Origin of the sequence: Novacetimonas cocois (assembly GCF_003311635.1) — a bacterium.
Classification (GTDB): domain Bacteria; phylum Pseudomonadota; class Alphaproteobacteria; order Acetobacterales; family Acetobacteraceae; genus Novacetimonas; species Novacetimonas cocois.
Genome location: NZ_QEXL01000001.1, coordinates 115,344 through 171,399, shown reverse-complemented (window position 1 = coordinate 171,399; position 56,056 = coordinate 115,344). Strand labels below are relative to the sequence as shown.

Annotated in this window: 55 protein-coding genes (2 of these 55 only partly in view); 18 read left to right on the top strand and 37 right to left on the bottom strand. The window is 64.7% G+C overall.

Annotated elements, in window-relative coordinates:
• From carA to NJLHNGOC_RS00760, 4 genes are all read left to right on the top strand, one after another.
• Positions 1–536: the 3' end of a glutamine-hydrolyzing carbamoyl-phosphate synthase small subunit gene (gene carA, locus NJLHNGOC_RS00775; RefSeq protein WP_113594654.1), read on the top strand. 865 nt of this gene lie to the left of the window's left edge; the window shows 536 of its 1,401 coding nt (coding positions 866–1,401); the start codon falls outside the window, past its left edge; the stop codon is at positions 534–536.
• Between the two features lie 13 nt (positions 537–549).
• Positions 550–3,807: a carbamoyl-phosphate synthase large subunit gene (gene carB / locus NJLHNGOC_RS00770; protein ID WP_113594653.1), complete on the top strand. Its 3,258-nt coding sequence runs from the start codon at positions 550–552 to the stop codon at positions 3,805–3,807.
• 131 nt (positions 3,808–3,938) lie between these two features.
• Positions 3,939–4,412 carry a transcription elongation factor GreA gene (gene greA, locus NJLHNGOC_RS00765; protein ID WP_110525813.1) on the top strand — a complete coding sequence of 158 codons (474 nt, stop codon included), beginning with the start codon at positions 3,939–3,941 and terminating at the stop codon, positions 4,410–4,412.
• A 10-nt stretch (positions 4,413–4,422) separates the two neighbouring features.
• A complete protein-coding gene (locus tag NJLHNGOC_RS00760; protein ID WP_113594652.1) occupies positions 4,423–5,622 on the top strand; it encodes a threonine ammonia-lyase in 1,200 nt (399 codons plus the stop codon).
• 308 nt (positions 5,623–5,930) lie between these two features.
• Here NJLHNGOC_RS00760 and upp read toward each other — a convergent pair whose 3' ends face one another.
• Positions 5,931–6,608 carry a uracil phosphoribosyltransferase gene (gene upp, locus NJLHNGOC_RS00755; RefSeq protein WP_113594651.1) on the bottom strand — a complete coding sequence of 226 codons (678 nt, stop codon included), beginning with the start codon at positions 6,606–6,608 and terminating at the stop codon, positions 5,931–5,933.
• Positions 6,605–7,009 (bottom strand): peptide-methionine (R)-S-oxide reductase MsrB, encoded by a 405-nt coding sequence (msrB, locus tag NJLHNGOC_RS00750; RefSeq protein ID WP_113594797.1) that lies wholly within the window; start codon positions 7,007–7,009, stop codon positions 6,605–6,607. The genes upp and msrB overlap by 4 nt, the downstream gene beginning before the upstream one ends.
• 165 nt (positions 7,010–7,174) lie before the next feature.
• On the opposite strand from msrB, the gene gpmI reads away from it, so the two are divergent.
• The 4 genes from gpmI to NJLHNGOC_RS00730 all read left to right on the top strand — a co-directional run bounded on the left by gpmI (position 7,175) and on the right by NJLHNGOC_RS00730 (position 12,336).
• On the top strand, positions 7,175–8,686 hold the full coding sequence (gene gpmI / locus NJLHNGOC_RS00745; protein ID WP_239021255.1) for a 2,3-bisphosphoglycerate-independent phosphoglycerate mutase: 1,512 nt from the start codon (positions 7,175–7,177) through the stop codon (positions 8,684–8,686).
• Between the two features lie 20 nt (positions 8,687–8,706).
• On the top strand, positions 8,707–10,059 hold the full coding sequence (locus NJLHNGOC_RS00740; RefSeq protein WP_239021242.1) for a murein hydrolase activator EnvC family protein: 1,353 nt from the start codon (positions 8,707–8,709) through the stop codon (positions 10,057–10,059).
• A 145-nt stretch (positions 10,060–10,204) separates the two neighbouring features.
• Positions 10,205–11,815 (top strand): S41 family peptidase, encoded by a 1,611-nt coding sequence (locus tag NJLHNGOC_RS00735; RefSeq protein ID WP_113594649.1) that lies wholly within the window; start codon positions 10,205–10,207, stop codon positions 11,813–11,815.
• Positions 11,812–12,336: an RNA pyrophosphohydrolase gene (locus tag NJLHNGOC_RS00730; RefSeq protein ID WP_113594648.1), complete on the top strand. Its 525-nt coding sequence runs from the start codon at positions 11,812–11,814 to the stop codon at positions 12,334–12,336. The genes NJLHNGOC_RS00735 and NJLHNGOC_RS00730 overlap by 4 nt, the downstream gene beginning before the upstream one ends.
• Here NJLHNGOC_RS00730 and NJLHNGOC_RS00725 read toward each other — a convergent pair.
• From NJLHNGOC_RS00725 to NJLHNGOC_RS00700, 6 genes are all read right to left on the bottom strand, one after another.
• The gene (locus NJLHNGOC_RS00725) at positions 12,290–12,715 is read right to left on the bottom strand and encodes an NUDIX hydrolase (RefSeq protein ID WP_113594647.1); all 426 of its coding nucleotides are present in this window, start codon (positions 12,713–12,715) and stop codon (positions 12,290–12,292) included. The genes NJLHNGOC_RS00730 and NJLHNGOC_RS00725 overlap by 47 nt on opposite strands.
• Positions 12,716–12,727: 12 nt before the next feature.
• Positions 12,728–14,302, bottom strand: a complete 1,575-nt coding sequence (locus NJLHNGOC_RS00720; RefSeq protein WP_113594646.1) for a DHA2 family efflux MFS transporter permease subunit — start codon at positions 14,300–14,302, stop codon at positions 12,728–12,730.
• Complete coding sequence (locus tag NJLHNGOC_RS00715) at positions 14,299–15,402, bottom strand: HlyD family secretion protein (RefSeq protein WP_113594645.1); 1,104 nt, start codon at positions 15,400–15,402, stop codon at positions 14,299–14,301. The genes NJLHNGOC_RS00720 and NJLHNGOC_RS00715 overlap by 4 nt, the downstream gene beginning before the upstream one ends.
• A 147-nt stretch (positions 15,403–15,549) precedes the next feature.
• Positions 15,550–17,346 (bottom strand): ABC transporter ATP-binding protein, encoded by a 1,797-nt coding sequence (locus NJLHNGOC_RS00710; protein WP_113594644.1) that lies wholly within the window; start codon positions 17,344–17,346, stop codon positions 15,550–15,552.
• Between the two features lie 78 nt (positions 17,347–17,424).
• The gene (locus NJLHNGOC_RS00705) at positions 17,425–18,633 is read right to left on the bottom strand and encodes a CCA tRNA nucleotidyltransferase (protein ID WP_113594643.1); all 1,209 of its coding nucleotides are present in this window, start codon (positions 18,631–18,633) and stop codon (positions 17,425–17,427) included.
• A gap of 32 nt (positions 18,634–18,665) precedes the next feature.
• Positions 18,666–19,331, bottom strand: coding sequence for a DUF1285 domain-containing protein (locus NJLHNGOC_RS00700; protein WP_113594642.1), 666 nt, complete (start codon positions 19,329–19,331; stop codon positions 18,666–18,668).
• A gap of 131 nt (positions 19,332–19,462) precedes the next feature.
• Here NJLHNGOC_RS00700 and NJLHNGOC_RS00695 point away from each other — a divergent pair, with 131 nt between their 5' ends.
• The 5 genes from NJLHNGOC_RS00695 to NJLHNGOC_RS00675 all read left to right on the top strand — a co-directional run bounded on the left by NJLHNGOC_RS00695 (position 19,463) and on the right by NJLHNGOC_RS00675 (position 27,182).
• Complete coding sequence (locus NJLHNGOC_RS00695) at positions 19,463–20,503, top strand: AAA family ATPase (protein WP_408890358.1); 1,041 nt, start codon at positions 19,463–19,465, stop codon at positions 20,501–20,503.
• Positions 20,504–20,522: 19 nt separating this feature from the next.
• Complete coding sequence (locus tag NJLHNGOC_RS00690; protein WP_113594794.1) at positions 20,523–21,539, top strand: DUF58 domain-containing protein; 1,017 nt, start codon at positions 20,523–20,525, stop codon at positions 21,537–21,539.
• A complete protein-coding gene (locus tag NJLHNGOC_RS00685) occupies positions 21,536–24,331 on the top strand; it encodes a DUF4159 domain-containing protein (RefSeq protein ID WP_113594641.1) in 2,796 nt (931 codons plus the stop codon). Before NJLHNGOC_RS00690 ends, NJLHNGOC_RS00685 begins: the two co-directional genes overlap by 4 nt.
• Positions 24,331–26,466: a VWA domain-containing protein gene (locus NJLHNGOC_RS00680; protein ID WP_113594793.1), complete on the top strand. Its 2,136-nt coding sequence runs from the start codon at positions 24,331–24,333 to the stop codon at positions 26,464–26,466. The genes NJLHNGOC_RS00685 and NJLHNGOC_RS00680 overlap by 1 nt, the downstream gene beginning before the upstream one ends.
• A gap of 113 nt (positions 26,467–26,579) precedes the next feature.
• The gene (locus NJLHNGOC_RS00675) at positions 26,580–27,182 is read left to right on the top strand and encodes an ankyrin repeat domain-containing protein (protein ID WP_113594640.1); all 603 of its coding nucleotides are present in this window, start codon (positions 26,580–26,582) and stop codon (positions 27,180–27,182) included.
• Positions 27,183–27,231: 49 nt separating this feature from the next.
• Here NJLHNGOC_RS00675 and NJLHNGOC_RS00670 read toward each other — a convergent pair whose 3' ends face one another.
• From NJLHNGOC_RS00670 to NJLHNGOC_RS00655, 4 genes are all read right to left on the bottom strand, one after another.
• On the bottom strand, positions 27,232–28,485 hold the full coding sequence (locus tag NJLHNGOC_RS00670) for a DNA adenine methylase (RefSeq protein ID WP_113594639.1): 1,254 nt from the start codon (positions 28,483–28,485) through the stop codon (positions 27,232–27,234).
• A 23-nt stretch (positions 28,486–28,508) separates the two neighbouring features.
• A complete protein-coding gene (locus tag NJLHNGOC_RS00665) occupies positions 28,509–29,618 on the bottom strand; it encodes a site-specific DNA-methyltransferase (protein ID WP_113594638.1) in 1,110 nt (369 codons plus the stop codon).
• Positions 29,619–29,625: 7 nt separating this feature from the next.
• A complete protein-coding gene (locus NJLHNGOC_RS00660) occupies positions 29,626–30,276 on the bottom strand; it encodes a ribonuclease HII (RefSeq protein ID WP_113594637.1) in 651 nt (216 codons plus the stop codon).
• A 160-nt stretch (positions 30,277–30,436) separates the two neighbouring features.
• On the bottom strand, positions 30,437–30,739 hold the full coding sequence (locus NJLHNGOC_RS00655; protein ID WP_113594636.1) for a CsbD family protein: 303 nt from the start codon (positions 30,737–30,739) through the stop codon (positions 30,437–30,439).
• Positions 30,740–30,855: 116 nt separating this feature from the next.
• On the opposite strand from NJLHNGOC_RS00655, the gene NJLHNGOC_RS00650 reads away from it, so the two are divergent.
• From NJLHNGOC_RS00650 to NJLHNGOC_RS00630, 5 genes are all read left to right on the top strand, one after another.
• Positions 30,856–32,325, top strand: coding sequence for an MFS transporter (locus NJLHNGOC_RS00650; RefSeq protein WP_113594635.1), 1,470 nt, complete (start codon positions 30,856–30,858; stop codon positions 32,323–32,325).
• A 180-nt stretch (positions 32,326–32,505) separates the two neighbouring features.
• Positions 32,506–33,732 carry an MdtA/MuxA family multidrug efflux RND transporter periplasmic adaptor subunit gene (locus tag NJLHNGOC_RS00645; RefSeq protein ID WP_113594634.1) on the top strand — a complete coding sequence of 409 codons (1,227 nt, stop codon included), beginning with the start codon at positions 32,506–32,508 and terminating at the stop codon, positions 33,730–33,732.
• A 70-nt stretch (positions 33,733–33,802) separates the two neighbouring features.
• Positions 33,803–36,979 (top strand): efflux RND transporter permease subunit, encoded by a 3,177-nt coding sequence (locus NJLHNGOC_RS00640; RefSeq protein WP_113594792.1) that lies wholly within the window; start codon positions 33,803–33,805, stop codon positions 36,977–36,979.
• A complete protein-coding gene (locus tag NJLHNGOC_RS00635) occupies positions 36,976–40,272 on the top strand; it encodes an efflux RND transporter permease subunit (protein WP_113594633.1) in 3,297 nt (1,098 codons plus the stop codon). Before NJLHNGOC_RS00640 ends, NJLHNGOC_RS00635 begins: the two co-directional genes overlap by 4 nt.
• A gap of 5 nt (positions 40,273–40,277) precedes the next feature.
• Positions 40,278–41,864, top strand: coding sequence for an efflux transporter outer membrane subunit (locus tag NJLHNGOC_RS00630; protein WP_113594632.1), 1,587 nt, complete (start codon positions 40,278–40,280; stop codon positions 41,862–41,864).
• Between the two features lie 90 nt (positions 41,865–41,954).
• Here NJLHNGOC_RS00630 and NJLHNGOC_RS00625 read toward each other — a convergent pair whose 3' ends face one another.
• From NJLHNGOC_RS00625 to rpsC, 25 genes are all read right to left on the bottom strand, one after another.
• Positions 41,955–42,131 (bottom strand): DUF1328 domain-containing protein, encoded by a 177-nt coding sequence (locus NJLHNGOC_RS00625; protein ID WP_110525750.1) that lies wholly within the window; start codon positions 42,129–42,131, stop codon positions 41,955–41,957.
• A 91-nt stretch (positions 42,132–42,222) separates the two neighbouring features.
• A complete protein-coding gene (locus tag NJLHNGOC_RS00620) occupies positions 42,223–42,441 on the bottom strand; it encodes a hypothetical protein (protein ID WP_113594631.1) in 219 nt (72 codons plus the stop codon).
• A 124-nt stretch (positions 42,442–42,565) separates the two neighbouring features.
• Positions 42,566–43,381 carry an ABC transporter ATP-binding protein gene (locus tag NJLHNGOC_RS00615; RefSeq protein WP_206059676.1) on the bottom strand — a complete coding sequence of 272 codons (816 nt, stop codon included), beginning with the start codon at positions 43,379–43,381 and terminating at the stop codon, positions 42,566–42,568.
• Position 43,382: 1 nt separating this feature from the next.
• Positions 43,383–44,147 (bottom strand): ABC transporter permease, encoded by a 765-nt coding sequence (locus NJLHNGOC_RS00610; protein ID WP_113594630.1) that lies wholly within the window; start codon positions 44,145–44,147, stop codon positions 43,383–43,385.
• Positions 44,144–45,184, bottom strand: a complete 1,041-nt coding sequence (locus NJLHNGOC_RS00605) for an ABC transporter substrate-binding protein (protein ID WP_113594790.1) — start codon at positions 45,182–45,184, stop codon at positions 44,144–44,146. Before NJLHNGOC_RS00605 ends, NJLHNGOC_RS00610 begins: the two co-directional genes overlap by 4 nt.
• 174 nt (positions 45,185–45,358) lie before the next feature.
• Complete coding sequence (gene rplQ / locus NJLHNGOC_RS00600) at positions 45,359–45,784, bottom strand: 50S ribosomal protein L17 (protein ID WP_113594629.1); 426 nt, start codon at positions 45,782–45,784, stop codon at positions 45,359–45,361.
• Positions 45,785–45,817: 33 nt separating this feature from the next.
• A complete protein-coding gene (locus NJLHNGOC_RS00595) occupies positions 45,818–46,837 on the bottom strand; it encodes a DNA-directed RNA polymerase subunit alpha (protein ID WP_110525738.1) in 1,020 nt (339 codons plus the stop codon).
• A 133-nt stretch (positions 46,838–46,970) separates the two neighbouring features.
• Entirely contained in the window at positions 46,971–47,363 is a 393-nt protein-coding gene (rpsK, locus tag NJLHNGOC_RS00590; RefSeq protein ID WP_003621069.1) for a 30S ribosomal protein S11, read from the bottom strand.
• 86 nt (positions 47,364–47,449) lie between these two features.
• Complete coding sequence (gene rpsM / locus NJLHNGOC_RS00585) at positions 47,450–47,827, bottom strand: 30S ribosomal protein S13 (RefSeq protein ID WP_110525735.1); 378 nt, start codon at positions 47,825–47,827, stop codon at positions 47,450–47,452.
• A gap of 238 nt (positions 47,828–48,065) precedes the next feature.
• On the bottom strand, positions 48,066–48,725 hold the full coding sequence (locus tag NJLHNGOC_RS00580; RefSeq protein ID WP_113594628.1) for an adenylate kinase: 660 nt from the start codon (positions 48,723–48,725) through the stop codon (positions 48,066–48,068).
• Entirely contained in the window at positions 48,722–50,071 is a 1,350-nt protein-coding gene (gene secY / locus NJLHNGOC_RS00575; RefSeq protein WP_110525729.1) for a preprotein translocase subunit SecY, read from the bottom strand. Before secY ends, NJLHNGOC_RS00580 begins: the two co-directional genes overlap by 4 nt.
• Before the next feature lie 157 nt (positions 50,072–50,228).
• Positions 50,229–50,723: a 50S ribosomal protein L15 gene (gene rplO / locus NJLHNGOC_RS00570; RefSeq protein ID WP_113594627.1), complete on the bottom strand. Its 495-nt coding sequence runs from the start codon at positions 50,721–50,723 to the stop codon at positions 50,229–50,231.
• A gap of 1 nt (position 50,724) precedes the next feature.
• Complete coding sequence (rpmD, locus tag NJLHNGOC_RS00565) at positions 50,725–50,913, bottom strand: 50S ribosomal protein L30 (RefSeq protein ID WP_110525723.1); 189 nt, start codon at positions 50,911–50,913, stop codon at positions 50,725–50,727.
• Positions 50,906–51,484 (bottom strand): 30S ribosomal protein S5, encoded by a 579-nt coding sequence (gene rpsE / locus NJLHNGOC_RS00560; RefSeq protein WP_110094606.1) that lies wholly within the window; start codon positions 51,482–51,484, stop codon positions 50,906–50,908. Before rpsE ends, rpmD begins: the two co-directional genes overlap by 8 nt.
• A gap of 17 nt (positions 51,485–51,501) precedes the next feature.
• The gene (gene rplR, locus NJLHNGOC_RS00555; RefSeq protein ID WP_110525719.1) at positions 51,502–51,864 is read right to left on the bottom strand and encodes a 50S ribosomal protein L18; all 363 of its coding nucleotides are present in this window, start codon (positions 51,862–51,864) and stop codon (positions 51,502–51,504) included.
• On the bottom strand, positions 51,864–52,397 hold the full coding sequence (rplF, locus tag NJLHNGOC_RS00550) for a 50S ribosomal protein L6 (protein WP_110094608.1): 534 nt from the start codon (positions 52,395–52,397) through the stop codon (positions 51,864–51,866). Before rplF ends, rplR begins: the two co-directional genes overlap by 1 nt.
• A 10-nt stretch (positions 52,398–52,407) precedes the next feature.
• Complete coding sequence (gene rpsH, locus NJLHNGOC_RS00545; protein WP_110094609.1) at positions 52,408–52,806, bottom strand: 30S ribosomal protein S8; 399 nt, start codon at positions 52,804–52,806, stop codon at positions 52,408–52,410.
• Between the two features lie 12 nt (positions 52,807–52,818).
• A complete protein-coding gene (rpsN, locus tag NJLHNGOC_RS00540) occupies positions 52,819–53,124 on the bottom strand; it encodes a 30S ribosomal protein S14 (protein WP_110525713.1) in 306 nt (101 codons plus the stop codon).
• A gap of 105 nt (positions 53,125–53,229) precedes the next feature.
• Positions 53,230–53,799 (bottom strand): 50S ribosomal protein L5, encoded by a 570-nt coding sequence (gene rplE / locus NJLHNGOC_RS00535; RefSeq protein ID WP_110525710.1) that lies wholly within the window; start codon positions 53,797–53,799, stop codon positions 53,230–53,232.
• Between the two features lie 10 nt (positions 53,800–53,809).
• A complete protein-coding gene (gene rplX / locus NJLHNGOC_RS00530; RefSeq protein WP_113594626.1) occupies positions 53,810–54,130 on the bottom strand; it encodes a 50S ribosomal protein L24 in 321 nt (106 codons plus the stop codon).
• Positions 54,130–54,498, bottom strand: coding sequence for a 50S ribosomal protein L14 (rplN, locus tag NJLHNGOC_RS00525; protein ID WP_003621089.1), 369 nt, complete (start codon positions 54,496–54,498; stop codon positions 54,130–54,132). The genes rplX and rplN overlap by 1 nt, the downstream gene beginning before the upstream one ends.
• Positions 54,499–54,513: 15 nt before the next feature.
• Entirely contained in the window at positions 54,514–54,798 is a 285-nt protein-coding gene (rpsQ, locus tag NJLHNGOC_RS00520; protein WP_110525704.1) for a 30S ribosomal protein S17, read from the bottom strand.
• Between the two features lie 13 nt (positions 54,799–54,811).
• Positions 54,812–55,048: a 50S ribosomal protein L29 gene (rpmC, locus tag NJLHNGOC_RS00515; RefSeq protein WP_110525702.1), complete on the bottom strand. Its 237-nt coding sequence runs from the start codon at positions 55,046–55,048 to the stop codon at positions 54,812–54,814.
• Position 55,049: 1 nt separating this feature from the next.
• Entirely contained in the window at positions 55,050–55,466 is a 417-nt protein-coding gene (rplP, locus tag NJLHNGOC_RS00510; protein ID WP_110525699.1) for a 50S ribosomal protein L16, read from the bottom strand.
• A gap of 53 nt (positions 55,467–55,519) precedes the next feature.
• Positions 55,520–56,056: the 3' portion of a 30S ribosomal protein S3 gene (gene rpsC, locus NJLHNGOC_RS00505; RefSeq protein WP_110525696.1), read on the bottom strand. It continues 141 nt past the right edge of the window; 537 of the gene's 678 nt are visible here — the last part of the coding sequence; its start codon lies off the right edge, out of view — the gene reads right to left on this strand; it ends in the stop codon at positions 55,520–55,522.

The following is a 56,056-nucleotide window of genomic DNA, read 5'->3' as shown; positions in this document are numbered from 1 at the left end:
TCCTGCGCTGCCTGTCATCCGCCGGATGCGACGTCATCGTCGTCCCCGCCACCGCCACGGCGGAGGAAATCCTGTCGCACGAGCCGGCGGGCGTGTTCCTGTCCAACGGACCGGGCGACCCGGCGGCCACCGCATCCTATGCCGTCGCCGCCATCCGTGGCGTGCTGGAGGCGGGCAAGCCGGTGTTCGGCATCTGCCTTGGCCACCAGCTGCTGGCCCTGACGCTGGGTGCCAGGACCTACAAGCTGGAGCGCGGGCATCGCGGCGCGAACCAGCCCGTCAAGGACCTTGCGACGGGCAAGGTAGAAATCACCAGCCAGAACCACGGTTTCGCCGTGGATGACAAAACCCTGCCCGAAGGGGTCCGCGCCACGCATATCAGCCTGTTCGACGGATCGAACGAAGGCATCGCCTCCGACCGGTATCCGGCATTTTCGGTGCAGTACCATCCCGAATCCAGCCCCGGCCCGTCGGACAGCCGTTACCTGTTCGACCGCTTCGTCGCCCTGATCGACTCCCACTCCCACACCGCCTGAAAGCCGTATCGACATGCCCAAACGGACAGATATCAGCTCCATCCTGATTATCGGCGCCGGCCCGATCGTGATCGGCCAGGCGTGCGAATTCGACTATTCCGGCGCGCAGGCCTGCAAGGCCCTGAAGGAAGAGGGTTACCGCGTCATCCTGGTCAACTCCAATCCCGCGACCATCATGACCGATCCGGGACTTGCGGACGCGACCTATATCGAGCCGATCACCCCGGAATTCGTCGAACGCATCATCCTGCGTGAAAAGCCCGACGCCATCCTGCCGACCATGGGCGGGCAGACCGCGCTGAACACGGCGATGGCACTCGACAAGTCGGGCTTCCTCAAGAAGCACAATGTCGAACTGATCGGCGCCAATGCCGAGGTGATCGACCGTGCCGAGGACCGGCAGAAATTCCGCGAGGCGATGGACGCCATCGGCATCGAAAGCCCGCGTAGCGTCATCGCCCACACCCTGGACGAAGCGCGCGAGGCGCTGAAACAGGTGGGCCTGCCGTCGGTCATCCGTCCGTCCTTCACCATGGGCGGGTCGGGCGGCGGCATCGCCTATAACCGCGAGGAGTTCGACCGCATCGTCTCCTCCGGCCTCGATGCCTCCCCCACGACCGAGGTCCTGATCGAGGAATCCGTCCTCGGCTGGAAAGAGTACGAGATGGAGGTCGTGCGCGACGCCGCCGACAACTGCATCATCATCTGCTCGATCGAGAACATCGACCCGATGGGCGTGCATACGGGCGATTCCATCACCGTGGCCCCCGCGCTGACGCTGACGGACAAGGAATACCAGCGCATGCGCGACGCCTCGCTGGCGTGCCTGCGCAAGATCGGGGTGGAAACCGGCGGGTCGAACGTGCAGTTCGGCATCAACCCCGCCGATGGCCGCATGGTCGTGATCGAGATGAACCCCCGCGTCTCGCGCTCTTCCGCGCTGGCGTCCAAGGCGACGGGCTTTCCCATCGCCAAGATCGCGGCAAAGCTCGCGGTTGGCTATACGCTCGACGAACTCGCCAACGACATCACCGGCGGCACCACGCCCGCGTCGTTCGAACCGACGATCGATTACGTCGTCGTCAAGATCCCCCGCTTCACGTTCGAGAAGTTCCCCGGCACCCCGGCCCTGCTGTCCACCAGCATGAAATCCGTGGGCGAGGCGATGGCCATCGGCCGCTCCTTCCCCGAGGCGCTGCAGAAGGGCCTGCGCTCCATGGAAATCGGGCTGGCGGGCCTCGACCCCGTGGACGCGCCGGGCGATGGCGGCCCCGACGCCTTCCGCGCCGCCCTGTCGCAGCCGCGCCCCGAACGCATCCTGATGGCAGCACAGGCCCTGCGCGCCGGGCTGTCGGTGGAGGACATCCACGACGCATGCAAGTTCGAGCCGTGGTTCCTGCGTGAACTGCAAAAGATCATCGCCGCCGAACATGGCGTCGTGTGCGACGGCCTGCCGCGCGACGCGGACCGGATGCGCGCGCTCAAGAGCCTCGGCTTTTCCGACGTGCAGCTCGGGCGGCTGTCGGGCACCTCGGCCAATGAGATCCTTGAGCTGCGCACGCGGCTGGAGGTCACGCCGGTTTACAAGCGCATCGATACCTGCGCGGGCGAGTTCGCATCCCCCACGCCGTACATGTATTCCACGTACGAAGGCGGCTTCGGCACGCCCGAATGCGAAAGCGACCCGACAGATCGCAAGAAGATCGTCATCCTTGGCGGTGGCCCGAACCGCATCGGACAGGGGATCGAGTTCGACTACTGCTGCGTGCATGCGGCCTATGCCCTGCGCGAAGCGGGGTTCGAGACCATCATGGTCAACTGCAACCCCGAGACGGTCTCCACCGATTACGACACGTCCGACCGGCTGTATTTCGAGCCCCTGACGGCCGAGGACGTGATTGCGCTGATCCGCCGCGAACAGGAAAACGGCACCGTGCTGGGCTGCATCGTGCAGTATGGCGGCCAGACGCCGCTGAAGCTGTCGCATGCGCTGGAGACGGCGGGCATCGCGCTGCTGGGCACCCCGGCCGACGCCATCGACTGCGCCGAGGACCGCGAGCGTTTCCAGGCAATGCTGCACAAGGTGGGCCTGCGCCAGCCCGAAAACGGCATCGCCCGCTCCCTGGCGGAGGCCGAGGACGTGGCGGACCGGATCGGATATCCCGTCGTGGTGCGGCCGTCCTACGTTCTGGGCGGACGGGCGATGGAAATCGTGCATGATCGCGCCAGCCTGCAGCGTTACATGCGCGTGGCGCTGCAGCTTGCGGGACATGACGTCGCATCAGGGCCGGTGCTGATCGACCGTTACCTCAATGACGCGATCGAGGCCGACGTGGACTGCATCGCCGATGGCACCGATGTCTATGTCGCCGGCGTCATGGAACATATCGAGGAAGCGGGCATCCATTCGGGCGACAGCGCCTGTTCGCTGCCGCCCTATACCCTGTCGCCCGCCATCGTGACCGAACTGAAGGCCCAGACCGAGGCGATGGCCCGCGAACTGGGCATCGTCGGGCTGATGAACGTGCAGTACGCGATCAAGGGCCACGACATCTTCGTACTGGAGGTCAACCCCCGCGCGTCGCGCACGGTGCCTTTCGTCGCAAAGGCGACTGGCGTCCCGGTCGCCAAGATCGGCGCGCGCGTCATGGCAGGCGCCCGCTTGTCGGAATTCCGCCTCGACGATCAGGCCGTCGCCCCGCATGTCGCGGTCAAGGAAGCGGTCTTCCCGTTCAACCGCTTCCCCGATGTCGATACGATCCTCGGGCCGGAGATGCGCTCCACCGGGGAGGTGATGGGACTCGACGCGTCATTCGAGCGCGCCTTTGCCAAGTCGCAGCTTGCCGCGGGCGTGCGCCTGCCCCTGTCGGGAGAGGTGTTCCTGTCGGTACGCGACAGCGACAAGGCGGCGGTCAAGTCGCTGGGCCGCAGACTGGTGGACATGGGCTTCAGCGTGGTCGCCACCCGTGGCACCGCGCAGTGCCTGCGTGACGCGGGCGTAGAGGTGCGCGTGATCAACAAGGTGCTGGAGGGACGCCCCAACTGCGTGGACGCGATCCGTTCGGGCGAAATCCAGATGGTCATCAACACTGCGCAGGGCGCGCAGTCGGTCACCGACAGCTTTGACATCCGCCGTTCGGCCCTGACGCACGGGATCCCGCATTACACCACCATCGCGGGGGCGCGGGCCGCGACCTATGCCATCGCGGCGATGCGCGACGGGGTGCTTGAAGTCGCGCCACTTCAATCCTACTTTAAGGGATCGTACTGAACGTCCCGCATCCCCCTGCCCGTCCGCGCCCCGATGGCGTCCGGCGGGCGGGGGGTGTTTCATGCGGGCGTTCGCCATGACCACACCATCCGTCAGTCGTCGAACGCTGACCTTCACCCCGGGGATACATCTTGCAGAAATTTCCGATGACAGGCCCAGGCCTGCAACGGCTCGAAGAAGAACTTCGCAAGCTCAAGAGTGAAGAACGTCCTGCCATCATACGGGCCATCGCCGAGGCACGCAGCCACGGCGACCTGTCGGAGAACGCCGAATACCATGCGGCGCGCGAACGCCAGTCCTTTACCGAGGGCCGCATCCTGGAGCTGGAGGAAATCGTCTCCTCCGCCGAGGTGATCGACCCTGCCTCCCTGTCGGGGGACCAGGTGAAGTTCGGGGCCCGCGTCCATCTGGTGGACGAGGAAACGGACAAGGAAGTCACCTACCAGATCGTTGGCGTCTATGAGGCCGACATCAAGCAGGGGCTGCTGTCGATCTCCTCCCCGCTGGCCAAGTCGCTGATCGGCAAGAGCGTGGGCGACAGCGTTTCCGTTCCCGCGCCCGGTGGCGACCGCACTTACGAAATACTGGCCGTTACCTACGGCTGAGGCATATGACGTGATCACACTTGACGATATCCGCGCCGCCGCACGGCGCATCAACGGGCGTGTCCTGCGCACCCCCACCGTGCCGTCGCAGGCGCTTTCGCAGGCGACCGGCGCGGATATCGTGCTCAAGCTCGACAACCTGCAGGCGGTCGGCTCCTTCAAGGAGCGCGGGGCCGCCAACAAGCTGGCGCTGCTTGACGAAGGCGAGCGCAGGCGCGGCGTCATCACCGTTTCCGCCGGAAACCATGCGCAGGGGGTGGCGCGTCATGCCTCCCTCCTTGGCATTGACGTGGTGATCGTCATGCCGCGCTTTACCCCCGTGGCCAAGGTGACGCGCACGGCGGCATGGGGGGCGCGCGTCGTCCTTGAAGGCGACAGCTTTGCCGAGGCGATGGCCCATGCCAACGCCCTGTGCGAGCGTGAGGGCCGGGTCTTCGTCCATCCCTATGACGATCCCGAGGTGATGGCCGGACAGGGCACCTTCGCCCTTGAACTGCTGGAGGATGCGGGCGAACTCGACACGTTCGTCTGTCCCATCGGCGGTGGCGGCCTGCTGTCGGGATGCGCGGTCACGGCGCGCGCGCTGCGTCCGGGCATGGATATCATTGGCGTGCAGGTGGAAAATTATTCCTCCCTCTCCGGCTTTCCGGGGGATGAGCTGCTGCCGCCGGGCGGTCCCACCATTGCCGAGGGGATCGCCGTGCTCAAGGTGGGACGCCAGCCGCTGGAGGTCATACGCGAACACATCTCCGGCGTGCTGACGGTTCCCGAAAGCGCGATCGAGACCGCGATCACCATGCTGGCCGAAGGGGCAAAGCAGGTCAGCGAGGGCGCGGGCGCCACGGCGCTGGCGGCGGTCCTGACCTATCCCGAGATGTTCCGGGGAAAGCGCGTGGCGCTGCCGGTCACGGGCGGCAACATCGACAGCCGCATCCTTGCCAACACGCTTCTGCGCTCCCTGCTGCGTGACGGGCGGCTTTTGTCCCTGAAGATGGAAATTCCCGACCGTCCGGGCGTGCTGGCCGATATCTCCCGCAGGATCGGGGATGCGGGCGGCAACATCATCGAGGTCTCCCACCAGCGCCTGTTCACCACGCCCAGCGTGCAGGCGGCCGAGCTGGAAATCATGATCGAGGCCCGCGACCCGGAACATGCCCGCCAGCTGGAGACGGAACTGTCCAAGACCTATATCGTCCGTCGCACCTGCTGAACGGCGCGGCTCTGCCGCCGCGGCCACATCCCGCATCCCCTGTCATCGGAAAATGCATCAGGATCGGTCCAGGGGCAATTTCCGTGTGAAAGCGGGAATGTGGGCATGTCGGGCGGTGGATATCCCGATCGCCCTCACCCGGTCACGGCCGTGAAAGACCCGCCTGCGGCCGTCGGCAGGCCGCCTCGTTTTCCCCATGCCTGCGTTCGGCCTGTGGCGCATGGCGGCTGTCATGATTCATACGCGGCTTTCCGGGATACACGGCACCGCCCCGATGCGGGCTGATGCCCGGCATCGGGTGCAGATGCTCATTTGGTGCCGAACAGCCGGTCCCCCGCATCACCAAGGCCCGGACGGATGTAGCCATGATCGTCCAGTCCCCGATCAATCGCGCAGGTGACCACCCGCACGTCGGGATGCGCGGCGCGCAGGCAGGCGATCCCTTCGGACGCGGCCAGCAGGCAGACGAAGACGATGCTGTCGGCCCCGGCCTGTTTCAGGCGCGTAATGGCGGCGACGGCGCTATGCCCGGTCGCCAGCATCGGGTCAACGACGATGCAGCGCCGCCGGGGAAGATCATCCGGCAGCTTGAGGTAATATTCCACGGGCTCCAGCGTCGCCGGGTCGCGATACAGGCCGACATGGCCCACCCGCGCCGACGGGACGAGGTCAAGCATCCCGTCCAGGATCCCGTTTCCCGCCCGCAGGATGGAGACGAGGCAGAGCTTCTTTCCCGCAAGCCGATGGCCGGTCATGCGTTCCAGCGGCGTGTCGATTTCCACGTCCTCCACCGGCAGGTCACGCATGGCCTCGTATCCCGCCAGCATGCTGAGTTCACGCGCCAGACGGCGGAATTCCCCGGTGGAGGTGCGCGCATCACGCAGCAGGGTCAGCTTGTGCCGCGCCAGCGGATGGGTCAGCACCACCACGTCGGGATCATCCCCGACGGCCACCTGACGCCCCGTCGCATCCGCGTCGCGCGTCATGCGGATGTCCCCGCGTCACGCGGAACGAAATCCAGCACGATGCCATTCATGCAGTATCGCAGCCCCGTGGGCGGCGGCCCGTCGGGAAAGACATGGCCCAGATGCCCGTTGCAGTGGGCGCAGTGTACTTCCGTGCGGACCATGCCGTGGCTGGTATCGGTGGTGGTGGCGACCGCGCCGGCGATCGCCTCGCTGAAGGAGGGCCAGCCGCTGCCGCTGTCATATTTGGCCGACGAGCGGAACAGCGGTGCCCCGCATCCCGCACAACGGTATTCCCCGGCCCGTTTTTCATCATTCAGCGGGCTGGAACCCGGACGTTCCGTCCCGTGTTCACGCAGGACGCGCAGCTGTTCCGGCGTCAGGCAGCCACAGCCGCCCGATCTTTTTTCCGTTTGGCCCATCGTCTTTTTTCCTTTCATAATGCCCCGGCAGGCATTCCGCACTGATGTCATTTAGGGCATTATGGGCGACAAAATAAGGGAGAGGAACAACCCATGCCCGCTCAGCCCACCCAGGCGCATACCCCTGCGACACAGCCCCCCGGCCCACAGGCCCGCCGCCCCGTCATGCTGGCGATCCTTGATGGTTTCGGATGGCGCGAGGACCCGTCGGACAATGCCGTGATGGCCGCCGACACTCCGACCTTCGACCGGCTGTGGGGCCATGACCCGCACGCCTTCCTGCGCACATGTGGGGAGGATGTCGGCCTGCCGGAAGGGCAGATGGGCAATTCCGAGGTCGGTCACCTCAATATCGGCGCGGGCCGCGTCGTCATGCAGGAACTGCCACGCATCACCAGGGCCCTGCGCGACGGGACGGCGGCGCAGAGCCCGGTCATGCGCGATTTCCTCGACGCGCTGAAGAAAAGCGGCGGGACCTGCCACCTGATGGGCCTTGTCTCCGACGGGGGGGTGCATTCGCATCAGGACCATGCCGCCGAACTGGCGCGGATCGTGTGCGCGGCCGGCATCCCCGTCGCCCTGCATGTCTTCAGCGACGGCCGCGACACCGCGCCGCATTCCGGGCGCGATTACGTTGCCCGCCTGCTGCGCGACCTGCCGCCACAGGCACGCGTGGCCAGCATTTCGGGACGCTATTACGCCATGGACCGCGACCGGCGGTGGGAACGCGTGCAAAAGGTGTATGACGTCATTGTCTGTGCCACCGGCCCGCGCGCCGCGACGCCCGATGCGGTGCTGGAGGCATCCTATGCCCGCGAAGTTACCGACGAGTTCATCGAACCCACGGTCATCGGCGATTACCAAGGCATGAAGGATGGCGATGGCATCCTATCCTTCAATTTCCGCGCCGACCGGATACGCCAGCTGCTCGACGCGCTGCTGGAGGAAGGGTTCGAGGGGTTCAGGCGCCCGCGCGTCGTCCATTTCGCCGCCGTCCTTGGCATGACGCGCTACAGCGACCGGCTGGCGCGGCTGATTGGCGTCCTGTTCGCGCCGCAGGAACTGCGCGACCTGCTGGGCGATGTCGTCTCGGCGGCAGGCCGCAGGCAGCTCCGCATGGCGGAGACGGAGAAATATCCCCACGTCACCTATTTCCTCAATGGCGGGCGGGAGGAGCAGCTCCCCGGCGAGGACCGTATCATGGTGCCCTCGCCCAAGGTCGCGACCTATGACCTGCAGCCCGAAATGTCGGCGCCAGAGCTGACCCAGCGCGCGGTGGAAGCCATCGACAGCGGCGAATACGACCTGATCGTGCTGAATTTCGCCAATCCCGACATGGTTGGACATACCGGCGTCCTGGCCGCCGCGATCAGGGCGGTGGAGGCCGTCGATGCCGGGCTGGGCCGGATTGTCGCGGCGATCGACCGGGCGGGCGGCGCGTTGCTGGTGACGGCGGATCATGGCAATGCCGAAACCATGTTCGACCCGCAGACCCAGGGGCCGCATACCGCCCATACCCTCAACGTCGTGCCGGTTGTCCTGCATGGCGGGACGGGCCAGCGCCTGCATGACGGGCGGCTGGCGGATATCGCCCCCACCCTGCTGGCGCTGATGGGCCTGCCGCAGCCTGCCGCCATGACCGGACACTCGCTGCTGGATGGACCGACGCCATCCTGACGGCCCGCCTTCACGTCCCCATGCCGCGTCGCGCGGTGGCCGTGGGGGCATGCCTCGCCATCGCGCAGGCCATGTCCCCCGCCCCCGCCGCGACGCCGTCCACGGCATCACATCCCCATCATGCGGAACATGTCCTTCATGCCGCCCCCCTCCATGCTTCCCATGAGGGGACGCATGAAACGCAGGGCATCCGGCGCCAGATCGAGAATGCCCGTCTGGCGCGCGAAAACCTGCTGGCGCGCGAAAAGCAGCAGGGCGCGGAAATGCAGGCCCGCATCAAGGCCCAGCACGATGCCGAGGCACAGGCGCAGCGCGATGCCGCGCGCGCGACGGAACTGTCCGCCGCCACGGTGGACGCCACTGCCCGGCTGCAGCGCACGGAACAGGACACGGCCGACCTCGACAGCCGGATTTCGGCGCTGCACACCGAACAGGATACCCTGCGCAGGGCGCTGGCGCAGGAAGTGGCGGCGATGACCCCCCTGCTACCGGTGGTCGAACGCCTTTCGCTCTATCCCGCCGATACGCTGCTTGCCGTGCCGCTGCCTGCCGATCGTGCGGTGACCGGACTTCTGGTGATGCGCGGGCTCATGACGCGCATTTCCCAGCAGGCGCACCAGATCCATGACCGTCGCGCCCGCCTGGCGCAGCTTGACGACGAACTGGCGCAGCAGAAAAACCGCATGGGCCAGCTGCTGGCGCAGCAGGAGGCACAGCGCGACAGCGTCAACCGTTCCGCCCATGCCGCGCTGGAGGCGCAGCGCCAGTCGAACGCGGCCGTGCGCAGCGCGACCCAGCAGGTCGAAGACGCGGCGCGCCGGGCGTCGAGCCTGCAGGACGCGATCGCACGCATCGAGGAGGTGGAACGCACCGCGCAGGCCAATCTGGAACGCGCCGCGCAGGAAGCCGAACGCGCCCACCGCATGCAGGAAGCCGACGCCGCGCGGGCCCATGCGCGCGCCCTTGCCGCGGGACCCGGTCCGGGCGTCAACGCCACCCGCGCCGGGACGGCGGGCGCGCCCGTGCCCGGCAGCATCGTCACGCGCTGGGGCCAGACGACCGAAAGCGGCCCGGCAAGCGGCGTCACCTATGCCCCGCCATCGCGCGCGACCGTCCGCGCGCCCTGCAGCGGACGAGTCGACTTTGCCGGTCCCTTCCGCTCCTACGGGCAGATGATGATCCTGAACTGTGGACAGCATTACCGCTTTGTCCTTGCAGGGATCGGGGACATGGCCGTCGCCCCCGGACAGCAGATCGTAAAGGGCGCGCCGGTGGGGCAGATGCCACCATGGTCGGACACGCAGGCCCGCCCCACCCTGTTCGTGCAGCTGCGGCGCGGGGGCGCGACCGTTAACCCCGCGCCATATCTGTAGAATTGGTTTACACGGTTTCCGTGTGGTGCAAGTTCGGTATAAGGTGTGCGACCGATGACGGACGATGACCTGCCGCCCCATGGACAGGTCACCATATGCAGGCTGCCCACCGATGCGTGGCTGGCCATTCAGGAGACGACGACGCATGAAGTTCCGTAATGGCCTGCTGCTTGGTTGCGCCTTTCTTGCTGGCATCGCGGCAGGCCCCCAGCTCGCCTTGCATTCCGGCGGGCGGTGGCTTGACCTGACCTCCATTGCGCATGCGGACAGCCCGTCACCCAAGGACAATTCCCCGCACGAAATCGAACAGCTGATGTTCCTGTTCGGTTACGTGCTGGAAAAGGTGAAGGCGAACTACGTCGAGCCCGTCTCCACCCGCGACCTCATCACCAATGCGCTCAACGGCATGCTCAGCGGCCTTGACCCACACAGCTCCTACATGACGGAAAAGCAGTTTTCCGACCTTCAGGCCCAGACCAAGGGCACGTTCGGCGGCCTCGGCCTCGAGGTGCATGGGGAGGACGGGCACGTGCGCGTCGTCTCGCCGGTGGACAATACGCCGGCGGCGCGCGCCGGGATCCGGCCGGGCGATTACATCGTCGCCCTCGATGGCAAGAATATCGACGGACAGCCGCTGGACCAGGTCGTCTCGCGCATGCGGGGGAAACCCAATACCCGCATTACCCTGACCCTGATCCGCGAAAAGACGCCCAAGCCGATCATCGTGACCCTGACGCGCGCGATCATCCCGCTGCAGGTCATCAAGTCCGCCCTTTATGAATCCACCGGCTATATCCGCATCGCGCAGTTCAACGAGGAAACGCAGCACGGGCTGCTTGACGCCTACAAGAAGCTGCAGGGCCAGGCGCACGGCAAGCTCAATGGCCTGGTCATCGACCTGCGTTCCGATCCGGGCGGGCTGCTGACGCAGGCGATCGATGTCAGCGGCGATTTCATCAAGAATGGCGAGATCGTCTCCACCCGCGCACGTCACGCGCAGGACAGCCAGCGCTGGGACGCGCATAACGTGGACATCACCAACGGCCTGCCGATCGTGGTGCTGATCAACGGCGGATCCGCCTCCGCCAGTGAAATCGTGGCCGGTGCCCTGCAGGACCATCACCGCGCCGTGCTGGTGGGTGAAAAGACATTCGGCAAGGGATCGGTGCAGACGATCCTGCCCATCCCGGGCGAAGGCGCGATCCGCCTGACGACCGCGCGCTATTACACGCCGTCGGGCCGATCCATCCAGGGGCTGGGCATCGTGCCGGACATCGTGGTCAAGGAAAGCCGCGATGATGACAGCTACAGCATCCGCGAGGCGGATCTGGCGCACATCATCAAGAACAGCGGCGGCAATACGGCGCAGGCCCCGGTGCGCACCGACCTGCCCGCCATTGCGAAATCCCTGCCGCATGAACCGCCCGCCGGGTGGCCGGATTATGATCCGATGAAGCCCACGACCGATTTCCAGCTGCAGGAAGGGCTGAAGGTCGTCCATGCGATGGCGGGCCTGCCGGTCACGGTCGAGACCACCAGGGCCACGGCGGCAAGCCCGACCATGGTCAACACGCCCACGACACAGGCCAAGCCCCCCGTGACCAAGACCCCGCCGGCGGAAGAGCAGGCCCCCGCCACCCCCGTCACGCCCGCGGCACCCGCGACGACGGCCCCGGCCACGCCTGCCCCCGGCACGGCGACCCCGGGCAAAGCCGCCCCTGCCACACCGGCGCCCGCCACCCCGGCCCATCCATGAGCCTGAAGACCGACCTGCCCTATCGCCCCAACGTGGGGGCGATGCTGTTCAACGCGCGCAATGAAATCCTGATGGCGCGCCGCACCGACATGCCCGGCGCGGGCGGTCCCATCGATCAGGGCGTATGGCAGTGCCCGCAGGGCGGCATTGATGAAGGGGAAAATCCCCGGCAGGCGGTCATGCGCGAACTGCTTGAGGAAATCGGCACGGACCGGGCGGTGATCCTTGGCGAATATCCCCGCTGGATCAGCTATGACCTGCCTGATCACCTGATTGGCAGGGCGCTGGGCGGCCGGTATCGGGGACAGACTCAGAAATGGTTCGCCCTGCGCTTTACGGGGCAGGATGGCGACATACGCCTCGATACCCACCTGCCGGCCGAATTCGACCGGTGGCAGTGGGTGGCGCCGTCACGGCTGGCGCATGTCAATGTGGGGTTCAAACGCCCCATCTATGAACAGCTGATCCCCGAATTCAGCCGGCTTGCCCATCTGCCGTCATCCGGCGCAACGCCGGAATAAGCCGGTCGCGCAACAGCGGCGCCAGCAGGTCATCGCCGCAGCCGTCATGGATGTCGATCCAGCGTGCCTCCGCGATTTCCGCGCGGGGCTGTGGTTCGGCCGACAGGTCCGCGCGATAGATGCTGGCCCGCACCGTATGTCCCGCCTCGTTCGCGGCGGGGGCGGCATAACGTCCCAGAAGCCGGATACTGCCGTCGCGCAGGCCGCAGTCCAGTTCCTCCGACACTTCACGGCGCAGGGCCGTCATGTCGTCCTCCGCCGGTTCGGGCTTGCCCCCCGGCAGCATGAACAGCCGCGTTCCCTGCTTGCGCACGCACAGAAGGTGTCCGTGGCGAAGGATCGCGGCACACACCACAACAATATCGTTTCCTGCCACCATGAATGCTCCTCCCTACTTGTCATCGCCCTTCAGCGGCGACATCAGGAAACAGAACGGCACCACCAGCAACGAACCGATGCCAAGGATCATGAAGACCTCGTTATACGCAAGGATCGCGATCTGCGCGGTGAACTGCTGGTACAGCTTGCCCATCGCCACGGAATTGAGGACAGGTTCAGGAAAGCCGCGCGCCATCGCCGCGTCATGCGCCCGTGACAGGTATTCGTTGTAAGGCTGGTGATAGGGCGTCATCCAGTGGACCATCTGGCTCTGGTGTGCCTGGCGCAGTTCGGTCACCAGCGCCGTCGCCCCTGAAATGCTGAGGGAACCCAGCACGTTTCGCACCATGCTGAACAGGGCGGACCCGTCGGCGTTCAGCTCACGCGGGAGGGTGGCATAGGTAATGGTGGATATCGGCACGAACAGGAAGGCCATGGTTGCCGTCTGGCTCATGCGGAAGAAGACCAGATGCCGGAAATCCAGCGCGGGCACCAGACGCGCCGACCACAGCATGGACATTCCCATCAGGAAAAACCCGAACGCGATGATATAACGCAGCTGGATGCGTTTCATCGCCATGCCGACAATCGGGATCAGGATGATGACCGCCACGCCGCCGGGCGACAGGATCAGGCCCGACAGGGTCGCGGTATAGCCCATGACCTGCTGCGCGAACTGCGGCACGATGATCGCGGAGGAATAAAGCAGCGCCCCCACCGCCCCCATCAGGCCGGTTCCCACGGCAAAGTTGCGATCCTTGAACACCCGCAGGTCAACCGCCGGTTTCTTGGTATGAAGCAGCCAGACCACGGCCCCGCCGATGCCCAGCACCGCAAGGATCGCCATGACGACGATGATGCGCGAACCGAACCAGTCCGCGTCCTCGCCACGGTCAACCGCGACCTCCAGACAGCCGAAGCCGATGGTGATGAGGCCGATGCCGATAAAGTCGAGCGGCGCCGCCTGCTTGCGCGCCCAAGGCGGGTCATCGACCATCATGGACACGGCGATGGTCGCCAGCGCGCCAACGGGCACGTTGATGAAAAAGACCCAGCGCCACGAATAATTGTCGGTGATCCATCCCCCCAGCGACGGCCCGATGACGGGCGCGACCACGGTTGCGATCGCCGTCAGCCCGAACGCGGCGGCGCGTTTTTCGGGCGGGAAGGTGTCAAGGATGATCGACTGCTGGTTCGGTTGCAGGCCGCCACCGAAAAACCCCTGCAGCAGACGGAAAAAAATCAGTTCCGGCAGGCTGGTGGAAATGCCGCACAGGAAAGATGACAGGGAGAACATGGAAATACAGATCAGGAAGTATTTCTTTCGCCCGAACAGCTTTCCCAGCCAGCCCGAAATCGTCAGCACGATACCGTTGGCGACAAGGTAGGAGGTCAGGGTCCATGTCGCATCGTCATAGGTAGACGACAGGTTCCCCGCGATATGCGGCAGGGAGACGTTGACGATGGTGGTGTCAAGGATCTCCATGAACGCGGCAACCGTGACCACGACGGCGATCAGCCACGGGTTGTGCTTCGGCTTCCACGTCTGGCCGGCGTGATCGTCGGGGGAGGCTGCCGCAGTGCTCATCGCGTATAGACCGTGGGCTCGACCGACAGGCCCAGCGACAGCGGCACGTCAGGACGCAGCCCCTCGTCAATCAGGATCTTGACCGGCACGCGCTGCACGATCTTGACATAGTTGCCGGTGGCATTTTCAGGCGGGAACGCGCTGAAGGTCGCGCCGGTGCCAAGCTGGAGTGAATCGACATGCCCCTTCAGCCTGAGGAAGGGATAGGCATCGACCGCGATATCCACCTTCTGTCCCGGACGCATGTTCGTCAGCTGCGTCTCCTTGTAATTGGCGACAACCCAGACTTCCGGCTCCACGATGGAAAAGACCGTCTGCCCGACGCTGACCAGCGTGCCGCGTTCGATGTTACGCTGCGATATCCAGCCATCATGCGGCGCGCGGATGACCGTCCATTCCAGGTTCAGTTCCGCCTGCCGCAGCTGTGCCTGCGCCTCGTGCATCTGGGCCTGCGCCTGGGTAACCCTGTTCTGGCTGCTGGAGATATTGGGGATGACCGGCATGGCCTGCTGCAGTTCGCCCTGCGCCTGCAGCACCCGCGCCTTGGCCACGTCCAGCGCCGCAGTCGCGTAATCGATATCCTGCTGCGAGGTTGCGGCGCGCGCGACGGAATGCTGGCGGTTGAAATCGGTCTGGGCCCGGAACTGCTGCGCCTGCGCGCCCTGCAACGCGCCCTGCGCCGCCAGCAGGCGACCGGGGAAGTTCTTCTGCGCCACCGCAAGCATCAGTTCCGCGTTATCCGCCTGCGCCTGCGCCAGTTCCACGCTGGCCGCCGCCTGGTCCCGCGCGGCGCGCCAGTCACGGTCATCGATCTTCGCCAGTATCTGCCCTTCGTGGACGAACTGGTTGTCGTTGACCAGAAGCTCGGTCACGTATCCCCGCACATGCGGCGCGATCGCCACGGCGCGACCGGCGGTAAAGGCGTCATCGGTTTCCACCTCGCCCCGATGCAGCAGCCAGTACACCGCCGCCGCGACGACCAGTACCACCAGCATGCCGATCATGATGATCTTTCGCGACGGCTTTTCCCTGTTTTCGGTGGGCTTTTTCTGCTCGTCCGCCTGTCCGTTATCTGGCGTGTGGGCTTCATCACCGGCCATGTGGTTCCCTCATTATCGTACGATTCGTATCCCGGAGACGCGCCACGCGCCCGCATTGACCGAACGGGTCGGTCAATGCATGACACGAACGCGATGCGACTTCAACCATCGCACGCACCTTATTCGACCGTAATGAAAACCAACGCACTAAAGCCCGAATGCCTGGGTGCGGACCATGCGGGCATAAACGCCATCCTGCTGCATCAGGGCATCATGGGTTCCATGCTCCACCGCCCGCCCTTCGGCCATGACAACCACCAGGTCGGCCGAACGGATGGTGGACAGGCGATGGGCCACGATGATGGTCGTCCGCCCCTGTCGCAGATGGGTCAGCGCCTGCTGGACCGTGGCCTCGCTGTCGCTGTCGAGGGCACTTGTCGCCTCGTCCAGCAGAAGGATCCGCGGGTTGCGCAGCAGCGCGCGCGCAAGGGCGACACGCTGGCGCTGCCCGCCGGACAGCCTCTGCCCCCCCGGTCCCACCACGGTGTCGTACCCTTCGGGCAGGGCCATGATGAAATCGTCCGCCGCCGCCGCGCGCGCCGCCGCGCGGACATCCGACAGGCTGGCGTTGCGGTTGCCCATGCGGATGTTTTCCCCCACCGACAGGTCAAACAGCAGCGAATCCTGGCTGACATAGGCGATGGCGTCGCGCAGGTCGGCAAGGATCAGGTTCCGCAGGTCCTCCCCATCCAGCACGATGCTGCCGCCCGAGACGTCATGCAGCCGGGGCACCAGCGACAGGGCGGTGGATTTGCCCGCTCCCGACGCCCCGACCAGCGCCACGGTCGTGCCGGGGCGCGCGATGAAATCCAGCCCCGACAGCCCCATGCGCCCGTCGGGATAAATGAACGACACGTCATTGAACCGCAGGTCGCCACGCCCGGCGGGCAAAGGCCGCGCCTGCGGCGACTGTCGCACGGCGGCGGGTTCGTCGATGATCTGAAAGACCCGCTGCAGGCCGCCCATGCCTTCCTGCAGCGCGACATTGAGCGTCCCGAGCGCCCGCAGGGGCCGCGCCGCCAGCAGGAGGGCCGCGACAAACCCCGAAAAATCGCCCAGCGTCGCCCCCCCCTGCGTGGCCCGCCACCCGGCGAAACCCAGCACCGCCGCGACCGCGATTCCACCCAGAACCTCCAGCATCGGGTCAACGCGCGCCCGTCCCCGCGCGATGCGCAGCAGGCCGGCATGCAGCAGGTCGAGAACATGATTGGCGCGCTGTTCCTCCACCTGTTCCAGCCCATAGACGCGGATCGTCCGCGACTGGGCAAAGCTTTCGGTCAGCAGGGCGGCGGTGGCGCCGACCTGTTCATGCATGCCGCCCGATTCCCTGCGCAGACGCTTGCCCAGACGCCGCACCGGCATCGCCGCGACGGGATACAGCACGGCGGCAATCAGGCTGAGTTCCCAGTCCATGTAGAACATGGACACGATCAGCCCGATGACCGTCACCGCGTCGCCCAGCGCGTTGGTGGCGCGGATCAGTGCCTCGCGGATGGAAACGGCATCGGTGGTGAAACGCGCGGCAAGCTGGGCCGGCGCCTCCTCCTCGATGCGGGAGACGTCGGCATTGACCAGATGGGAAAACATCCGTCCCTGCAGGTCGCGGATGACCGACAGGACCAGCCCCTGCACCGCGACGCTCTGCCAGTATTGCGACACGGCCTTGGCGGTGGTGATGACAACCACCAGGACGGGAACCTGGTACAGGATGCGCGGGTCCTGGGCGGCGAACATGTCCAGCGCGCGCTGGATCACCAGCGGATACAGCGCGCTGAAGACCGCCATCAGCGCCGTCAGGACCACGACGCCCACGATGCGCAGGCGGTGGTGGCTCAGCTCCTCGCGCCACAGGCGACGCGCCAGCAGCCCCGTCGATGCCGGGTCATGCGGATCGGGCTGCACTTTTCCGGCGGCATCGGGCCGCGTCGCTGGAACAACGTTCATACGGCCCTATAAACTCCCGCCCGGTCAAAATGCAAAACCCGGCCCATGATCCATGCGACAGGCGAAACCGCCCGCGCCTCAATCCTTCAGCACGCCGCGCAGATACGCAAGGCATGCGGCATGATCGGCAACACAGCCCCCCGCCATCCACCACGCCCGCACGCGGCCGAGCATTTCCCCCACGCGCGGCCCCGCCGGACAGCCCGCCGCCACCACGTCGCGCCCCGCAAGCGGGAAAACAGGACGCGGGCGCCGCGCAATCTCGTGCCGCAGCGAATCCCACCGGGCATCGGGCCGTCCCGCCTCCGCCGCCTGGCGGAGCCAACTGCGCGCGATCAGGATATCGGCAGGGTCGATGGCCAGCAGGCGCGCGATTTCCGCCGATGGCATGCCCGGATGGGGGGCATCCCCCTCACGCGCCGCACACAGGAAACGCGCATCCGCACGCGACAGGCGCAGGCGATCGGCCACCACCCGCGCATCGCATCGCACTAGGGCCGCACACCGCAGCAGCGCCTGCGCCGGCGCGCCGCACGCCAGCAGCGCGGACAGCCGCGACAGGTCGTACCCTTCGGGCAGGATGCGCGTCAGCACGTCGGCTGCCTCCATCAGCGCCAGCGCCCTTTCCACGCGCGGGCCGGTCAGGATGCGGCGCAGTTCCGACCATATCCGCTCCACCGACAGGCGTTCGACCATCGGCGCCAGTGCTGTCGCCGCCTGCATGGCCTCCGCATCCGGGGCCTCGCCCCCGTAACGGGCGTCAAAACGGAAAAAGCGCAGGATGCGCAGCGCGTCCTCGGCAATGCGCGCGCGCGCGTCCCCCACGAAGCGCACGCGATGGGCGGCAAGGTCCGCGCGGCCACCAAACGGGTCATGCACATGCCCCGCGCGATCGCACGACATGGCGTTGATCGTGAAATCGCGCCGGGCCGCGTCCTCGCGCCAGTCGCTGGTCCATGCGACCTCGGCATGGCGGCCGTCGGTGCGTTCGTCCCGGCGCAGGGTGGTGATTTCATGCGGACGCCCGTCGATCACCGCCGTCACCGTGCCGTGCGAAAGGCCGGTCGGCACCACCTTGATCCCCGCCGCCCGCAGGCGCGCCATGACATCTTCGGGGGCGACAGCGGTGGCAAGGTCCATGTCGGCCACCGCCCGCCCGCACAGAAGGTCACGCACCGCCCCCCCGACAAGGCGCGCGTCAGGCAGCACGTCCCATATCCGCGCCAGCGTCACCGCCGTATCGGGCTGCGCGCGGAACAGGCGCCCCAGCGGATCCGCGACGGGCATGGCGGCGGATGGCGGCGGTGATGCGGCGCGCGTCATGCCGGCGCGTCGTCCCCCGCGCAATCCCCGTCCCCGCAGTCCCCGCCCTGCCCATCCGCGCAGGGGGCATCCGCGCATGAGGACAGGCGGCCAAGCGGGAAGAAGACGTGCCGGCTCCAGACCCCCAGGCACGGCACACCACCGCAGTGCCCCGGCACCGCTAGCGCCGCAAGTTCATAATAGACAGGCCGCGACAGCCTGGCCTCGATCGGCAGGTCGCCATCGCCGGGCCTTACCTGCAAATACGGCACGGCGCCCGACCCGCCCTCGTCACAGGGACGGTTCCAGTCGGTGCGAATCGGGTGGTCCGGTCCGGCGCAGATCATCTGGTCCACGTTGGTGCGAAAGGACAGCACCTGATCGCGGCCACACCCGCACCATTGCAGCCCCACGGCAACGAAGGGCGCGTCCTCCACCTCGATCGTTCCGGATTCCACCGGCGTCTGAAGGCGGAACACGCCTGTTGCATCACGCCGCAGCGTGGAGGCGAACAGGCAGACCATGGGTTTGCGCGTGATGGGTGAACCGCGATACAGCCACGTCCCGTCCCGCCGGATCAGGAACGGCAATGCGCCACATCCCGCCGCGTCATCGCCCGGCCGCCCTTGCGAAGGCGACAGCGCGGCGGCATCGTGCCCCAGCCGCCCGGACGCGGGGCGCATGCTACCGAATGTGACTCTCGTCTCGAAATCGTCCGTCAAGTGCGTTAACCCGAACATTATGAAACCTGCTCCACCTGATATAGGGAGCTACCCCGGCTTGATGAAACCCCCGGACGTGTCAGACTGAAGGAATGATGACCTCCGATGCCTTTTCCCCTTCCCGCGCGGAGCCTGCGAGCATGACGATTTCCTCCCCCCCCGATGCCGCGCAGGCCGCCGATGCCACCAGTGCGCGGCTGCACGCAGTCCGCGCCGAAATCGGCAAGGTCATACTGGGACAGAATCGCGTGATCGACCTTGCGCTGACCTCCATCCTCGCCGGGGGGCACGCCCTGCTGGTGGGCGCGCCCGGCCTTGGCAAGACGCTGCTGGTCACGACCATCGGCCGTGTCATGGGACTCGATGCGCGACGGGTGCAGTTCACGCCCGACCTGATGCCATCGGACATCCTAGGCAGCGAAATCCTGGATGAGGACGCGCAGGGACGGCGCAGCTTCCGCTTTGTCGCGGGGCCGGTGTTCTGCCAGCTGCTGATGGCCGATGAAATCAACCGCGCCAGCCCGCGCACGCAGTCCGCGCTGCTGCAGGCGATGCAGGAACGCCATGTCGCCATCGCGGGCACCGATCACGCCCTGCCGCGCCCCTTTCACGTGCTGGCGACGCAGAACCCCATCGAACAGGAAGGCACCTACCCCCTGCCGGAGGCGCAGCTTGACCGTTTCATGATGCAGATCCTGCTGGATTTCCCGGACCTTCAGGCCGAACGCGCGATGCTGCTGGCGACGACCGGCACCACGCAGGCGACGACGCAGCCCGTCATGAGCGCCGATGACGTCATCGCGGCCCAGCATCTGGTGCGCGCGCTGCCGACAGGCGAAAAGGTGCTGGACGCCATTGTCCACCTTGTGCGCGAGGCACGGCCAGAGACCACCAGCAGCGATGCGATCCGGCAGTCCGTGGCATGGGGTCCCGGCCCGCGCGCGGCGCAGGCGCTGATGCTGGCGACGCGCGCGCGCGCGCTGCTCGACGGACGTCTGTCGCCCACGCTGGATGATGTCGCGGCGCTGGCGCAGCCGGTGCTGGCGCATCGCATGGCCCTGACCTTTACCGCGCGGGCGGAAAACCAGAAGCTGGAGCAGTTGATCGACGGGCTGCTGGGCCATCTGGGCTGACGCCGGCGTGGCCGATCGCATGTCCGTGCCCACCTTTGTCAGGCGCCTGTTTTCCCGCGCGGATGTTTCCGCGGGCGCGAAACGGCCGGTCGCCGCCATGTCTGGCGCGATGTCCGGCGCGATGCGCCCGCACGAAGGCCCCGCGCTGGCCCGTGCGCTGGCGGCGCGGATACCCGCCCTGATCATCGCGGCGCAAAGGATCGCGCTGACGGTCCAGCAGGGCGGCCATGCCCGCCGCCGCGCCGGGACGGGGGAAAATTTCTGGCAGTACCGTCCCGCCCAGCCGGGCGAGGCCGCGACACGCATCGACTGGCGGCAGTCCGCACGCAGCGACCGTCCCTATGTCCGCGAGAACGAGGCGCAGTCATCCCAGACAATCTTCATATGGTGCGATAACAGCCCCTCGATGCTCTGGCGATCGTCAGAGGCGCTGCCGACCAAGGCGGAACGCGCGCTGCTGCTTGCGCTCGCGACGGCGGCGATCGTGCTGCGGCAGGGCGAACGCGTACGGGTGCTGGGCGCGGACGGCATGACGGCCACCGGCATTTCGGGCCAGGGGGCGCTGGAACGCATGGCCACGATCCTGATTGATGCCATGCGCCATCCCTCCCCCCCTTCCACCCTGCCGACGACCGCCCATCTTGTCCGTAACGCGCGCCTTGTCCTGCTGGGGGACGGGCTGTACGCGCCGGACGCATTTTCCGCCCTGCTGCGCGCGGCACTCGCCCGACAGGTCCGCACCAGCCTGATCGAGGTCATGGACCCGGCGGAACGCGACCTGCCCTATGCCGGGCGCACGCGCTTCAGCGGGCTGGAACACGAAGAGTCCATCACCCTGTCGGCGGGGGCGGACCTGCGGGCGGCCTATCGCGCGGCCTTCGCGCGGCACCAGCAGCAGCTGTCCGACCTGTGCCGCGCCGGTGGCAACGACATGATCGCCCATACTACCGACCTGCCACCCGAACGCGCCCTGCTGGCGCTGCATGACCAGTTGGCGGCGGGCGCGCACCCGGCGGGCGGAGGCACGCAGCCATGATCCTGACCACACCATGGGTGCTGTGGGCGCTTCTTGCGCTGCCGGTGGTATGGCTGCTGCTGCGCGCGCTGCCGCCCCGCCCGCGCGAACAGTCCTTTCCCCCCGTCACCCTGCTGCTGGGCCTTGGGGCGCGCAACGACGATGTCGCGCGCGCGCCGCTGTGGCTGCTGCTGCTGCGCTGCCTTGCTGTGGCGCTGCTTATCGGGGCCTGCGCGCAGCCATTCATCACCCGCGATCGCGGGGGGATCGCGACCTCCGCCGACCCGCTGCTGGTGATCGACAATGGCTGGGCCGCGGCCCCCGGATGGACGCAGCGCCTGCGGGCGGTGGACAGCATCCTCGAACGCCTTGAACGCAACGGCCATTCGGTGCGCCTGCTGCTGACCGCCCCGCCGACGGGGGACGAACCGGTGCGCGTCGGCCCCGTGCAGAGCCCCGCCGTGCTGCGCACCATGCTCGACCCCTCCGAACCACAGCCTTGGGGGGTGGATCGGGCGGCGGCGGCGCAGGCGCTGCGCGACATGACGCGACAGGGATGGCACGGTCCCGTGCTGTATCTGGCGGACGGCATGGCGACGCGCGACGATGACGCCTTTGCCACCGCATTGCGCGACGTCGGCACGGTGCGCGACCTGCGACTGCCGGATTCGGATATCGTGACGCTGGCGCCGGACCGGGGCGATGGCACCGTGCTGGGCCTGCGGATCCGCACGGTGCCCCGGCCACACGTGCGTGAAATGAACGTGCGGGCCCAGACCATCGACAACAGCACCCTGCAGCTGCTGCATGTCACGGTGCCATCCGGCGCGGCGCAGGCCAGCATCCGCATGGACCTGCCAGCCGAGCTGCGCAACCAGCTGGACCATGTCGACATCGACGCGATCACCGGCCCCGCCAGCATCAGGCTGCTTGATGAAAATGACCGCAGGCGGCCGGTCGGCCTGATCGCGGGCAGTTCGTCGGATACGCCGCTGATGGGCAACCTGTTTTACCTGCGCCGCGCGCTGGCCCCGACCGCCGAACTGCGTGAGGGATCGCTCGACAGCCTGCTGTCGCGTCCCCTGTCCATCCTGATCGCCCCGGACGGGACGCTGGGCAGTCCCGACGCGCGGCGCAAGGTGGAAAACTGGGTGCGTGGCGGCGGGATGCTGATCCGCTTTGCCGGTCCGCTGCTGGTGCAGTCCGCCTCGGGCGGGGGGATCGACGCCTCGCCCGGCCCGCAGGGGGCGCAGGCCGATGCGCTGCTGCCGGTGCGGCTGATGGATGCCGAACGCGTGCTGGGCGGCGCGATGTCATGGAGCAAGCCGGAACATCTTGCCCCCTTTGGCGCGCAGTCGCCTTTCCACGACCTGCCGGTTCCCTCCGACGTGACCGTATCGCGGCAGGTGCTGGCGCGTCCCGCCACGGACCTCGACACCCATACATGGGCGCGCCTGACGGACGGGACGCCGCTTGTCACGCATGCGGCGCTGGGGGCGGGACAGGTCGTGCTGTTCCATGTCACCAGCACGGCGGACTGGTCCAACCTGCCGCTGTCGGGCCTGTTCGTCAGCATGCTGCAACGGCTGGGCGAACGGGCGGTCGGGATCGAAACCCCCGCGGACCAGAGCCTGCTGTCGCCTTACCTGACGCTTGACGGCGCGGGGGTGGAAGGGCCGCCGCCGGCCGGGGCGCAGGCACTCCGCGCGGATGCGTTCGGGCACGTCGCGGTTTCCGCCATCCATCCGCCCGGCCTGTACGGGCCTCGCGCCTCCCGCCGGGCGCTCAACGTGGGGGACGAGGCTGGCCCGATGGCCCCGCAGTCCCCCATCGGCACGGCGATGGACCTGCGTGGGCAGATGCCCGATATCGCACTCGGCCCGATCCTCGCGGTGCTGGCGCTCGTGCTGATCCTGGCGGACGGCATCATCGCGATCATGCTGCGTTCGCGGCGGGTGCGCGTGTCGGGTCCGGCGCTGGCGCTGGTGCTGGGCGCCGCATCCTCCCTCGTGCTGCCCATGCAGGGGCGGGCCGCCGACATGCCTGCCACGGATGCCGCAACGCAAAGGAACGCACATGTTCCCGGCGCGGCGCTGGAGACGCGGCTGGGTTATATCGTCACCGGTCATGACGATATCGACACCGTCTCACGCGAGGGGCTGCAGGGCCTGTCGGATTACGTCAACGCCCGGACCTCCGCCGTGCTGGGCCATCCCGACGCGCTGGTGCCCGAACGCGACGACCTGTCCTATTACCCCATGATCTACTGGCCGGTGACGGCGGACGCCACCACGACGCCCGCGCGCACGGCGGCGCTGAACGCCTATATGCGCCACGGCGGCATCCTGATGATCGACACGCAGGGACAGGACCCGGCCACCGCGCCGCGCGATGAAAAGGACGACGCCTTTACCGGCTCCGCCCCCGGCACGGCGGCGGCGCTGCGGCGCATGACGGCGGGGCTGGATATTCCCCCGCTGACGAAGCTGGACGATCATCACGTCCTGACGCATACATTCTACCTGCTGCATGACTTTCCGGGGCGGTATGACGGCATGCCCGTGTGGATCGCGCAGGAAGGCGACAGTACCAATGACGGCGTCAGCCCCGTCATCATCGGCAGCAATGACTGGGCCCACGCATGGGCGGTGGATGACAGTGGCAACACCCCTTATGCCACCATGCCCGATGGCGCCGAACAGCGTACGCTGGCCTATCGCTTTGGCGTCAATGCCGTGCTGTATGCCTTGACCGGGAATTACAAGGCCGACCAGGTCCATGTCCCGGCCCTGCTGAAACGCCTGGGGGAATGATGCCATCACTTGACCGCCTGCATCACATAACCGGCTTTCAGCCGCTGGTGCCGGTATGGGTGCTCTATGCGCTCGGGGCGGCCCTTATGGCGATGGGGATCGTGGGAATCGTGCGCCGCACGCGCGCGACCGTCTGGCGCGTGCTGGCGGGCGCGGGGGTGCTGGCGTGGCTGTGCGGCCCGCAGCGGCTGAGTGAAAGCTGGCGTCCCCTGCCCCAGACCGCGCTGGTGGTGGTGGACCAGTCGGCTTCGATGTCCATTCGCGACCGCGCGGTCATGGCCCATCGCGCCGCCGAGCGCGTGCAGGAGGAAATCGGCCATATCGAGGGACTGCGCACGCGCACCATCACCGTGCGCGATGCCCACCATGACGGCACGCGGCTGTTTTCCGCCCTGTCGCAGGCGGCGTCGGACATTCCGCCATCCCGCCTTGCCGGGGCGGTGATGATTACCGACGGGCAGGTGCATGACATTCCGCCCCAGCCCCCAGAAATCCTGACGCCGGCCGACGCCGATGGCCGTCGCATCACCCTGCCGCTTCATGTGCTGCTGACGGGACGGGGCGAGGAAACCGACCGCCGCCTGCGCATCCTGCAGGCCCCGCCCTATGGCATCGTGGGGCAGGACGTGACGATCCGGGTGGAGGTGGACGACCTCGGGCGGGCCGACGCGCGGGGGGCGACGGCGGAACTGACCCTGACGCAGGGCGGCGCGCAGCCCGTCAGCCATACCGTGCGCATCGGACAGCCCGAGGACATCACACTGCCGGTCACCCATCCGGGGCCGATGCTGGTGGGCCTGTCGGTGCCGGAACTGCCGGGGGAGGCCTCCACCCTCAATAACGAGGACATCGTGCGCATCAACGGCGTGCGCGACCGCCTGCGGGTGCTGCTGGTGTCCGGCACGCCGAACCAGGGGGAACGGGTGTGGCGGCGGCTGCTGAAGGCCGATCCTTCGGTCGATCTGGTCCACTTCACCATCCTGCGTCCGCCCGACAAGGATGATGGCACCCCCCTGTCGGACCTCGCGCTGATCGCCTTTCCCGTCAACGAGCTGTTCCAGCAGAAAATCGGGCAGTTCGACCTGATCATCCTCGACGGGTTCGAAAATCACGGCATCCTGCCGCAGGCCTACCTGCGCAATATCGCGAACCATGTGCGCGAGGGCGGCGGCCTGCTGCTGATCGGCGGGCCGGAGTTCATCGGCCCCGGATCGCTGCAGGATACGCCGCTGTCCGAAATCCTGCCCGCCCATGTCGCGACCGATGGCGTGATGGAACAGCGTTTCCGCCCCATGCTGACGGAAACGGGACAGCGCCATCCCGTGACGGCCGAACTGCCGGGCGCGCCGGCGTCGGCTGATGGCGCGGGCTGGGGGCCGTGGTATCGCAGCCTGAAATCGGATTCCGTCAATGGCGAGGTCCTGATGACCGGGCCGGACCATCAGCCGCTGCTGGTGTTGGATCACGCGGACAAGGGACGCGTGGCCTTCCTGATGTCGGATCAGGCATGGCTGTGGTCACATGGCGAAGGCGGCGGCGGTCCGCAATCCGAACTGCTGCGCCGCATTTCGCACTGGCTGATGAAGGAGCCGGAGCTGGAGGAAAACCAGCTTGAGGCCGATATTTCAGGCGGGCAGCTCAACATCACGCGCCGCACCCTTGTCCCCGCCCCGCCGGGCGAGGTGCGCGTCACCGCCCCCGATGGCACGACCCGGCAGGTCGCGCTTGCACCCACCGGCGCCAAGGGCATGACCACCGCCCATATCCCCGCCCATGAAAGCGGGATCTGGAGCGTGCGCGACAGCGACGGGCATGAGGCATTTGCCGCCCCCCGCGCCGAGGATCCGGAGGAATTCGCCGACCTGCGCGCCACCGCCACCCGCCTTCAGCCGCTGGCGACGCTGACGGGCGGGGGCGTGCACTGGCTGGGCGACAGGACGGACGCGCCGTCGCTTCCGGCGATGCGCATGGTTGATGGCGCGCCACATTCGACGCCCGCGCGGTTTGATTTTCCCGCCCGCCATGCCCATGTCGTCACCGGACAGCAGGCAAACGCGCTGCTGCCTGCATGGGGCGTGCTACTTTTCGTCATGTCGATGCTGATGATCGGCTGGTGGCGCGAAGGGCGCGGGTAAACGCGATAGTAAGGTTTGCGTTCCCCCGTCCCCGTGCGATATTGGTGCCATCCAGGGATTGTTATGCAAACCTGCGTCATGCATGAAGCGCAGCATCATTCACGGGACACGACATGATTTCCAGACTTGGTATCCGGCTTCTTGCGGTGTTCATCCTGTCGGCCGTCCCGCTTGCCATCGTGCCATGGCACGCAGCCCACGCCCAGGACGCCGAGGACGCGGAAGCAGAGGCCGAAGCCATGGAATCCGCCAAGAAGGCGGAGGCCCGGCGCGCGGCAAAGGCCGCAGCCCCGCCCTCCGCACTGCCGGGCGCGGAATCGAGCGAAGAAGAGCGCGGTCACGCCAACAGCGACATGAACCCGACAGACGCCCTGTTTGACGCGATCAATCGCGGCAGTCTGGGCGCGGCGAAAGAGGCCCTGAACCGTGGCGCCGACATGACGGCGCATAACGTGCTGGGTCAGAGCCCGCTGGACATGTCCATCGACCTGAACCGCAACGACATTACCTTCCTGCTGCTGTCGATGCGCACATTCTCTGATTCAGACCCGCACTTCGCCTCCGGCTCCGCGGCGGATGGGGATATGGACGAGGCGGAGGATAGCGTCCGCACGCCGCCGCTGGCGGGACGGGTCAAAAGCGTCTCCTCGCGTTACGACGTGACGGGCGGCCACGCGAAACCGACCGCGGGCTTCCTGGGCTTCGGGGGAAGCTGAGGCCGCCTTCCCTTCCGGAAACTGTCTGAAAACAGGCTGTTATCCCCCGTTATACGGCACCTGTCGCGGTTTCGGGGTGTGATGCGAGTATCCGCGCTTCTGCCGATCTGATTTCCTCGACAATCATGTCGATGGACTGGGCGCATGCCTGCCCGACGCGGGTCAGCAGGATGAATTCCACATTCATCGGCTTGCGTGAAAAGCGCTGGCTGCTGACGCGGTAGCGCTTGTAGCCCCGGCTGAAAACGCGGACCTTCCCCAGCGCATGGTTCGCCGCGACCATATCGCGCAGCGGGATCATGCCGTCCGTGCTGTAGCTGGTGGCGATCCAGCGCACCGGCAGGGTATTGAGCAGGCGGGCATAGGCCCGCGTCGCCCGGTCGCGATAATTATAGGCGCTGCGCCGCACGGTGCGCCAGTCGGTCCGGATCGCGGCCTTGTCCCTGCCGCTGATCTTGGGGGAAAGGGATGGCCGGTCCCATAACGCGATACTGTTGAGGACATGGTAATTCGCGCCATAGGGATGCTGGTTATAGGGCGGGTCGATATACGCGATGGCCGGTCGCGACAGATAACGGCCCAAATCCTGCGCAACCTCCTGCGCATCGGCCCGCAACACCACGTTGTCACGGCCATTATCCACGAACATCGCGGGCCGCAGGCACAGATCCCCCGCGATACGATAAAGGGCGGTGCCGGTCTGCCCGCCCCAGCCATTGTGGAATCCCTTGAACAGGCCACTGGTATTGCTGTTGTAGCAGGCGCTGAACAGCAGTGGCGCCAGCAGGCAGGCCCGCTGCGTGGGTGACAGCATCCCCGCATCCTCCCACCGTGCGATCTGTTCGCGCATGGCGTCGATCCGCCGCCCGTTCTTGCGCATGTAGAACATGCGGTCGCGCGCCACGTCATAGGCCACGTCATCATCAGGACACAGATGGCGTGTTACCCATCCGTCCACCGGCGGCAGGGCATTGAGCCGCGCGATGACATCCGCATACGCCACGCCGTCAAAATAGACTGGTGGCCCCTGCGTCGCGAGGTAGCAGAGGTTGAGGATTTCGCCATAGGGTTCCCAGTCATTGGCGATAACCCTGAACCCCATCTTCTTGGCCATGCGGCCGACAACCCCGGTCCCGGAAAACAGGTCGACAAAGTCCGTCTCACGCGGGTTTTCGCCCGTCGCGGCAATGGCGCGGGCGATCAGGGGCAGCAGCTTACGCTTGTTGCCGATATAGGGGATCAGCTGGCTGAACAGGTAGTTATCGGTGCTGTTCGCGGAATGCGCGGTACGGTTCCATTCCATCGCCTGCCACCGGCCCCGGGCGGTTACGCCCGAACCTGCTCACCGCCCTGTTCAGCACGCAGTTCATTGCGCAGGATATCGAGCTGCTGCAGTTCGCCCGCGCGTTCGAAATACCAGAAGGTCCAGCCATTGCATGACGGCGCGTTCGTCAGGGTGGCCCCCAGCTTGTGAATCGATCCGCGATGCCCGCCGCTGATCAGCGTGCCATCGGGGGCGACGGTGGCGAACACGCGCTTCTGCCGGTCCATCAGGATGGTGCCGGCAGGCAGGATGCCGCGTTCCACCAGTGTACCGAACGGAATACGCGGTGATTCCCGCCGCGCCGGGGTGGTCAGCACACTGTCCAGCGGCACGGGCTTTTCACGCCGCGCCCGCCCGATCGCGGCCTCCGCATAATCGGGGTGGCGCTCGATCCCGATGAAGCGACGCCGCAGCCGGCGCGCCATCGCCGGGGTGGTCCCCGTTCCGGTAAAGGGATCCAGCACCACGTCATCGACATTGGTCGAGGCGATGAGCACGCGATGCAGCAGGCTTTCGGGTTTCTGCGTCGGATGCAGCTTCAGCCCGTGTTCATTGCGCAGGCGTTCCCCCCCGGTGCAAAGGGGCAGGTACCAGTCCGAGCGCATCTGCACATCGTCATTCAGCGCCTTCATCGCCTGGTAGTTGAAGCGATAGCGGCTGTCGGGTCCCCGCGCCGCCCATATCAGGGTTTCATGCGCGTTGGTAAAGCGCCGTCCCCGGAAATTGGGCATGGGGTTGGATTTACGCCAGATCACGTCATTGAGGATCCAGAAACCCAGATCCTGCAGGATCGCCCCGATGCGGAAGATGTTGTGGTACGACCCGATGACCCAGATGGTCCCGTCCTTGCGCAGGACGCGCCGCGCCTCGCTCAGCCATGCGCGGGTAAAACGGTCATAGGCCTGAAGATCGGCGAATTTGTCCCAGTCGTCATCGACGCCATCGACGATGCTGTCATCCGGGCGACGCAACTCCCCCCGCAGCTGCAGGTTATAGGGAGGGTCGGCAAAGACGCAGTCAATCGACCCGGCGGGAAGGGTCTGCATCATTTCCACGCAGTCGCCGCGCAGGATCTGGTCCAGCGGCAGCTCCATCATGACGGCTCCGCTCATGAGTGTGTCAGCATGATGGCTGCTCCGCATTTTCAGGGCTGAGGGGGGATGTGGACAGGACAAGCTGACGCACGGTGCCAAAGGCGGCGCGATGGTGCGGCGTGATGCCGCCCGCGCGCAGCGCGGCGCGATGGGCGGGGGTGCCGTATCCGGCGTTGCGTTCCCAGCCATAGCCGGGCCAGCGCAGGGAAAGGCGCGTCATCAGGCGGTCGCGTATGACCTTGGCGACGATGGAGGCCGCGGCAATCGACAGGCATCGGGAATCGCCGCCCACCACACACTGCGCGGGGCAGCCGAAATCCGGCGCGGCATTGCCATCGACAAGCACGAGTTCGGGACGGCGCGACAGCCGCGCGACCGCGCGCTGCATCGCCAGGTGGGCGGCACGCAGGATGTTGTGGCGTTCGATTTCCGCAACGGAAGCGGCGGCCACGCCAATCAGGATGGAGGGAGACGCGTGAAGGTCGGCAAAGGCCCGTTCCCGCAGGGCGGGACGCAGCTTCTTGGAATCATCCAGCCGCCCGGCCAGATCGTCGGGCACGCCGCGCAGGAACATGACAGCCGCCGCGACAACCGGTCCCGCAAGCGGGCCGCGTCCGACCTCGTCCACGCCCGCGACCCTGCCGCCATGTGCCTTCTCGCGTGAGTAATCTGGCATTCACCCCTTCCCGACTCGCAATGGATCGTGCTGTCGCAGCCCGATTCGTTTGCGAATTCCGTTCTGAAGGGATGAAAACCATTTTTAAGTACTGTTGCGCAAGATGCTCTGGAATCAACGAGTCCCTTAAAATGAAAAAAAAGCGACTCGACAGCTTCCCTCAGCTTTTGCGACGGGGCACGAACATCAGCGCCAGCAGGGTTCCGATGGCCGCGGCAATGCCCAGCGACGCCAGCGGACGTTCGCGCACGAAGGTGACGGCCTTTTCCAGCTTGCCCTCGGTTTCCTCATAGAGTTCGGCGAATTCCTGCCGCGCCATGCCGGACAGTTGATCGACCTTCCCTTCCGCCTGCATGCCGGCATTCCCCGTCAGGCCGCCCGCCGCGTCCTTGATGCGGCCCACGCCCTGCTCCACCAGTCCTTCAGCCTTGTTTTCAAGGGCTTCGTTCTTGATGTCAGCCATATTCGATGCTCCTGCCTCTGTTGTGCGATATGTCCACGATTCAACGCGTCGTCGGGAATCGCGTTCCCTTCGGCGGTTGCCTATCTTGCATGATAATGCGTTGATTGCCGACCGCCATGCCAACGACCCAGCCTCCCTCCCCCGATGTGATTCCGCCCGGCCGACGGCGCATTGTCGCCCTGATCGTCGCCAGCACCCTGTTCATGGAACAGATGGACGGCACGGTTCTGACGACCGCACTGCCCACCATGGCGCGCACCTTTGGCGTCGATGTGGCGCGCACGGCCGTCGCGCTGACGTCATATATGCTCAGCCTTGCGATCTTCATTCCCGCCTCCGGCCCGATGGCGGACCGCTTTGGCGGGCGGCGCGTGCTGCAATGGGCCATCATCGTGTTCATGGCCGGCTCCATCCTGTGCAGCATGGCCCCCGGGCTGTGGACCCTTGCGCTGGCCCGGGCGCTGCAGGGGATCGGCGGGGCGATGATGGTGCCGGTCGGGCGTCTGGTCATCCTGCAGAACGTGCCGAAATCCGCGCTGATCGGGGCGATGTTCTGGATGATGCTGCCCGCGACCCTGGGGCCGATGACCGGCCCCGTGATCGGCGGGGCACTGACGACCTACCTGTCATGGCGGTGGATATTCTACATCAACATCCCGGTCGGGCTGGTTGCCATCGTCATGACGCGCCTGTTCATCCCGCAGGTGCGCGCGCCCCATGTCGCGCCATTCGACGTGCGCGGGATCGTGCTGTCCGGCACGGGCCTTGCCGCCCTGATGCTGGGGGCGGAACTGTCCAGCCACGGACAGTTGCCGGCGGGGGCGATGCTCGGCCTCCTCAGCGTGGGGATGCTCTGCCTCTGGGCGTATGCCCGCCATGCCCGCCATGTCGCGCACCCGGTGCTGGACCTGTCGCTGTGGCGGGTCAGCACGTTTCGCGTGTCGATCTGCGCCGGCGCGTTTTCACGTCTGGCGACGGGGGCGATCGCCTTCCTTCTCCCCTCCTTCCTGCAGCTGGAATTCGGCCTCAGCGCCGCGCGCAGCGGCACCATCACCTTTGTCGCACCGCTTGGCGCGCTTGCCATGCGGGTGCTGGCCGTGCGCCTTTACCGTCAGTGGGGATTCCGGCGCATCCTCGTCCTCAACGCGATCGTGCTGCCGGCGGGGTGCTGTTTCCTCGCGGCGTTTGGCGCGAACTGGTCATTATGGGTGCTGGTGGTGGCGATGCTCGGGCTGGGCATGTCGCAGGCGCTGCAGTTCACGGGATACAACACCATCGCCTATGCCGACATGCCGCCGGAACGGATGAGTGCCGCGACCAGCTTCTATTCCACCGCGCAGCAGATGACGCTGTCACTGGGCATCTGTGTCGCCGCCGCCGTGCTGTCGCTTTCGCGGATGATGTTTTCCACAGGGGATGCGGGCGCGGCCACGGGCGGCGCCTTCAGCGCGGCGTTCGTCACGATGGGTGTCCTCTGCGCGCCGGCATCAGTACTGCTGGCACGCCTGTCACCCCGGGCCGGAGCGGAAATCAGTGGCCACGATCCCACGGTCGGGCAAAGTGCTCCAAACCATACCAAAATTTAAATCGACACTGAAACATTCATCTCTATAACAAAAAATATATTCTTTGGGACGTTACATTCCAATACTTTATGCCTGTGCCGTTTCCAAGTTACCCTGACCGCCGCACGCCATCGCCCCCCGGCAGACGGCCTGTTCCGGTGGTCGATGCAATGCAACCTGTGGTGGAAAACTGACCTGAACATGGATACCCCAACCCAGTCCCCGTCATCCCCTTCCCCCACGAACAGCAGCCCCAATCCTCCTCCCCGGCGCAAGCGCCTCCTTGTATGGGGCGGTCTTGGCGCGTTCGCGCTCATGCTGGCGGTTGCGTTCCTGCGTCCCCACAGCGGCGGCAGCGGCAAGAAACATGACGCCAACAACGCGCCACAGCCCGTCGCCGTTGCAAGCGTGCATGCCGGCGACATGCCGTTCGTGCTGACGGAACTGGGCACCGTCGTGCCCATCACAAACGTCACGGTACAGTCGCGCATCGACGGCTATCTGATGAAGGTCCTGTTTACCGAAGGGCAGCATGTCCACAAGGGCGACCTGCTCGCCCTTGTGGACACGCGGCCCTATGACGTGCTGCTGGCGCAGTACGAGGGGCAGCTGGCGCAGGACAAGGCGCAGCTGGAAAAGGCGCGGGTGGACAACGTGCGCTACCAGACCCTGATCCGGCAGAACAGCGTGTCGGCCATGACGGCGCGCGACCAGCAGTTCCTGGTCGAACAGTACGAGGGCACGGTCAAGGCGGACCAGGCGCTGGTCGATAATGAAAAGCTCCAGATCCAGTACTGCCACATCATCGCCCCCGTTGATGGCCGCGTCGGCATCCGTCAGGTGGATGCGGGCAACTACATCACGGCGGGACAGACGAACGGTCTGGTGATCCTGACGCAGATGCAGCCGATTTCGGTCATTTTCACGCTGCCGGAAAACGATATCGGGCCCGTGGCGGACCGCCTGCATGCCGGGGCCTCCCTGCCGGTGGAGGCATGGGACAGCAGTAACGAGCACAAGATCGCCGACGGGCAGGTCAGCGTGCTGGACAGCCAGATCGACACCTCGACCGGCACCGTGCGCATGCGCGCCATTTTCCCCAATAACGAGGAAACGCTGTTTCCCAACCAGTTCGTCAACGCGCACCTGATGGTGACGACGGAACATGGCGTCCTGCTGGTGCCGACGAACGCGTTGCAGACCGGCCCCAACGGACAGTTCGTCTATGTCGTCAAGGCGGACAGGACCGTCGATGTCCGGGACGTGAAGACCGGGCATGCCAATGACAGCATGACGGTCGTGTCGTCGGGCCTGAAGGAGGGCGAAACCGTCGTGACCGATGGCGTCGATCACCTGCGCAGCGGGATAAAGGTCAGCATCCCGGCCGAAGCGGCCGCCGATGCCCCGTCCGCGCCGAAGCAGGGATGATCCCGCCCGCGATCACGGCTGATACCGTCGTGTGCCCGCCCATCGTCCTGCCTTCGACGGAGATGACCGCGTGAATCCCTCCCGCCTGTTTATCCAGCGCCCGGTCGCGACCACGCTGCTCATGCTCGCCATCATGCTCGCGGGGCTGCTGGGCTATCACTTCCTGCCGGTCTCCGCCCTGCCGGAGGTCGAATACCCGACGATCACGGTGCAGACCTTCTATCCCGGCGCCAGCCCGGACGTGATGGCCACGTCCGTCACGGCACCGCTGGAGACGCAGTTCGGGGAGATGTCGGGACTGGACCAGATGACGTCGCAGTCGTCCGGCGGGGCGTCGGTCATCACGCTGCGCTTCGGCCTGACGATGACGATGGACATTGCCGAGCAGGAAGTGCAGGCCGCCATCAACCAGGCCAACTCCCTGCTGCCGAGCGACCTTCCCGCGCCCCCGGTCTATGCCAAGGTCAACCCGGCCGACACCCCGGTCCTGACGCTGGGCATCACGTCAAAGACCATGCCCCTGACGGAGGTCGAGGATTACATCGATACCCGCCTTGCGCAGAAAATCAGCCAGATTTCGGGGGTCGGCCTCGTCACCCTGTCGGGCGGCAACCGCAAGGCGATCCGCGTGCGGGTCAACATCCCGAAACTGACCTCGTTCGGCATTGACCTCGATACCCTGCGCACGACCATCGGCAACGTGAACGTCAATTCGCCCACCGGCACGTTCGACGGCCCGCAGCGCGCGACCACCCTGCGGATCGATGGACAGATTTCAGGCGTGGACCAGCTGCTCAACCAGGTCGTGGCCTATCAGAACAGCGGGCCGGTGCGCATCCGCGATATCGCGACGGTGGTGATCGGGCCGGAAAACACGGAACTGGCGGCATGGGCCAACAGGACGCCCGCCCTTGTGCTGAACGTGCAACGCCAGCCGGGCGCGAACGTCATTTCGGTGGTCGACAACATCAAGTACGCCCTTCCCCACCTGCAGCAGTCCCTGCCACCCGGCATCACCATCACGCCGCTGACGGACCGCACCACGACGATCCGTGCCTCGGTGGAGGATGTGGAGTTCGAGCTGGGACTGGCGCTGTTCCTTGTCGTGGGCGTGATCTTCGTCTTCCTGCGCAACGTGCCCGCCACCATCATCCCCAGCCTGTCGGTGCCGCTGTCACTGGTGGGCACGCTGGCGGCGATGTACCTGCTGGGCTTTTCGCTGGACAACCTGTCGCTGATGGCGCTGACGATCGCCACGGGCTTTGTCGTGGACGATGCGATCGTCATGATCGAAAACATCGCCCGCTACATCGAGATGGGCGATGACCGCATGACCGCCGCGCTGAAGGGCGCGGGGGAAATCGGGTTCACCATCATATCGCTGACGGTCTCGCTGATCGCCGTGCTGATCCCGCTGCTGTTCATGGGCGACGTGGTGGGACGCCTGTTCCATGAATTCGCGGTGACGCTGGCGGTGACGATCATCCTGTCGGCGGTGGTGTCGCTGACGCTGGTGCCGATGATGTGCGCGCGCCTGCTGTCGGAAAAGCGCGAAGGCCGCAAGGAAGCGGCATGGGCCGTGCATGTCGAACACGCCATGACCGCCACCATCGCGGGTTATGGCCGCGCGCTGGATGTCGTGCTGCGTCACCAGCGCCTGATGCTCGCGCTGTTTGTCATCACGCTCGGCCTGACCGGGGTGCTGGCCGTCATCATTCCCAAGGGTTTTTTCCCCACGCAGGATACCGGCGTCATCCAGGGCATCTCGGTCATGGCGCAGTCGACCTCCTTTGACGCCATGAAGCGTCATCAGCAGGAACTGGCCGATCGCATCCTCAAGGATCCCGATGTCACCAGCCTGTCCTCCTTCATCGGGGTGGACGGACAGAACGTCACCCTCAATCAGGGACGCTTCCTCATCAACCTGCGCCCGCAGGACAAGCGCAGCGACAACGCCAGCACGATCGCCAGCCGCATACAGCGCGAAACCGCGGATATCGCGGGGGCCAGCCTGTATCTGCAGCCGATCCAGGACCTGTCGCTCGATACCTCGGTCGCGGCGACGCAGTACCAGTTCCTGCTGGAAAATCCCGATTACAACCAGTTCACCAGCTGGGTCCCGAAATTCATCGACCGGCTGCGCAAGGAACCGGCCCTATCGGACGTGACCTCCGACCTGCAAGCCGCGGGGCTGGTGGCGCACGTGACGCTGGACCGCACGACGGGGGCGCGGTACTCCATCACGCCGCAGACGATCGACAACGTGCTGTATGATTCCTTTGGACAGCGCCAGATCTCCACCATCTTCACGCAGTCCAACCAGTATCGCGTCATCCTGGAGGCCGATCCCGCATTCCAGAAGAGCCTGACCTCCCTGAACCAGATGTACCTGCCGGGGATCAGCGGCAATTCGGGGGAAAGCACCTCTGGCCCCACCCGCTCGCCCACGTCGGGGCTGGTGCCCCTGGCCTCGGTCACGTCCGTGACGCAGGATACCGCGCCGCTGCTGATCACGCATGTGGGGCAGTTCCCCGCGACGACGATCTCCTTCAACGTGACGCCGGGTTATTCGCTGGGCAGCGCAACGGACGCGATCGAGCGGGTGGAACATGAAATCCACCTACCCTCCACCTTCCAGACCTCGTTCCAGGGAACGGCCGCCGCCTTCCGCAGCTCCCTTTCGAACGAGGCATGGCTGGTGCTGGCCGCGCTGGCGGCGGTCTATATCGTGCTGGGCATCCTGTATGAAAGCTTCATTCACCCGATCACGATCCTCTCCACCCTGCCATCCGCAGGGATCGGCGCGCTGCTGGCGCTGCTGGTCACGGGATCGGGACTGGACATCATGGGAATCATCGGGCTGGTACTGCTGATCGGTATCGTCAAGAAAAACGCCATCATGATGATCGATTTTGCACTTGAGGCCGAACGGATAGAGGGCATGTCGCCGCTGCATTCGATCCGCCATGCCGCCCTGCTGCGTTTCCGGCCCATCCTGATGACGACGCTGGCGGCCATGCTGGGCGCGGTCCCCATGGTGATCGGCACCGGCACCGGATCGGAACTGCGGCGTCCGCTGGGCATCGCCATCGTGGGCGGCCTGCTGGTCAGCCAGCTGCTGACGCTGTTCACAACGCCGGTCATCTATCTGTTCATGGACCGGATCAGCGTGCGGCTGCGGCGGCGTTTCGCGCTGGCGGGCGAAACCGGGCCGCGTAACACAGACCCCACACAGGCACCCTCGTGAATCCGGTTGCCCTGTTTGTTCGGCGTCCGGTTGCAACAACCCTGCTGACGGTGGCCCTGCTGATTGGCGGGGTCATCGGCTATCTGACCCTTCCGGTCGCGGACCTGCCGAACGTCGATTTTCCCGTCATCCAGGTACAGGCCCGACAGTCGGGTGGCACGCCCGATGAAATCGCCAGTTCCGTGGCGGCCCCGCTGGAACGCCATCTGGGCCAGATCGCGGACCTGACGGAGATGACATCGCAGTCATCGGCAAACCAGGCGCGCATCACGTTACAGTTTTCCCTGTCGCGCGACATCAACGGCGCGGCCCGCGATGTGGAGGCAGCACTACAGGCCGCCCATGCGGACCTGCCAACGTCGCTGCGGCAGAATCCCAGCTATTTCAAGGCCAATCCCAACGGCGCGCCGATCATGATCCTTGCGCTGACGTCGAAAACCCGCACGGCAGCACAGCTGTATGACCTCGCCTCCAACGTCCTGCAGCAGCACCTTTCGCAGATTTCCGGCGTGGGCGAGGTGGAGGTCGGCGGCAGTTCGCTGCCTGCGGTGCGGGTGGAGATGAATCCGCTCGCACTCTATAAATTCGGCATCGGGTTCGAGGACGTGCGCGCGGCACTGGCGTCGGCCAATGCCCATACGCCCAAAGGGTTCATCGACCACGGCAATTACCGATATACGCTTGCGACCAATGACCAGGTGCATAACGCGCAGGCGTACCGTGACCTCATCATCGCCTATCATGACAGCCGCCCGGTGCGCCTTGCCGATGTCGCCTATGTCATGGACGGGGTGGAGGACGTGCGCAACGCCGGTTACGTGAACCGGCAGCCCGCCGTCCTTGCCATCATCTTTGCGCAGGCCGGCGCGAACATCATCAGCACCAATGACCAGATCCGCGCGGAAATCCCCGCCCTGCGCAGCGCGCTGCCGGCCGATGTGAACCTGTCGAACATGATGGACCGGTCCACCACCATCCGCGCAGCGCTGGAGGACACGCAGTTCACGCTGGTGATGTCCGTCGTGCTGGTGGTGGTCGTGGTGCTGGTGTTCCTGCATTCATGGCGGATCACCATCGTGCCGGCCATCGTCGTGCCGACGTCCATCATCGCGACCTTCGCCGCGATGAAATTCCTTGGCTATTCGCTCGACAACCTTTCGCTCATGGCGCTGACGGTCTCCACCGGGTTTGTCGTCGATGACGCGATTGTCGTGGTCGAAAACATCAGCCGCCACCTGGAGGCCGGGATGGACCGGATGCAGGCGACCCTGCTGGGCGCGCAGGAAGTCGCCTTTACGGTCATGTCGATCACGGTGTCGCTGATTGCGGTATTCCTGCCGATCCTGCTGCTTTCGGGCGTGGCGGGGCGCCTGTTCCATGAATTCGCGATGACGATGTCGGTGACGATCGTCATTTCCATGATCCTGTCGCTGACGCTGACGCCGATGCTGACGTCGCGTTTCCTGTCGCGTGAGACGGTGCATGCCTCCGCCACGGGAAAGACCGGCCGCATCGCGGCCCTGCTGGAACGCGGGCTGACGGGACTGCAGCAGACCTATGCCCGGACGCTTGAAATCGCGCTGGCGCATCGCCGCCTGACGGTCATGTCCCTGCCGCTGACCATCGTGCTGATGGCCGCCCTGTTCATCAAGATGCCCAAGGGGCTGTTTCCGGATTCCGACACCGGCATGCTGATGGGCCACCTGATGGGCGACGAATCCATCTCCTTCCAGGCGATGCAGGGCAAGATCGACACGGTGCAGAAGGCCATCATGGCGGATCGCGACGTCTCGCGCGTGATGGGGTTCATGGGCGGACGCGGCTCATCCAATCAGGCTAACCTGTTCGTCATCCTCAAGGACAAGTCCGAACGCAATGACACCCCGGCCGTCACCATCGCGCGGATCAACCGCCGCCTGCGCAACATGGTGGGGGCGCGTTTCTATGCCTCGGCCCCCGGGGCGCTGCGCATGGGCGGACGGCAGAGCAATGCGGCGTACCAGTATTCGCTCCAGTCGGATTCCTCCTCCGACCTGTATCAGTGGACGCCACGACTGGTCACGGCGCTGCAGCGGCATCGGGAACTGACCGATATCTCGTCCGACGTGCAGCAGGGGGGCGACGCGCTGCAGGTGTCGATCGACCGCGATACCTCCAGCCGCGTCAACATCACGCCACAGCTGATTTCCAACACGCTTTACGATGCGTACGGGCAGCGCGCGGCCTCGGTCATCTATAACCCGCTGAACCAGTATCGCGTGGTCATGGAGGTCCAGCCCCGATTCTGGCAGGACCCGACGACGCTCAAGCAGGTATGGGTCAGCGTCGCAGGCGGCACGGCGGGCGGCGGCACGCAGTCGAACACCGTCCGGGTGCGCACCGACACCGGCAGCACGGAATCGCAGCTGAGCACACAGTCCTTTCGCAACCAGATCGCCAACACGCTGGCGGGGGGCAACAGCACGTCATCGGGGTCCGCCGTGTCCACCAACTCGGAAACCATGGTGCCGCTCACGCTTGTCGCCACGCCAAAGCCCACCCTTACGGCACTCAGCGTCAACCATCAGGGGCAGTCGGTCTCCACCACCGTTTCGTTCAACCTCGCCAATGGCGTGTCGTTAAGCCAGGCGGTGCAGATCATGCATGAGGAAATGGTCCGCCTGCACATGCCCTCCAACATCCAGGGCAGTTTCGCGGGGAACGCGGCGCAGTTCCAGAAATCGGTGAACAACGAACCCCTGCTGATCCTTGCGGCGCTGGCTGCCGTCTATATGACGCTGGGCATCCTGTATGAAAGCTATGTCCATCCCTTCACGATCCTGTCCACCCTGCCCTCCGCGGGGGTCGGGGCGCTGCTGGCGCTGCAGGTCTTTGGGGAGGAATTTTCCCTGATCGCGATGATCGGGGTTATCCTGCTGATCGGCATCGTGAAGAAAAATGCCATCATGCTGGTGGATTTCGCCATCACGGCTGAGCGCGAGGGCCATACCCCGCTGGAGGCCATCCGCACCGCCTGCCTGATGCGTTTCCGCCCCATCATGATGACCACCTTCGCCGCCGCCCTGGGGGCGCTGCCGCTGATATTCGGCCATGGATACGGATCGGAACTGCGCCGCCCGCTGGGCATCGCCATCGTGGGCGGCCTGCTCGTCAGCCAGGCGCTAACGCTTTACACGACGCCCGTCGTCTATCTTTACCTCGATCGTCTTGGCGCATCGTTCCGCCAACGTTATCGTCGCCTGACATCTGGCCTTTCCTCCTCCCGCACAAACCTTTCCAAACAGGATTCCTGACCCGGATGACACACTCCCTGCCATCCCATGGCATCTGCCCGTCTTCGCGTGCCGCCCGTTCCCGCCATCAGGCACGCGTGCGGCGGACCCTGCGGCGGGTCGCGCCGCTGGCCCTGCCGATTGTCCTGCTGACGGGATGCATGGTCGGCCCGAACTATCACCGTCCCGCCGCCATCGTGTCCGCGCGGTTCAAGGAACTGCAGCCTGCGCCGGGATGGGAACGGGCCAACCCGCAGATGGCCGCCCTGCCCAAGCACGCCTGGTGGACGATCTATAACGATCCCATCCTCAACAACCTGGAATCGCAGGTCGAGATATCGAACCAGAACGTCAAGGAATACGAGGCGAACTACCGCAACGCGCGCGCCCTGATCGACAGCGTGCGGGCACAGCTTTTCCCCACCATCAGCGGCAGCCTCGGCTTCAACCGCAATGCGCATGGCGCGGGGTCGCTGTCCTCGTCAGGCAGCTCGCTTTACGGGAAAAGCCAGTACAACACCTATGACATCGGCCCGTCCGCCAGCTGGGACCTTGATGTCTGGGGCAAGATCCGCCGCCAGATCCAGGAACAGGTCACCGCGGCGCAGGCCAGTGCCGCCGACCTTGCCAACGCCACCCTGTCCTATCAGGCGCAGCTGGCGACGGCGTATTTCAACCTGCGTTACCAGGACTCGCTGCACGATCTTCTGGACCGTTATGTCCATTTCAATGAACAGGCGCTCCAGATCACGGAAAACCAGTACCAGGCCGGAACCGCCGATCCGACCTCCGTCCTGCAGGCCCGCACGACGCTGGAACAGAACCGCGCCGCACTGGTGCAGACCGGCGTTGCCCGGGCACAGTATGAACATGCCATCGCGGTGCTGATCGGCAAGCCCCCGGCGGACGTGACCATCACCCCGGGTGAACTGACGCGGACCATCCCGCCCATTCCGGTCACCATACCGGCCGACCTGCTGCAGCGCCGACCTGACATCGCGGCGGCGGAACGGACGATGGAACAGTACAACGCGCAGATCGGGGCGGATATCGCCGCATTCTTCCCCGACATCACCATCAATGCCAGTTACGAACAGAGTGGCGGCGATCCGGTGACGTCACTGATGAGCGCGGCCAACCGCATCTGGTCGCTGGGGGCATCGGCCACGGAAACGCTGTTCTCCGGCGGGTCGCGCACCGCCGCCGTGCATGAGGCGAACGCCCAGTACGACAACGCCGTCGCCACCTACCGGCAGACGGTCCTGTCCGCACTGCAGACGACGGAAGACAACCTGTCGAACCTGCGCATCCTTGCACAGGAACAGGATCAGCAGGAAAAGGCGCTGGATTTCGCCAACCGCGCGGTTGAGGTCTCGCTGAACCAGTACAAGGCCGGCACCCAGATCTATACCACCGTCATCACCAACGAGACGTCGGCCCTGAGTGACGCGGAAAATGTCCTGTCGATCCAGCAGCAGCGCGTGGTGGACAGCGTGAACCTGGTGGAAGCCCTTGGCGGGGGATGGGATGTGTCGCGCCTGCCGACAAAGGCATCCCTGCAGAAGGACAATCCCTTCCTGCCGTCCTTCATCCAGAAGGACAAGAACCAGTAAAAAAGGCCCCCGGCGTGACCGGGGACCTTATTATGCCGCAGCGGGCGGCGTGGATGGCCGGGGCGGACCATCCACCGCAGGCGGCCATGCCTAGTTGAACAGCGACCTGGCTGAGAGAATCACAAGCAGCAGGACGATGACGAACGCCAGGATGGCGATGAAGAACAGGATCTTGGCCATCCCCGCCGACACGGCGGAAATGCCGGTAAATCCGAATATCCCAGCGATCAGCGAGACCACCAGAAAGAACAATGCCAGTTTCAGCATGATATAACGCTCTGCTCCCTCATATCGTTTCTGAACGCGGCATGTCCCGGCGAAGTTGCCCGCGCGTCACGGCTGCAAAGACAGCAGCGCCCTAGCGACGCCGCCACAGCATCGTCGCGACAAATGCGCCAACCGTCGCACCCAGCAGCGCAAACAGCGGACGATCCGCCGTCAGGTCACGCACCGTATCGCATACGCCGCCCAGTCCCTTGACGCCGCCCACGCGCGGGCCATTTCCACCGGCCAGACCGCTCATGCCATCCTGCAGGCGGCCCACGCCTTCTTCCAGCTGTGCTTCGAATTCATTCATATCCGTTACTCCTCTGCCGGTTGTCCATGGGGCAGGACCTGCGTGACGCATCCCGTCCCATGCCCGGATCGACCATGCCATCATGTCGGGGAGAAGGCGCGGTGTCCATCATGACGGATGGAATTCAGATTTCCGACGCCTGCCAGTAGGCAGGCCGGTCGCCGGGATCAGGCTCCCCGGCGATCAGCGCCTTCAGCCGTTCGACCAGCGCCTGCGTCGCGGGCGAGGAGCGGTCGCGCGGGCGCAGTCCCACCATGAAATCGCCCCGCACCGACGCGGGATGGCCCGACAGGACGATGATCCTGTCCGCAAGGATCAGGGCCTCGTCAATATCATGGGTCACGAACAGCACGGTCTTGTGCGTCTGTGCCCATATCCGCAGCAACTCGTCCTGAAGGGCGCTGCGGGTGATGGCGTCCAGCGCGCCAAAGGGTTCATCCATCAGCAGCAGGTCAGGTTCCACCGTCAGGGCCCGCGCCACGCCGACGCGCTGCCGCTGCCCACCCGACAGCTGCCGGGGCCAGCGATCCGCCCGGTCCGCCAGCCCGACCAGTTCCAGCGACGCCATCGCACGCGCATGGCGGTGCGCCCGCGACAGGCCCACCCCTTCAAGCCCCAGTTCCACATTCTGGCGCACCGTGCGCCACGGCATCAGCTTGGCATCCTGAAACACCAGCGCGGTCGAACGCCCGATGGGCGAGGCCGGGGGCGTCAGGCTGACCTGTCCCTCGGTCGGTGGGGTCAGTCCCATGATGACCCGCAGCAAGGTGGATTTGCCCACCCCCGACGGACCTAGCAGGGCCACGAACTGGCCCTTGTCGATCGTCAGGTCCACATGACGCAGGATGAAATTCTTTCCCCTGTCATGGGACAGGCCGATATCGGACAGGTGGACCATCGTATCGCCCTTTGTCCCCCTATCGGGCATCGCCATGTCCATCCTATCCCTGCCATCCCAGCAGGCGCCTGCGCACGACCATGAACAGCATGTCCGTCAATGCATACAGAAGCGCCATCGTGAGCATATAGACCACGACCAGATCGGTCGCCAGCAGGCTGGAGGCCTGCATCATGCGCGCGCCGATTCCCGGCACGCCAAACAGTTCGGCCGCGACCACCGACATCCATGCCTGCCCCAGCCCGGTCCGCAGCCCCGCCAGCAGCCCCGGCGCGGACGCCGGCAGCACCACCTTTGTCAGGCGGCCGACAAAGCTGCCATGACCAAAGGCGGCCGCGACCTCGTACAGGTCGGGATCAATCGACTGCACGGCGCCATAAGCGGCATAGAAATTGATCCAGAAAACCGAAATCGCGATGACAAAGGTCGCGCCCGCCGTGTTCAGCCCGAACCACAGGATCGCAAAGGGCACCCATGCCAGACCGGGAATGGGACGCAGGACCCGCACCACGCCCGCCAGCAGCGCATCCAGCACCGGAACCGCCCCGCACAGCAGACCGACCAGCGCCCCCAGCACCGAACCGATCACCAGCCCCAGCACATAATGCGTCAGGCTGTCGCGAATGGCCGTCTGCCACGCCCCGTTGCGCACTTCATCCAGCCACGCCGGCCCCAGGGAGGACGGGGCGGGCAGCAGCCCCGCAGGCACCCAGCCCAGCCTGACAATGGCCTCCCAGCTTCCGAACAGGACCAGCAGCCCCAGTACGCCCAGACCCAGCCGCGTCAGTGATGTCCTGTCAGGTCTCATTTGCCCAGATGCCGATAACTTTCCAGATCGAACAAGTCGCCCACCGGCTGCGCATTATGCAGAAGGCCGGTCTGGACCTCGAAATCCTGCAACTTTGTTACGGATTCGACAATGGTGGAGGGATCTGACACGTAATGGGAGGCCGAGGCACGCAGGGCTTCCTGCACGATTGCCTGTGGCAGCATGCCGCCCGCCAGCGCGCTTCTTACATAAGGGACCGCCTCGTCCGGGGAATGGGCCAGCAGGTCTGTCGCGCGGACAAACGCCGCAAGGAATTTGTCCTTCCATTGTGCGCGATCCGGGGCATCCTCGTTCAGGATCGCAAGCACCGATCCCGGCTGTCCCGGCATCATGTCGTGCCCTGTGGCAAGGATACGCGCCTGCGGCAGGCGATGGCGCACAAGCGTCAGGGTCGGTTCGCGCAGGACGGCGGCATCCACGGCCCCGGCAAGGAACGCCTGCTGTTCCGCGTCGAGGTCAACGCCGACGATATCGGCGGTCTGGGCGGGATCAAGGTCGTTGCGGGCCTTCAGCCAGTACCGCAGCATGGAATCCGGCACCGAACCCAGGGGCTGGGCGCCGATCTTTGCCTTGCGGTTGCTGGTGCGGGCGAAATCGTCAAACCGCTGCTTCAGGGCCGCGCCCTCGATCGGCTGGGTCGGCGTTTCCGGCAGGCCCTGCGCCAGCTGACCGCGCGCCATCACCTCCAGTTCCTCGATCGCCGCGCTGGCGACCACCTTCACGTTCACGCCATGGGCGCGCGCCTGCAACAGCGGCAGCACCCCGGCCACATAGGCATCGATCTTGCCCGCGGCCAGCGCCTGAATCGCCTGCGGACCGGACTGGAACCGCACAAGCTGCATGTCGATCCCGGCATCCGCGGCCCAGTGCCTGCCATCCATGACAAACAGCGGGGCCGACCCCAAAACCGGAATATAGCCCACGCGCACCACCGACGCCGCGTGCGCCTGCGTGCAGAAGGCCACTACCGCCGCAAAAACATACGTTCCAAATCGTGAAAAGAGAGACCTTGCCATCGCCCGCATTCCCGAGAAATTACCGGAATATAATCGTTATTAAGATATAGCGTCATTCATTAGACGATGTGGAACAGGAAATAAACCAGAGACAACGCAGATTTGGATGGTTATGGGCACGTGCCATAAAAAAAGCCCGGCCGAAGCCGGGCTTTTTCAGGTTTCCCGTAACGGTCAGGCCGCCAGGTCTTCCTTGTCTTCAGCCGTAGGGCGCGGACCACTGTCCTTGCCCTTGGCCGTCACGTCGCGATCGACCAGTTCGATCACGGCCATGTCGGCCGCATCGCCATGACGGACACCGGCGCGCAGGACGCGGGTGTAACCGCCAGCGCGGGTCTTGTAGCGTTCAGCCACGGCCGAGAACAGCTTGGACACAATCGTGTCGTCACGAAGCTGCGCAAAGGCCTGCCGACGGGCATGCAGGTTGCCCCGCTTGCCAAGGGTGATCAGCTTTTCGACGACCGGACGCAGTTCCTTTGCCTTGGGCAGGGTGGTCGTGATCTGTTCGTGCTTGATCAGTGCGACGGCCATGTTCCGAAACATGGCCTGTCGATGGGACGAGGTAACGCCGAGCTTCCGGCCAGCAACACCGTGACGCATGATGTAGTCTTCCTGTCTTTCCGGTTCAGAGGATCAGAACGGCTCGTCGAGCCTCTTGGCCAGATCTTCAATGTTCTCCGGCGGCCATGCCGGAACGTTCATACCCAGCGAAAGCCCCATGGCGGTCAGGACTTCCTTGATTTCGTTCAGAGACTTCCGCCCGAAATTCGGGGTACGGAGCATTTCCTGCTCGGTCTTCTGAACCAGATCGCCAATATAGACGATGTTGTCGTTCTTGAGGCAGTTCGCACTGCGGACCGACAGTTCAAGCTCATCAACCTTGCGAAGCAGGTTGCGGTTGAACGGCAGGTCGTCCTGCGGCTCCTCGGTGCGGACGGTGCGCGGTTCGTCAAAATTGATGAACAGCTGCAGCTGATCCTGAAGAATACGCGCGGCCAGGGCCACCGCATCCTCGGGCGTCACCGCACCGTTGGTTTCCACCGTCAGCAGCAGGCGGTCATAATCCGTCACCTGTCCCACGCGGGTCTGCTCGACCTTGTAGGACACGCGACGCACCGGAGAATAGATGGCATCGATGGGGATAAGCCCGATCGGCGCATCTTCCGGCCGGTTGGCCGCCGCAGGGACATAGCCCTTGCCCATGTTGACCGTGAATTCCATCCCGAACTTCACGCCTTCATCAAGCGTGCAGATCACGAGGTCGGGGTTCATCACCTCGATATCGTGGCCGGTCTGGATCTGGCCTGCGCGGACTTCGCCCGGACCCGTCGCGGTCAGGACCATGCGCTTCGGGCCTTCGCCATGCATGCGCAGGGCAAGCTGCTTGATGTTCAGGACGATGTCGGTGACATCCTCGCGCACACCCGCAACAGAAGAGAACTCGTGCAGAACGCCGTCAATCTGGATCGCCGTAACCGCCGCCCCCTGAAGGGAGGACAGCAGAACCCGACGGATTGCGTTGCCGAGCGTCATGCCGAAACCACGTTCCAGCGGTTCCGCAACGACAGTCGCCGTGCGCGACGGTTCTGCCCCCGGTTCGACTTCCAGTTTTTCCGGCTTGATCAGGGATTGCCAGTTTTTCTGGAGGACCAAGGTAATGGCCTTTCAAGACTGATCTGCCGTCACAAAGACAACAGATGGCACCCATACCGGATGCCTGATGACAATCAGATCCCCCTGCCTTGCCCGAAGGAAAGGCAGGGAGAAGCGAAATCGAATCCCCGGATCAGACGCGGCGACGCTTGCGCGGACGGCATCCGTTGTGGGGAACCGGCGTCATGTCACGGATCGCCGTGATGGAGAACCCGACCGCCTGCAGGGCGCGCAGAGCGCTTTCACGCCCCGAACCCGGACCCGAAACCTCGATCTCAAGGGTTTCCATGCCATGCTCACGCGCCTTGCGACCGGCGTCTTCCGCGGCAACCTGGGCGGCGTAAGGCGTCGACTTGCGCGACCCCTTGAACCCCTGCGCACCCGCAGACGACCATGCAATCGCATTACCCTGCGCGTCGGAAATCGTGATCATCGTATTGTTGAAGGTGGACAGCACGTGCGCCACCCCGGAAATGATATTCTTCCGCTCTTTCTTACGAATACGCGGTGCCGCAGCTTTCGCCATAATCTTCTTGATCCTGTCAGTTCAATGAACGGGGCTGGAACCAGCCGGGCAGCCGGCTTCCATCCCCGCATGTCAAGGTGCCCGTTTTAGCGGGTTGCCTTCTTCTTGCCTGCGATCGCAACCGCCTTGCCCTTGCGGGTACGGGCGTTGGTATGTGTCCGCTGGCCATGAACCGGCAGGCCACGACGATGGCGCAGGCCGCGATAGCAGCCCAGGTCCATCAGACGCTTGATGTTCATCGCGACTTCACGACGCAGGTCGCCTTCGACGCGATAATCATTGTCGATCAGTTCACGGATCTTGACGATCTCGTCATCGGACAGTTCGTTCACGCGACGTTCGTCGGGGATCGAAAGCTTGTCGCAGATCGTCTGGGCCTTCGTCGCCCCGATACCATAGATATAACGCAGGGCAATCGTTACCCGCTTGTTCGTTGGGATGTTCACGCCGGCAATACGCGCCACGCCACTTACTCCTCGTCCACCCGTCCGTGACGGGCACTAACATTTCGGCAGGGCTGCTTCACGCCACCGGACCACAGGCCCGGAGCGTCGTGAACATACCGGACATTACCCGGCCAACCCCATCATCAATTCCAGTTGGTCATACCAGCGCCGCACGGTCGGTCAACGACTCATGCGGCACTCATACCTTGAGGGCGCGGAATATACCCGCCCGCCCGTCCAAGTCAATTATTCTGCATCACTTTTTCGTGATACTATCGACGACGGCAAAGACTTCCTTCGTCACGTCATCGATATCCGCCATGCCGTTGATCCGGCGCAGGCGTCCCTGTTCCTCATAATAAGGCAGGATGGGCGCCGTCTGTTCCCGATAGGCCTTGAGACGTGCGGCCACGGTTTCCCTGCGGTCATCATCGCGGCGGATGAAATCATGCCCGCCACATACGTCACACGTCCCGGCCACCTTCGGCCGCTTGTACAGGTCGTTGTAACCTTCGCCACACTTGGCGCAGGTAAACCGGCCCGCGATCCGGTCCGCCAGCGCATCCTCATCCACATCCAGCAGAAGCACCAGATCGATATGACGACCGGTCTTCTTCAGCATGGAATCGAGTGCTTCGGCCTGTGCCCGCGTGCGGGGGAATCCATCAAGGATGAAGCCCTTCGCGCAATCCGGGCGATCTATGCGCGCCTCGATCAGCGCGATGATCAGGTCATCGGGGACAAGCTGCCCCGAGGCCATGATGTTCTTGACCTTCTGCCCCAGCGGGCTGCCCGCCGCGACTTCGGCCCGCAACATGTCGCCCGTTGAGATCTGGGCGATTCCATAACGGGCTTCCAGCAGCTTGGACTGGGTTCCCTTTCCCGCGCCCGGCGGCCCAAGAAAAATTATGTTCACCGGAATTTACCCTTCCTGCCGCGCGCCTTGCGCATCAGGCCCTGATACTGATGCGCGACGAGATGAGACTGGATCTGCGTGACCGTATCGATCGTCACCGTCACGATGATGATGAGGCTGGTGCCCCCGAAATAGAACGGCACATTATAGTGACTGATCAGGATCTGCGGCAGCAGACACACCGCCACCAGATACATCGCGCCGATCGTCGTGATGCGCGTCAGAATCCGGTCAAAGAATGTGGCCGTATTCGCGCCCGGCCGGATGCCGGGAACAAAACCGCCCTGCTTGCGCAGGTTCTCCGCCGTTTCCTGCGGATTGAACGTCACCGCCGCATAGAAATAGGAAAAGAACACGATCATTGCCGCATAGAACAGCATGTAGAGCGGCTGCCCCTGCCCCAGCGACTGCCCCAGGAACGACAGCCAGCCCGGCAGGGAGCTGTTGTTCATGAACCCGGCGATGGTCACGGGAATCAGCAGAACCGAGGAGGCGAAAATCGGCGGGATGGACCCCGCAGTGTTCACCTTCAGCGGCATATGCGTCGAATCCCCGCCAAACATCCGCTGCCCGACCTGACGCTTCGGATACTGGATGACGACACGACGCTGCGCCAGTTCCATGAAGACGATGAACGCGATGGTAATCGCCGCAAGTGCAAGGAACACCAGCACGAAAAACGGCGACAGCGCCCCCGTATAGCCAAGCTGGAACAGGCTGGCCAACGCATTGGGCAGGTTGGCGACGATACCCGCAAAGATGATCAGCGAGATTCCGTTCCCGACCCCCCGCGACGTGATCTGTTCACCCAGCCACATCAGGAACATCGTGCCGCCAACCAGCGTCAGCACGCATGACACGATGAAGAACATGCCGGGAGAGATGACCGCCGATCCGGCCTCGGTATGCATGTTCTCCAGACCAATGGCGATGCCATACGCCTGGAACAGTGCAATCGCGACCGTAAGATAGCGCGTATATTCATTCAGCTTGCGACGCCCGCCTTCACCCTCTTTCTTGAGGGCCTCCAGCGAGGGAATTGCCGCCGACATCAGCTGCACGATGATGGATGCGCTGATGTAGGGCATGATATTCAACGCGAACACGGTCATGCGGCCCAGCGCACCACCCGTGAACATGTCGAACATACCCAGAATACCACCCTGATGGCGGGCCAGAAGTTGCCCCATAACCGTCGCATCGACGCCAGGAACCGGAATATAGGTGCCAATCCGATAAACGATCAGCGCGCCCAGTGTGAACCAGATACGCTTTTTCAATTCCGTTGCATTGGCAAAAGAATTGAAATTCAGATTGGCAGCCAGCTGTTCGGCCGCGGAGGCCATGCGCCCATCCTTTCACAAGAACAGCGTCACCACACAAAGCGGGACGCTGTCATGATAAAAACCCGTTTAAAATAATAAAGCGATGCGCCTGCACAGTGCAAGACGCATCGCTTTCATTATTCTGGTCTGGGGGAGATGGAACAAATCCCCCATCCAGTCATTCCGCAGGCGCGGCAACCGCCTTGGCGGCCTTTTCCTTGACCTGCACCTTGCCGCCGGCCTTTTCGACCGCGGCAATGGCACCAGCGGACGCGCCGGAGACTTCGATCGTCACCCCGTGATGGAGTTCGCCGTTGCCCAGCAGACGCACGCCAGCCACGTTCGACGCCGTGACCAGCCCCGCCTTGCGCAGGACGTCTTCGGTCACGGGAGCCTTGGCATCCACCTTGCCCGCTTCGATCGCCTTGTCCAGCACGTCAAGATTCACGATGGCAAATTCCTTGCGGAAGATGTTCTTGAATCCACGCTTGGGCAGGCGGCGGTACAGCGGAAGCTGACCACCTTCAAAGCCATTCAGGGACACGCCGGAACGGGCCTTCTGACCCTTGACGCCCTTACCCGAGGTCTTGCCCTTGCCAGAGCCGATGCCACGTCCCAGACGCTTCTTCTGGTAACGGGCACCTTCGTTATCGCGAAGTTCGTTGAGATTCATCTCAATTCTCCACCTTCACAAGGTGGGCGACCTTGCGCACCATACCGCGCACCGAAGGAGTATCCTCCAGTTCACGGGTACGGCCGATCTTGTTCAGTCCCAGACCGATCAGCGTAGCCTGCTGACCCGGCTTGCGCCCGTTGCCAGACTGGATCTGGGTGACCTTGATGGTTCCCTTTGTCTCAGACATCTGCAGCAGCCTCCGCCGATGCAGTCACCTCGCGGCGACCAAGGATATCGGAAACCTTCTTGCCACGGCGGTTCGCCACCGAACGCGGGCTTGCGCAGCGTTCCAGGGCGGCAAAGGTCGCCTTGACCATGTTGTGCGGGTTCCGGGTGCCCAGCGACTTCGCCACGACATCATTGATACCCAGGCTCTCGAACACCGCGCGCATCGGGCCGCCTGCGATGATGCCCGTGCCGGCATCAGCCGAACGCAGCACCACCTTGCCGGCGCCGAAATGTCCCGCCACATCATGATGAAGGGTACGACCCTCCTTCATGGGGACGCGGATCATTGCGCGCTTGGCGCGATCGGTCGCCTTGCGGATCGCCTCGGGAACTTCACGGGCCTTGCCCGCGCCGAACCCGACACGTCCCTTCTGGTCGCCGACCACAACCAGTGCGGCAAAAGCGAAACGACGACCGCCCTTGACGACCTTCGCTACACGATTGATCGTGACCAGCTTGTCAACGAGATCATCGCCTTCGCGATCACGATCGCGGCCGCCCCGGCCGCCTTCTCTCGGTTCACGTGCCATTGTGCGTGACCCTTTCGTCAGAACGAGAGACCGCCCTCACGGGCAGCCTCCGCCAGGGCTTTGATGCGCCCATGATACAGATACGCGCCGCGATCGAACACGACCTTCGACACACCCGCCGCAACCGCACGTTGGGCAAGCAGCTTGCCGACGGCGCCAGCCGCCGCCACGTCCGCACCGCCCTTGAGGGAGGAACGCAGGTCCTTCTCGATGGAAGACGCTGCTGCCAGGGTGCGCCCGGCGACATCGTCGATCACCTGCGCATAGATATTCTTGCCCGACCGGAACACCGAAAGGCGCGGCCGTCCGCCACTCTTGCGGCGAAGCTGGAAGCGAAGACGCTGACGGCGCCGCTCCCGCAGATCCTGCTGCGCGCTCATTATTTCTTCTTACCTTCCTTGCGACGGATGGTCTCCGTTTCATAACGGACACCTTTGCCCTTATAAGGCTCGGGCTTGCGGAAGCTGCGGATATCAAGCGCAACCTGACCGACGCGCTGCTTGTCGATCCCCTCGACGGTCACAGCGGTCGGACGGGGCGTCGTGATCTTGATACCGGCAGGGATCTCATACACGATATCGTGCGAATATCCGAGGTTCATGACAAGATTCTTGCCCTGAACCGCCGCACGATAACCCGTTCCGCTGATTTCCAGCGTCTTGGAGAACCCTTCGGACACGCCCTTGACCATGCTGGCGATCAGGGAACGCGTCGTGCCCCACATCATCCGTGCCTGGGCCTGCGTTCCGACCGGCTTGACCGAAACCTTGCCATCAGCGACTTCCGCTTCGATGTGATGCGACAGGGGCAGCTTCAGCTCGCCGAGCTTCCCCTTGGCCGTCAGCACACCATCAGCGATGGAAACCTGAACTCCCGACGTAATCTCGACGGGATATTTGCCAACTCTCGACATTCATCCCTCCTTAGAATACGCGGCAGAGAACTTCGCCGCCAACATTGGCAGCGCGGGCTTCCCCATCCGACAGGACGCCACGCGGGGTCGACAGGATCGACACACCCAGCCCGGCATACACGCGCGGCAGTTCCTTGATCTTGGAATACACGCGACGTCCCGGCTTGGAAACGCGGTGGATTTCCTTGATCACGGGCTCGCCATCAAGATATTTCAGCTCGATACGCAGCTGGGAAACACCCTTGCGCAGTTCTTCCTTGGAAAAACCACGGATATATCCCTCGCGGCGCAGCGCCTCGAGTACATTTGCACGCAGCTTCGATGCTGGCGCGACGCATGCCGCGTGACGCGCACGCTGGGCATTGCGGATCCGGGTGAGCAGATCACCCAAAGGATCAGAAAGTGACATCGTTCCCTGCCCTTACCAGCTCGATTTGACCATACCCGGGATCTGGCCATTGGAGGCCAGGTCGCGCAGGGCGATACGGCAGAGTTCGAACTTTCTGTAATTGGCGCGGGGACGCCCCGTCAACTTGCACCGCAGACGAACGCGCACGCGCGATCCGTTCCTTGGAAGTTCAGCAAGCTTCAGCGACGCATCAAAACGATCCTCGACCGGCAGAGACCGATCCATGATGATGTTTTTCAATGCAGTCCGCTTTGCCTTGTCCCGTGCTGCCATGCGCTCACGCTTGACATTCCGGTTTACGGCGGAAATCTTGGCCATGCCTTGTTTTATCCTCCGGAACCTGTCGGGCCATTCCCAACGGTTTTCCAAACTACGTGTGTCTTAGGTCTTCCGGGCTTCCAGTGAAAGCCCCTCTCGCAACTTTTATGCTGCGAAGGGCAGGTCGAATGCCTTCAGAAGAGCCTTGGCTTCGGCATTTGTCTTCGCGCTCGTAACGAAGATAATGTCCATGCCGCGAATATCGTCGACCTTGTCGTACTCAATTTCCGGGAAGACGATCTGTTCCTTCAGGCCCATGGCGAAGTTGCCATGCCCGTCGAAACCCTTGTTCGCCGGCAGGCCGCGGAAATCGCGGACGCGCGGCAGGGCGATCGTCACCAGACGGTCAAGGAATTCATACATCTGCGCGCGACGCAGCGTCACCTTGCACCCGATCGGCAAACCTTCACGGATCTTGAAGCCCGCGATCGCCTTCTTGGCAACCGTCTTGACCGGCTTCTGACCTGCGATGAGGGTCATTTCCTGAACCGCGGCATCCAGCTTCTTCTGGTCGCCTGCGGCTTCACCGACACCCATGTTGAGAACGATCTTTTCCAGGGTCGGAACCTGCATCACGTTCTTGTAACCGAACTCCTCGCGCAGTTTCGCGCGCAGCTCGTCATTGTAACGCTTCTGCAGACGCGGCACTGAGCGGGTTACGTTAGCTTCTGACATACCCGCCTCCTCAGCCTTCGATGACTTCGCCGGTCGCCTTGGCGACACGAACCTTGCGACCGTTTTCCAGAACGCGATACCCGACACGGGTGGGATCGTCGCTCTTCGGATCGATCAGCTTCAGGTTGGACAGGTGCACCGGCATCTCCTTCTCGATGATGCCTCCCTGCTCACCCATGCGGCTGGGGCGCGTATGGCGCTTCGCGATCGCGATACCGCGCACGATGGCCTTCTGCGCGGCAGGCAGCACCGTCACGACTTCACCACGCTTGCCGCGGGATGAGCCGGTGATGACCAGAACCTGGTCGCCCTTCTTGATACGCGCGGCCATTACAGCACCTCCGGCGCCAGCGAAATGATCTTCATGAACTTGCGCGCACGCAGTTCGCGCACGACCGGACCAAAGATGCGGGTTCCGATCGGTTCCTGCTGCTTGTTGATCAGGACTGCGGCATTGCGGTCGAAGCGGATGGCGCTGCCATCGGGACGACGCACCGGATAGGAGGTGCGGACGATCACCGCCTGGTGCACGTCACCCTTCTTCACCTTGCCGCGGGGAATCGCTTCCTTTACGGACACGACAATCACGTCGCCGACCGAGGCGGACTTCCGCTTGGAACCGCCCAGCACCTTGATGCACTGCACCTGACGCGCGCCGGAATTGTCGGCGACGTCAAGGTTGGTCTCGGGATGGATCATGCTCTATGCCCTTCTTTACGCCTGTGCGCCGGACTTGGCATCGGTCGCGGGGGCCGCCAGCGGGGCACCATTGCGAACCACGACGGTCCAGGTCTTGCGCCGGGAAATGGGGCGGCATTCTTCAATGCGCACCGTGTCCCCGATCTTGCATTCGTTCAGCTGATCATGCGCCGCGTACTTCTTCGAACGGCGAATGAACTTCTTGTACAGCGGATGGATGACGCGACGATCGACAAGGACGGTAACCGTCTTGTCCATCTTGTCGCTGGTCACCCGTCCGGTCAGGACGCGCCTTGGCATCGCCCGTCTCCCTTCAGGACTTGACTGCCGGCGCATTGCCGGCAGCGATCTTCTTCAACGCCTCAGACGCAATCGTCTTGACGCGGGCAATCTCGCGACGCACCGCACGCATACGCGACTGCCCTTCGGTCTGGCCGGTTGCATGCTGGAACCGAAGATTGAACTGCTCGCGCTTCAGATCGATGAGAAGCGTATCCAGTTCTTCAACAGTCTTGGCACGCAGATCGGCCGGCTTGGTTGCCTTTGCCATCTCACGCGTCTCCAATACGGGTCACAAACTTCGTCTTGATCGGCAGCTTTGCCGCGCCAAGAGCCAGCGCTTCACGCGCGACTTCCGGCGACACGCCTTCGATCTCGAACAGGATACGACCCGGTTTCACACGGGCCACCCAGTATTCCGGCGACCCCTTGCCGGAGCCCATACGCACTTCTGCGGGTTTTGTCGAGACCGGAAGGTCAGGAAAAATCCGAATCCATACGCGTCCCGCACGTTTCATGGCACGGGTGATGGCACGACGGGCCGCTTCGATCTGACGGGCGGTGATCCGTTCCGGCTGCAGGGCCTTGAGGCCAAAAGCCCCAAAGTTCAGGGTGGTCCCCCCCTTAGCCAGTCCGTGGATACGGCCCTTCTGGGCCTTGCGGAACTTTGTCCGCTTGGGAGAAAGCATTTTTTCAAATCCTCAGCGCCGCCTGGCGCACTCTGTTCCCTATTCCCCGCAGATCAGCGCTGCGGGGCCTGCTCGGCGGCGCGACGATCCTGCGCCAACGGATCATGGGCAAGAATCTCGCCCTTGAAGATCCAGACCTTCACACCACAGGTGCCATAGGTCGTCTTTGCCGTCGCCACACCGTAATCAATGTCGGCACGCAGCGTGTGCAGCGGCACACGGCCTTCGCGATACCATTCGACACGCGCGATTTCAGCACCGCCCAGACGACCGGAACAGTTGATCCGGATCCCCTGTGCGCCCAGACGCATCGCGGACTGCACCGCGCGCTTCATGGCGCGACGGAAGGCCACGCGGCGTTCCAGCTGCTGGGCGATGTTGTCGGCCACCAGCGTCGCGTCGATTTCCGGCTTGCGGATTTCAACGATGTTCAGCGCAACGTCAGCCTTCGCCATACGGGTCAGATCCTTGCGCAGCGCATCGATGTCCTGGCCCTTCTTGCCGATCACGACACCCGGACGCGCGGCATAGATCGTCACGCGCGGCTTCTTGGCCGGACGTTCGATCACGACACGCGACACGCCGGCGCC

What these genes read in the sequence shown, in the direction of transcription:
- NJLHNGOC_RS00705 (WP_113594643.1), bottom strand. Translation starts at nt 18,633, where the DNA reads ATGCCCGTCGCGGATCCGCTGGGGCGCCTGTTCCGCGCGCAGCCCGAT.
- NJLHNGOC_RS00700 (WP_113594642.1), bottom strand. Translation starts at nt 19,331, where the DNA reads ATGCGCCCCGCGTCCGGGCGGCTGGGGCACGATGCCGCCGCGCTGTCG.
- NJLHNGOC_RS00620 (WP_113594631.1), bottom strand. Translation starts at nt 42,441, where the DNA reads ATGAATGAATTCGAAGCACAGCTGGAAGAAGGCGTGGGCCGCCTGCAG.
- upp (WP_113594651.1), bottom strand. Translation starts at nt 6,608, where the DNA reads ATGACGCGCGACGCGGATGCGACGGGGCGTCAGGTGGCCGTCGGGGAT.
- NJLHNGOC_RS00630 (WP_113594632.1), top strand. Translation starts at nt 40,278, where the DNA reads ATGACACACTCCCTGCCATCCCATGGCATCTGCCCGTCTTCGCGTGCC.
- NJLHNGOC_RS00690 (WP_113594794.1), top strand. Translation starts at nt 20,523, where the DNA reads ATGTCCGTGCCCACCTTTGTCAGGCGCCTGTTTTCCCGCGCGGATGTT.
- rplP (WP_110525699.1), bottom strand. Translation starts at nt 55,466, where the DNA reads ATGCTTTCTCCCAAGCGGACAAAGTTCCGCAAGGCCCAGAAGGGCCGT.
- NJLHNGOC_RS00720 (WP_113594646.1), bottom strand. Translation starts at nt 14,302, where the DNA reads ATGAGCACTGCGGCAGCCTCCCCCGACGATCACGCCGGCCAGACGTGG.
- NJLHNGOC_RS00680 (WP_113594793.1), top strand. Translation starts at nt 24,331, where the DNA reads ATGCCATCACTTGACCGCCTGCATCACATAACCGGCTTTCAGCCGCTG.
- NJLHNGOC_RS00665 (WP_113594638.1), bottom strand. Translation starts at nt 29,618, where the DNA reads ATGAGCGGAGCCGTCATGATGGAGCTGCCGCTGGACCAGATCCTGCGC.
- NJLHNGOC_RS00615 (WP_206059676.1), bottom strand. Translation starts at nt 43,381, where the DNA reads ATGGACATGGCGATGCCCGATAGGGGGACAAAGGGCGATACGATGGTC.
- NJLHNGOC_RS00725 (WP_113594647.1), bottom strand. Translation starts at nt 12,715, where the DNA reads ATGGTGGCAGGAAACGATATTGTTGTGGTGTGTGCCGCGATCCTTCGC.
- NJLHNGOC_RS00650 (WP_113594635.1), top strand. Translation starts at nt 30,856, where the DNA reads ATGCCAACGACCCAGCCTCCCTCCCCCGATGTGATTCCGCCCGGCCGA.
- rplE (WP_110525710.1), bottom strand. Translation starts at nt 53,799, where the DNA reads ATGTCAGAAGCTAACGTAACCCGCTCAGTGCCGCGTCTGCAGAAGCGT.
- rpmC (WP_110525702.1), bottom strand. Translation starts at nt 55,048, where the DNA reads ATGGCAAAGGCAACCAAGCCGGCCGATCTGCGTGCCAAGACTGTTGAA.
- NJLHNGOC_RS00675 (WP_113594640.1), top strand. Translation starts at nt 26,580, where the DNA reads ATGATTTCCAGACTTGGTATCCGGCTTCTTGCGGTGTTCATCCTGTCG.
- NJLHNGOC_RS00625 (WP_110525750.1), bottom strand. Translation starts at nt 42,131, where the DNA reads ATGCTGAAACTGGCATTGTTCTTTCTGGTGGTCTCGCTGATCGCTGGG.
- secY (WP_110525729.1), bottom strand. Translation starts at nt 50,071, where the DNA reads ATGGCCTCCGCGGCCGAACAGCTGGCTGCCAATCTGAATTTCAATTCT.
- rpsN (WP_110525713.1), bottom strand. Translation starts at nt 53,124, where the DNA reads ATGGCCAAGATTTCCGCCGTAAACCGGAATGTCAAGCGTGAGCGCATG.
- rplR (WP_110525719.1), bottom strand. Translation starts at nt 51,864, where the DNA reads ATGAGCGCGCAGCAGGATCTGCGGGAGCGGCGCCGTCAGCGTCTTCGC.
- rpsE (WP_110094606.1), bottom strand. Translation starts at nt 51,484, where the DNA reads ATGGCACGTGAACCGAGAGAAGGCGGCCGGGGCGGCCGCGATCGTGAT.
- rplO (WP_113594627.1), bottom strand. Translation starts at nt 50,723, where the DNA reads ATGAATCTCAACGAACTTCGCGATAACGAAGGTGCCCGTTACCAGAAG.
- NJLHNGOC_RS00605 (WP_113594790.1), bottom strand. Translation starts at nt 45,184, where the DNA reads ATGGCAAGGTCTCTCTTTTCACGATTTGGAACGTATGTTTTTGCGGCG.
- NJLHNGOC_RS00610 (WP_113594630.1), bottom strand. Translation starts at nt 44,147, where the DNA reads ATGAGACCTGACAGGACATCACTGACGCGGCTGGGTCTGGGCGTACTG.
- rpsH (WP_110094609.1), bottom strand. Translation starts at nt 52,806, where the DNA reads ATGTCACTTTCTGATCCTTTGGGTGATCTGCTCACCCGGATCCGCAAT.
- NJLHNGOC_RS00715 (WP_113594645.1), bottom strand. Translation starts at nt 15,402, where the DNA reads ATGGCCGGTGATGAAGCCCACACGCCAGATAACGGACAGGCGGACGAG.
- gpmI (WP_239021255.1), top strand. Translation starts at nt 7,175, where the DNA reads ATGCTGGCGATCCTTGATGGTTTCGGATGGCGCGAGGACCCGTCGGAC.
- NJLHNGOC_RS00695 (WP_408890358.1), top strand. Translation starts at nt 19,463, where the DNA reads ATGATGACCTCCGATGCCTTTTCCCCTTCCCGCGCGGAGCCTGCGAGC.
- rplN (WP_003621089.1), bottom strand. Translation starts at nt 54,498, where the DNA reads ATGATCCATCCCGAGACCAACCTTGACGTCGCCGACAATTCCGGCGCG.
- NJLHNGOC_RS00735 (WP_113594649.1), top strand. Translation starts at nt 10,205, where the DNA reads ATGAAGTTCCGTAATGGCCTGCTGCTTGGTTGCGCCTTTCTTGCTGGC.
- rplX (WP_113594626.1), bottom strand. Translation starts at nt 54,130, where the DNA reads ATGGCCGCGCGTATCAAGAAGGGCGACCAGGTTCTGGTCATCACCGGC.
- NJLHNGOC_RS00685 (WP_113594641.1), top strand. Translation starts at nt 21,536, where the DNA reads ATGATCCTGACCACACCATGGGTGCTGTGGGCGCTTCTTGCGCTGCCG.
- NJLHNGOC_RS00710 (WP_113594644.1), bottom strand. Translation starts at nt 17,346, where the DNA reads ATGAACGTTGTTCCAGCGACGCGGCCCGATGCCGCCGGAAAAGTGCAG.
- NJLHNGOC_RS00670 (WP_113594639.1), bottom strand. Translation starts at nt 28,485, where the DNA reads ATGGAATGGAACCGTACCGCGCATTCCGCGAACAGCACCGATAACTAC.
- carB (WP_113594653.1), top strand. Translation starts at nt 550, where the DNA reads ATGCCCAAACGGACAGATATCAGCTCCATCCTGATTATCGGCGCCGGC.
- NJLHNGOC_RS00660 (WP_113594637.1), bottom strand. Translation starts at nt 30,276, where the DNA reads ATGCCAGATTACTCACGCGAGAAGGCACATGGCGGCAGGGTCGCGGGC.
- rplF (WP_110094608.1), bottom strand. Translation starts at nt 52,397, where the DNA reads ATGTCGAGAGTTGGCAAATATCCCGTCGAGATTACGTCGGGAGTTCAG.
- NJLHNGOC_RS00740 (WP_239021242.1), top strand. Translation starts at nt 8,707, where the DNA reads ATGCCGCGTCGCGCGGTGGCCGTGGGGGCATGCCTCGCCATCGCGCAG.
- msrB (WP_113594797.1), bottom strand. Translation starts at nt 7,009, where the DNA reads ATGGGCCAAACGGAAAAAAGATCGGGCGGCTGTGGCTGCCTGACGCCG.
- rpsQ (WP_110525704.1), bottom strand. Translation starts at nt 54,798, where the DNA reads ATGCCAAGGCGCGTCCTGACCGGACGGGTGACCAGCGACAAGATGGAC.
- NJLHNGOC_RS00645 (WP_113594634.1), top strand. Translation starts at nt 32,506, where the DNA reads ATGGATACCCCAACCCAGTCCCCGTCATCCCCTTCCCCCACGAACAGC.
- rpsK (WP_003621069.1), bottom strand. Translation starts at nt 47,363, where the DNA reads ATGGCGAAAGCTGCGGCACCGCGTATTCGTAAGAAAGAGCGGAAGAAT.
- NJLHNGOC_RS00730 (WP_113594648.1), top strand. Translation starts at nt 11,812, where the DNA reads ATGAGCCTGAAGACCGACCTGCCCTATCGCCCCAACGTGGGGGCGATG.
- rplQ (WP_113594629.1), bottom strand. Translation starts at nt 45,784, where the DNA reads ATGCGTCACGGTGTTGCTGGCCGGAAGCTCGGCGTTACCTCGTCCCAT.
- NJLHNGOC_RS00655 (WP_113594636.1), bottom strand. Translation starts at nt 30,739, where the DNA reads ATGGCTGACATCAAGAACGAAGCCCTTGAAAACAAGGCTGAAGGACTG.
- rpmD (WP_110525723.1), bottom strand. Translation starts at nt 50,913, where the DNA reads ATGTCTGAGACAAAGGGAACCATCAAGGTCACCCAGATCCAGTCTGGC.